Consider the following 55146-nt stretch of genomic DNA (forward strand, 5'->3'; position numbering starts at 1 on the left):
CTGCGTCAGGCCGCTTCCATTCCAGCGGTTCAGCGGTTGACCTGGTTCAACCATGGCTTCATGAAGGCGCAAGTGCGCGACGGGCAACTGGTGCTGAGCGACCTGCGGATGGGTGCAGAGCCTGATTACACCTTCAACTTCGCGGTGGCCGAACCCGACGGCAACGGCTGGCGCGCGATCCCGCCGCAACAACTGCGCTGGCCGTGGCAGGCACGCCGGCGCCTCGGCGAGATGTGGACGCGGATCTGGAACATGCCCGCTCCGGATCGGCCCTCGACTCAGGCGGCGGCGAGTTCCGGCGACACACCGGCGACCAGCGCGTCGAAATAATCGCGGGTCAGCCGCAACTGTTCGTCGGCGGTCTGCGCGCGGTTGACCACCGCACGGAACGCGGTGTTTTCCGGGCGATCCTTCGCATACCAGCCCAGGTGCTTGCGGGCGATGCGCACGCCCGACACCTCGCCATAGAACGCATGCAGGTGCTCGAGATGGCCGAGCAGGACGTCGCGTATCTCCTGCAACGACGGTTCCGGCAACGACTCGCCGGTGGTCAGGTAATGCGCGATGCGGCCGAGGATCCACGGCCGCCCCTGCGCCGCGCGTCCGATCATCACCGCATCGCAGCCGGTCGCATCCAGCACGAAGCGCGCCTTCTCCGGCGAATCGATGTCGCCGTTGGCGACCACCGGGATCCGCAGCATCGCCTTGATCGCGGCGATGGTGTCGTACTCGGTGGTGCCGGTGTATTGCTGGTCGCGGGTGCGGCCGTGCACGGCGAGCGCCTGGATCCCGGCATCCTCGGCGATGCGTGCGATCTCCGGCGCGTTGCGGTGGTCGGCATCCCAGCCGGTGCGGATCTTCAGCGTCACCGGCACGTCGACGGCGTTGACCACGGCCGCGACGATGCGCGCGACCAGGTCCGGTTCGCGCATCAACGCGCTGCCGGCCCAGGCGTTGCAGACTTTCTTGGCCGGGCAGCCCATGTTGATGTCGATCAGCTGCGCGCCGTGGTCCACGTTGAAGCGCGCGGCATCGGCCATGATCGCGGGCACGGTGCCGGCGATCTGCACGCTGACCGGATCCGGTTCGCCGACATGATCCATCCGGTGCAGCGATTTCGCGGTGGTCCAGAAGCGCGGATCGCTGGTGGTCATCTCCGAAACGGCGAGTCCTGCGCCCAGCCGCTTGCACAGCAGGCGGAACGGCTTGTCGGTCACGCCCGCCATGGGCGCGAGGATCACCTTCGGTTCGATGCGGTGCGGGCCGATCTGCATGCGCGCATTGTAGGGCGCGCCTTGGCCCGTCCCTGTCGTCGGGTTACTCGACCGGCATCCGCGGCATCGCCAGCGCGGCACCGTACAACTCGGTGGAGCGCGAGGCATAGCGTCCGGCGAAGCGCACGTGGTCGGCGAAGGCGCGCGCCGGCTTCAAGGCCAGCGACGCGGCCAATGCGCCGTTGAAGGCGTCGCCGGCGCCGGTGGTATCGACCACGCGCGCGGCTTCCGCGGGAACGCGGTAGCAGGCGCTCGCATCGCCGCGCAGCTGCTCGTCGGCATGCGAGACGAAGCAGCCGCTCGCGCCCAGGGTCACCACCACGGTGCCGCGGGTGAGGTCGCGGCACAGCGCGTGCAGGCGCTGCTGGTCGATGCCGGAGACCGCATCGGCCTCGATCCGGGCGCCGACGTGGCGGCCGAGCATCGCCGCGAATTCGGTTTCGTTCGGGGTCAGGATGTCCGCGCGCTCGAGCATCGCGTGGTCGATCGCCACGTTCGCCGGCGCCGGGTTGAGCAACGTGGTTGCGCCAGCGGCACGGCCTGCATCGAGTGCCTTCGCGACCGCATCGAGCGGCGATTCCAGCTGCGCCACCAAGATGTCGCCCGCCTGCAGGCCGGCCAGCGCCTCGGCGAGGAATGCCGGCTGCAGCGCCGCGTTCGCGCCGGCCCCGATGACGATGCTGTTGCGGCCCTGCGCATCCACGTAGATGCCGGCGGTGCCGGTCGGTGCCTGCACCACCGCGTCGCGCAGGTCGATGCCGTCCGCCGTGCACAGCGCTCGCGCCAGCTGCGCGCCGAGGTCGTCGCCGAGCGCGCAGACATAGCAGGTGCCGGCACCCGCGCGGCGCGCGGCCATCGCCTGGTTGAAGCCCTTGCCGCCCGGGCCGGTGGCGTACTCGCCGCTGAGGGTGGCACCGGCCTGCGGCAGCGCCGGCACCCGCCAGACGTGGTCGACATTGAAGGAACCGACGACGACGACGCGGCTCATGGCATCACCCGAAATAGCTCAGCACGCCGGCGATGGTCGCGGTCATGAAGGTGGCGATGGAGCCGCCCAGCACCGCGCGCAGGCCGAAGCGGGCCAGGTCGCTGCGACGTTCCGGGGCCAGCCCGCCGATGCCGCCGATCTGGATCGCGATCGAGCTGAAGTTGGCGAAGCCGCACAGCGCGTAGGTGGCGATCAGCTTGCCCTGGTCGGTGAGGGCGACGCCGGCGACCTTGCCGTTGACGATGTCGGCCAGCTGCAGGTAGGCCACGAATTCGTTGATCACCACCTTCTGGCCGATCAGCGAGCCCACCGTGTTCGCGTCCTGCCAGGGCACGCCGATCACCCAGGCCAGCGGCGCCAGCACCCAGCCGAAGATCGCGGCCAGGTCGGTCGGCTTGCCGAGCATCGCCTGCAGGCCGGTGACTTCGCCGATCCAGGTGAGCGGCGCGTTGATCATCGCGATCAGGGCGATGAAGGCGAGCAGCATCGCGCCGATGTTCAGCGCCAGCTTGAGGCCGTCGGCGGCACCGCCCGCGGCGGCATCGATGATGTTGCTGGCGGTCTTCTCGACTTCCATCTTGACCGTGCCGCGGGTCAGCGGTTCGCCGGTTTCCGGGATCAGCAGCTTCGCCACCACCAGCGTTGCCGGCGCGGCCATGATGCTGGCCGCCAGCAGGTGCTTGGCGTAGTACGCCTGCTGCTCCGGATCGCCGCCGCCGAGCATGCCCACGTAGGCCGCCAGCACGCCGCCGGCGATATGGGCCATGCCGCCGATCATCATCGTGATCAGCTCGGACTCGGTCATCCGCGGGATGTACGGGCGCACGGTCAGTGGCGCCTCGGTCTGGCCGATGAACACGCTGGCGCAGACGCTGGTGGTCTCGGCGCCGGACACGCGCATCACCTTCGTGATCGCCAGCGCCATGATCCGGACGATGAACTGCATCACCCCGAGGTGGTACAGCACGCCCATCAATGCGGCGAAGAAGATGATGGTCGGCAGCACCTGGAAGGCGAAGATGAAGCCGTAGGTCTCCACGTTCATCAGGTTGCCGAAGATGAAGGTGGAGCCCGCGGTCACGAAGCTGAGGATGCGCACGAAGCCGTGGCCGAGCGCGTCGAATACCTCGCGCCCACCCGGCACCAGCAGCACCAGCGCGGCGAAGGCGATCTGCAGGCTCAGGCCGGTCAGCACCAGCCGCCAGTCCACCGCCCGCCGGTTGTTGGAGAACAGCCAGGCAATCCCGATCAGCACCGCCAGTCCGAACAGGCCGAAGCCGATCCTTGCCAAACCTTCCATATGATCCTTCCCCGTCCGTGCGGACCCGCACGCGATGCCGCAGGGTAGTCATGCCCGCCAGTGCCGGCAAGCGGGACGCTCAGGTGTCGCGGGCGAGCACGCGGTTGCGGCCTTCCAACTTGGCCTGGCGCAGGCGCACGTCGGCGCGGCGCAGCAATTGCGCGAGGTCGGTGCCGTCCTGCGGCCAGACCGCGATGCCGGCGCTGAAGGTCACCCGCAGCGGATCGGCGCCGGGATCGGCCAGGAATGGCTGCGACGTCGCGGTCCGGCGCATGCTGTCCAGGCGCTCCCAGGCGCGGCCGATCGGCAGCGGCATCAGCAGGGCGAATTCCTCGCCGCCCAGGCGCGCCAGGAAGTCGCCTTCCTCCAGTTGCGTTTGCAGCACGTCGACCGCGTGGCGCAATGCGCGGTCGCCGGCCTGGTGGCCGATCTCGTCGTTGATGCGCTTGAAATGGTCCAGGTTGAGCAGGCAGATCGACAGCGAGCCGCCCTGGCCGCGGGTGGCATCCAGCATGCTGGGGAAGCGGTGCGCCAGCCACGTGCGGTTGGGCAGGCCGGTCAGGCCATCCGTGCCCGACAGGTCGACCAGTCGCTGCATGCGATAGACGACGGTGCCGGTGATCGTGGTCATCATCGCGATCAGCACCAGGCGCTGGACGACGTTGGCCACCGTCGCGGTGCCATAGTCCAGCGACATCAGTTGTTCCGGTGCTTCTGCCAGCGTGAACACCACGACCGCCAGGCCGCCGTATTGCAGCATCGCCAGCACGCCGATGGCGACGGTCAGCCGGCCATCGTTGCGCAGCGCGGTCATGCAGATGGCCACCAGGTAGAACACCCAGATCACCATGCTGTTGAGGCCGGTGGCGGGCGATCCCACCGCGAGCAGCGCGAGCACCAGGGTGGTCAGGGTCACGTCGTAGCTGGAGGTGGCCCAGGGCAGCCAGCGATACAGGCCGCGATGCCGCGCCAGGGCCAGCCAGACCTGCGACATCACCACCGCAAGCACGGCCCCCAGCATGCCGATCGTCGCTTCCCACGGGGTGTATTCGCCGGTCGCCACGTTGACCAGCGGCAACAGCAACAGGACCAGCGACAAGGCCGCGCGCAGCTGCGCGACCAGCAGTTCGCCGCCGGCACCGAGCTCCAGCATGAGCGCGTCGGGGCGTTCGAACAGTCGTGGCCAGATGTCGCGCCAACCGGAATTCGCGATCAACGGTGGGACCTCCCTCGGGCCCCGCAGCATAGGGTGCGCCCGGCATGCCCTCAAATCCGGCGCGTCCATCGCGCGATCCCCACGCCTAAATGCCGTAGGGCAGCTTGACTCGTTAATGAGAATCATTATCATCAAATCCGACCACCACCGGAGCGCCGCCGATGTCCGCGATCCTCGAGCCACGTCCCCGCCTGACCCGCCACCTTGTCCTCAACACCGTGTCATCGCATGGCGTGACGCCTGCCGTGACGCCCTCGGTGGAAAGCCGCAGCCTGCTGAAGGGGAGCAATGAAGTGCTGATCCACCACGGCAACGAGGTCTACCGGCTGCGCCACACCCGCAACGACAAGCTGATCCTCACCAAGTGATGCATGGGTAGGTCCATGCCATTGCCGCATCCGCACGAACTCGCCGCGCTGGGCGCGGTGTTCTGCCTGTATCGCGTGCATGCCGGCAGCGAACTGGACGGTTGGTCGCAGGCGGTACGGGTCAACAGCGACAGCGCGCTGGACAGCGATGGCCTGTGCGAAAGCCTGCAGTTCTTCGATCGCGATGACCAGTGCTGCTGGCGCCTGTACCTGCTTCCGGATACCGATTTCCTGGCGTGGGAACGCTTGCTTGCGGGATTGCCCGCGCAGCGTAGGCCGGAGGCGGGGCTCGGCATCCGCGAGCGCTTGTGGCGACGCGTCGCGCGGCACCTGGGCGGCCCGGTGTGGCGGGCCAACGTGTTGCGCTTCCACGCGCCGCCGGCGGGACCCGGGTTTGCCGGACAATCGCTGCTGGCGGCCAGCCTCCCTCGACTGTCGACCTGCGGTGCGGACGTCGGTCGGCGGATCGTGCGCCGCGAAGGCATCGACGATGCCGGCCTGATCGACGACTGCTGCTGCCGGCAGGCGGCGAACCGCGCGATGCTGGCTCAAGGACAAGACGATGCCGCGCAAGCGGTCGGTTTCAACACGAGGCATTGGGCATGAAGGCACCGATTGTTTCGCGCGCCGCGCGCTTGGCGAACGCGTTCCTGCTGTGCGCCACCGGTGCGAACGCGAACGCGCAAACTTCGTCGCCTGTCGATGCCGATCGCAAGGCGATCCTGGCGATGCAGGGCGAGTACACGGTCGACTTCGCCTTCGACGAAATCGTGCTGATCAAACCCGGCTGCGAGCGTGCATCCGCGCAGCGTACCTGGCGTCCGCTGCCGCGACGCGAGTACACCCGCCGCAGCGACTACAACGCGCTGGACGTGGTGAACCGCCACACCATCGTGCCCGGTGGCTGGACCCACGAACAGTTCAACACCAAGGTGCTGCGCGGCGCGGATGGCAGCCGCAGCGAGATCGCCCGCGAGTTCGGCTTCAACGACTATCGCAAGGCCGAGGGCATCGACTTCAAGCCGGCATACGACTACTGGAGCGCGACGAAGGACTACTGGATGAAAGTTCGCGTGCGCTGGACGCAGCGATTGGCGCAGGCGCCAGGTGTGCGCCTCAACACCAAGATCGACGGCATGGGCATGATCATGCCGCTGTTCACGCAGGCCGACGAGGTGCAATCCGGCAAGCCGGTCGCCGATGCCGACATCGACAAGGTGTTCGCCGAGTGGGTGGAAGCCGCGCCGCGCTGAGCCATTCGTCCGCCTGCCGCATCGACAAGAAGCCCCGCATTGCGGGGCTTCCTGGTTTGCGGATCAGCGACCGCCGGGCGGCGGCGGTGGAACCGGCGGGGCAGGCGACGCGGGTGGTGGCGGTGGCGGGAGGTCATCGGTTTCGATTTCGGTGGTCTTGCCGTCTGCGTCGACCATCACGATCTTGCGCACCTGCCGCTGCGATGCATCCTTCGGCAAGGCCTGCACCCACGCCGGCGGGGTGTCCCGGGCGTCGCCTTCCCATTCCATCCGCTTGCCGTCCTTGTCGACCATCACGTAGCGGCGCTTCTCGACCCGTGTGCCGTCCTTGGGCAGTGCGCGCGCTGCCAGGCCATCGCCATCCTCGAAGGCCTGCACCTTGCCGTCGGTGCCGACGAAGACCATCTTGCGATGCTCGATCACACCGGGTTCGCCGGGTTCGCCGGGTACGCGCGGCGCGGCCGCAACACGCGGCAACGCGAAGGTCATCGCCTTCGGCACGTTGACCTGCGTGGTCGCGGCATTGCGGTCGCGCAGGTAGGCGATGGCGACCTTGCCGCCGGCAGGTTGTGCGCGCAGCGCATCCATTGCCTCGCGCGGGCTGCCGACGTCCTTGCCGCCGATGCTGCGGATCACGTCGCCGGCCTGCAGGCCCTCCAGTTCCTTGCCCGTGCTGAGCACCAGCACGCCGTTGCTGGCGCCGAAGTAGCGGCCCAGCCCGGCATCGACCGAGGCCAGGTTCAGGCCATTCCAGCGGAATGCCTCGGCCAGCACCGGCAGCTTGCAGTCGTCGCCCTTGCAGTCGCTGCCCAGGCGGATCACCTCGGTGCGCACGTCGGGCGCGACCATCACCCATTCCGCACGTTCGCGTGCACCTTCCGCGCGCGCGCGCGCCTCGACCGCATGCGCGCGGGCCGCGCCAGCCTCCACGCGGATGCGATCCGCGTCGATCCTGCGGACACCGCCCTGATCGCCGACGAACACCTTCACGTCGCCATCGAAGGCGGTATCGCCAAGGCCCTGCATGACCATCAACCGGTCATCGACCTTCGGGGTCAGCGAGAGCGTGGCCGGCTTGCCGTCGCGCTCGTAGCCCAGCCTCACCGGTGTCTTCGGGTCGAGCGCGGCCAGCAGCTCGCGCGCCTGCGCCACGCGGGCCTCGCCGGCGCCGGCATCGACGCGCTTGCCATCCACGCTGGTGATGCGGTCGCCGCTCTTCAGGCCGGCATCGGCGGCGGCGCTGCCCGGGGTGACCGCGGCGATGCGCACGCCGGATCGGTCGTCCGCGGCCAGCACCACCCCGATCACCGGCTTGCGCAACACGCGCTTCTCGATGCGGATCGGCGTGTCGGCACCGCCGTACTTGCGGGTGAGTTCGGCGTAGCGCTGCGCGGCCTGGTCGAGCTGCGCGCGCGCGGCGTCGAGTTCCTGCTGTTGTGCGGCGGTGGGTTTGGACTGGGCGATGGCCAGTCCGGCCATGGCCAGGCCGATCGCGAGCGCCAGGGTTTTGGTTGCGGGTGTCATGCGGACCTCGTGGATGGAGCGGGTGGAAGACGCGGTCAGTCGATGCTGACCAGGGAGGCGTTGAAGCGTTCGCCGCGCGCGGACAGCAGGCGGTTGGTGGTTTCGATGCCGACCAGTTGCCGCAGCGCGTCGACCCGCTGCTGCCAGAGGCGGTCGCGATCGACGGCGTCCAGGCCAGGCTGGGCGAGCGCGCTGTCGATGCCGGCGATGTGGTCGTCCAGGTCGCTGCTCAGCGCCACGCTGGTGGCGCTGGCCACACGGTCGTCGCGCACCATCGCCAGCAACTGTTCGAGTTGCGCGGATTCGGCGTGCAGCGCTTCGATGGGCTGCCCGATCGCGTCTTCGGCTGCGAGGCGTGTCGTTCCGGCGGGTTCCGCCGCGGTGCGCACCGGGCGCTGCGCGGGCGCGACGCGGGTAGCACGATGCGGCTTGCCGTGCCTGGCGGCAATCGGCATTTGCTCGTCATTCCCGCGAAGGCGGGAATCCAGTGCCTTCCGCTCCGAAGCCATGCCAGCCTGCGAGGCGTTCGCATGGTCAGAACCGGAACTTGAAAGCGCACTGCGTGCAGGCGAGAGGTTGGAATGCGCCAAAGGCACTGGATTCCCGCCTTCGCGGGAATGACGATCCGGGGCCGGCGGCAGCATCCGCAACGGAACCGCTGCCACGAGCGCCAATGCAGCGGCGGTTGCCACCCACAGCGGCCAGCGCCTGCGCACGCGCGGCATCGTGGCCGCAGGGAGGCGGGCCTGCACGCGCTCCCAGCCAGCCGCCGTCGGCGTTTCAACGGGCAGTGCCGCGAACGCATCGCCCCAGCCCGGGGGCGATGCCGGTGCGTTGCGCGTTTCGAAATCGCCGGCATCAGGCATGCGCCTGCTCCTTCTCATATGTCGGGACATCACCTGCGGGCTCGGAGACCTGCAGCAGGCTGCGCAAGCGGCGGGTGCCGCGCGCGAGTTGCGATTTGGAGAAGCTGGCGCTGCGTTGCATGGCAGCGGCGATCTCCTCGTGGGTATAGCCTTCGGCGTGGTACAGCCAGAGCACGCTGCGGGTCGCGTGCGGCAACTGCTCCAGCGCGCGTTGCAGCAGCGCGGCATCCGCCGCGGCGGGTGGTGGCGGGCCGTTGTCTTCGGCGAACGCATCGGCGTCCACGCCGTCCAGCTCCGCCGACAGCCGACGCCCGCGACGCAGCCGCATCAGCGCCTCGTTGACCGCGACCTGCCGCAACCAACCCCAGAACGGCGTGCCGCCATCGCCACGGAAGCCGTTGATGGAGGACCACACTTTCAGCATCGTCTCCTGCAACACGTCGTCGGCCTCGCTGCGGTCGCCGCAGAGGCGCAGCGCCAGGGTGAACACCGGCCGTTCGAACCAGCGGTACACCTGCTCGAACGCGTCGCGCTCGCCCCGTCGCATGCGTGCGAGCAGGGCGGCGGGGACGTCGATCGCGAAGCTGGAGTGTCCGGCCATTCCCTGATCTGGATGCGCGTGGGCGGAAAAGGGTCGCAGCGGCGGTGCAATATCGTCCGCCACGGGCCGGCCTATACTCCGACCCACTTCCGGGGAGGAAATTCCATGGGCACGATTCTCGCGCTGATCCTGCTGTTCGCCGGCGTCATCATCCTGTTCAAGACCGTGCGGATGGTGCCGCAGGGCTACGAATGGACGGTGGAGCGCTTCGGCAAGTACACCCACACCATGACCCCCGGCCTGCATTTCCTGGTGCCGGTCGTGTACGGCGTGGGCCGCAAGATCAACATGATGGAACAGGTGATGGACGTGCCCAGCCAGGACGTGATCACCAAGGACAACGCCGTGGTCAAGGTCGACGGCGTGGTCTATTTCCAGGTGCTGGATGCCGCCAAGGCCGCGTACGAAGTCGCCACGCTGGAGATCGCCATCCTCAACCTGGTGATGACCAACATCCGCACCGCGATCGGCTCGATGGACCTGGACGAGTCGCTGTCCAAGCGCGACGAGATCAATACCAAGGTGCTGGTGGCGGTCGACCAGGCCACCCATCCATGGGGCATCAAGGTCAACCGCATCGAGCTGAAGGACATCCAGCCCCCGCGCGACCTGGTGGAATCGATGGCGCGGCAGATGAAAGCCGAGCGCGAGAAGCGCGCCAACATCCTGGAGGCCGAGGGTTTCCGCCAGGCCGCGATCCTCAAGGCCGAGGGCGAGAAGCAATCGGTGATCCTGGAAGCCGAAGGTGGCCGCGAGGCCGCGTTCCGCGAGGCCGAGGCGCGCGAGCGCTTGGCCGAGGCCGAGGCCAAGGCGACGCAGATGGTCTCGGACGCGATCGCCTCCGGCAACGTGCAGGCGATCAATTACTTCGTCGCGCAGAAATACATTGAGGCGTTCAAGGCGCTTGCCGAGGCGCCCAACCAGAAGTTCGTGATGATGCCGATGGAATCGGCGGGCGTGATCGGTTCCCTCGGCGGCATCGCCGAGCTGGCGAAGGAAGCGATGGAACGCCAGCCGAGCGGCAAGGTCATCGCCAGCAGCAGCGTCGGGAGCTGACCATGCGTTGGGACGTGTTCGCGTGGGCGGCCTTCGCGCTGGTCCTGTTCGCCGCCGAGGCGGTGTTGCCCGGTGCCTTCATGCTCTGGCTCGGCTTCGCGGCGGCGGCGGTGTTCGTCGCGGTGTGGCTGCTGCCGGTCGAGGTGCCGCTGCTCGCCCAGGTCGCGGCCTTCGTGGTGCTCAGCTTCGTGTCGATCCGCGTCTACCAGCGCTGGTTCCGCGGCCGCGAGCGCGACAGCGACCAACCTGCGCTCAACCGCCGCACCGCGGCGCTGGTCGGGCGGGTGGTGCCGCTGGAGCGGGCGATCGTCGATGGGCGCGGCCGCGTGCAGATCGCCGATGCGTACTGGGAGGTCACCGGTCCGGATCTTCCGGAGGGAACCCGCGTGCGGATCGTCGGTGGCGATGCGATGACCCTGCAGGTCGAAGCGGGATGAGCCGTCTTCGCGCACGATGGTTCGTGTTGGCGGTGGGGCTTGCCTTCGCCGGCCTGGCGCAGGCCGGCGACCAGCGCATCGATGGCTGGGTCGGCAAGGTCATGCCGCCCACGCCGTCCGGGCATCGCGAGATCTCGGGCAATTGCATCGCGGCCGCGGACAATCCCTGCGCCGCCTCGGTGGTGGTGCTGCGCGACGAACAGAGCAAGCTGCGCTTCGTGCTGGCCCTGCGCGAACTGCGCGGCATGGACGGCAAGCCGCTGGGCGGCGAGCGCCCGCTGTCGCTGGTGACCGATGCGCTCGAGGTCGCGGCGCTGGACGATCCCGACGCCGAGGTGTCGGTCGGACTCTGCCAGCAGGGTGGCAAGGCGGATGGCCGGATCGTCGCGGTGTTGCGACCGGATGCCAAGGTCGAGTGGGCCACGCGCTTCAAGGCACTCTGGCGGCTGGACGCGCAAGGTCGCCTGCAATCGCTTCCGCCCGCCGGGGTACGCTGCCTCAACGAAGGGTTCGGTTACGACGGCTGACCGGCCGGATCGTCACCGCATCGCACTGCATACCGGCGCGTAGGGCGCGCCGGCTCTGGGATAATCGCGGGCTCACCTCCAGCCGGGCCGCGCGCATGACCAACAAGACCGTCCTCAACGACACCCATCGCGCGCTGGGCGCGAAGATGGTCGACTTCGGCGGCTGGGACATGCCGATCCACTATGGCTCGCAGCTCGACGAACACCACCTGGTGCGGCGCGACGCGGGCATGTTCGACGTCTCGCACATGACCGTGGTCGACCTCACCGGCGCGCGCGTGCGCGAGTTCCTCCGCCACCTCGTCGCCAACTCGGTCGACAAGCTGCAGAAGCCGGGCAAGGCGCTGTACACGGCGATGCTCAACCCGCAGGGCGGGGTGATCGACGACCTGATCGTCTACTTCATGTCCGAAGACTGGTTCCGGCTGGTGGTCAACGCCGCCACCCGCGAAAAGGATGTCGCCTGGATCACCACGCAAGCCACTGCCTTCGATGTCGTCGTGCGCGAGCGCCCGGAGTTCGGCATGGTCGCGGTGCAGGGGCCGACCGCGCGCGAACGCGTGATCGGCCTGCTGCGCGAGGAAGACCGCGCGCCGGTGTCGAAGCTGCTGCGCTTCTCCGCGCGCGAGGCGAAGACCGTGGGCGGCGTCGAGGTGTTCGTGGCACGCACCGGTTACACCGGTGAGGACGGCTTCGAGGTGATCGTGCCGGAGGCGCAGACCGTCGCGTTCTGGAATGCGCTGCTGGACGCCGGCGTGAAGCCGGCCGGCTTGGGGGCGCGCGACACCCTGCGCCTGGAAGCGGGCATGAACCTCTACGGCCAGGACATGGACGACACGGTGTCGCCGTTCGAGGCGGCGCTGGCCTGGACCGTCGTGCTCGACGGAAATTCCGATGGAGAGCCGCGCGACTTCATCGGTCGCGCCGCACTGGAAGCGCAGCAGTCGACCGGCGCGGCGCGGCAGATGATCGGCCTGGTCATGGACGAGAAGGGCGTGCTGCGGCATGGCCAGAAAGTGCTGACCGCGAACGGCGACGGCGAGATCCTGTCCGGCACGTTCTCGCCGAGCATCGGCAAGGCGATCGCCTTCGCCCGCGTGCCGGCCGGCGATCCGGGCGACGTGCGCGTCGACATCCGCGGCAAGGAGATCCCGGTGCGCGTGGTCAAGTTCCCGTTCGTCCGCGAGGGCAAGGTCCAGGACGGCATCTGACCGGCAAGGTGAATTTTCACGCCTGCCTTCGCTAGACTTTCCCCATCCGATTCCCCACGCATGCACCACTGGAGCCAGCAATGAGCGAGATCCCCGGCGACCTCAAGTTCCTCAAGTCCCACGAGTGGGCCCGCGTCGAAGGCGACGGCAAGGTCACCATCGGCATCTCCGACCACGCGCAGGGCCTGCTCGGCGACCTCGTCTACGTGGAACTGCCGAACGTCGGCGACCAGGTCGAGGCCGGCACCGCCTGCGCGGTGGTGGAATCGGTGAAGGCGGCGTCGGACGTGTACGCGCCGGTCAGCGGCAAGGTCGTCGACGTCAACGCGGCGCTGGCCGACAAGCCGGAGACGATCAACGAGGATGCCTACGGCGACGGCTGGTTGTTCGTGCTCGAGATCGACGATGCCGAGCAGCTCAACGAACTGATCGGTCCGGACGACTACGCAGAGTTGCTGGAAGACGAAGACCACTGATCCGCGCCGCCATCCGGCGACCACGAACCCGCGACGGCGACGTCGCGGGTTCTTCGTTTCCGGCATCCGCGAAGCGCGCGCAAGCTGCATCGCCGGGCGCGTGGCGCGGAAAAATCCTGCGCAGTTTTCGCGCAAACGGACTTGTGCGGCGCGAAATCGCGGCAGGCCGCTCGTCGCTCCGCGCGCGCGCTGCGTCGTTCGCAAGCGCGCATGCGGATGCGTTGCGTGCATGCGCGCATGCATGCGGCGATGCCGTTCTTGTTGCGACCACATGCGCTGCAAGCCGCGCCATTGCTTGCATGCAGCGCATCGATGCATCGTCGTTGCGGTTGCAACCGATGCGTCGATGCAGCGCATCCGACGCGCATCGATGCATGTCGACGGGAACACCGCGCCGGCACGCGCGAAAAAAGATTGCGACAGGTTGTTGACAGTGGAAAAAACCGTGATTAGGTTTCGCCCAGCAGACGTTCCCTGCGGAAGCGAGTGAGCAAGCACAACGCGAAAGCCTTCAGCACGACACGCGACTCCGCCAGCAACAGCAAACGGTGGGCGCAGCCGGACTGTCCTTCGCGGAAATGCGCATCGCCGAATCCCGGATTCGTGTCCATGATCGAAACCTGCAGCGTCCATCGCCGCGGGTTTTTTAATGGGCGGGGAACGTCCAGCGCCGGCAGCGCGCATCGCGCACGCCGGCACGGCATCCGTTCCAGTGCGCCTGGCGCGCCGGCGGTCGATCGCGGGTCCGATACCCGTGGTGTTCATGCAACTGGGCTTTACCGATCTACCCATTGACGAGGAGCCAACCCATGGCCGTTAAGAAAGCTGCAAAGAAGGCTGCGAAGAAGCCGGCCGCCAAGAAGGCGGCGAAGAAAGTCGCCAAGAAGCCGGCGGCGAAGAAGGTTGCAAAGAAGGCTGCCAAGAAGCCGGCCGCCAAGAAGGCCGTGAAGAAGGTCGCGAAGAAGCCCGCCGCCAAGAAGGCTGCGAAGAAGGTCGCGAAGAAGCCCGCCGCCAAGAAGGCTGCGAAGAAGGTCGCGAAGAAGCCCGCCGCCAAGAAGGCTGCGAAGAAGGTCGCGAAGAAGGTCGCGAAGAAGCCCGCCGCCAAGAAGGCTGTGAAGAAGCCGGCTGCCAAGAAGCCTGCTGCCAAGAAGGCTGCCAAGAAGCCCGCGAAGAAGGCCAAGCCGGCCGTCGTCCCGGCAATCCCGGCTCCGATGATCTGAAGCCAAGCGACCTGCCCGGGCATGCCCGGGTCGGCGCCCGCAATACCCTGAAGGCCCTTCCCGTTGCCCAGGCGGGAGGGGTTTCTTTTTGTCCGGTGCTGGCTGTCGCGCGCGTCGCCCTTGGGCAATGGCGAATCAGAACGGTGAGGCGGTCGCCGCGGACGAGTCCACGCCGGCCGGGGTCTTCGCCGGCTCGGTGGCGTACAGGGTTTCGGAAGGCGCGGCGATGTCGATGTCGTCGTCCAGCCATGTGCCATCGGTGAGGCCGAGCGCGCTGTCCAGGATCGTCGGCAGCAATCCGCTGGGCAAGGCGCTCTCGCTGTTCCACAGCAACACCACGCCCAGGTCCTTGCCCGGCAGCAGTGCCATCGCCCCACGATAGCCCTGCACCGCGCCACCGTGGAAAACGACTTGGTGCCCCGAATAGGTGTACGAGCGCCAGCCCAGTGCATAGCCTGCGGCGCTCAGCCGCGTGCGTCGCCAGGCGGCGCCGCGGATCTCGCTGGGCGTATCGACCAGTGGCGAATGCAGGGTGGCCAGCAACGGCGCGGGCAGCACGTCGGGACGATGGCCGGTCTGCGCGAGCAGCCACTGCGCCATGTCGCTGATGCTGGCGTTGACGCCCGCCGCGGGAGCAACCCGGTAATAGGTGGGCTTCGGTGTCAACGGCACCCAGCCGCCGCCGCCGCGCACATGCGGGCGGGCCCAGCGTGCACTGGCCTGGATGCCTTCCAGGCCATAGCTCGCATCGTGCATGCCGAGCGGCTTGAAGATGCGGCGTGCGACCGTTTCGCCGAAGAACTGGCCGGTGGTGGCGAAGACCACGTCGCCGATGAGGCTGAAGGCGACGTTCTGGTAGGCATAGCAGTCGCCCGGCGCGCATTTCATCGGCGCGCTGGCCAGCTTCATGGTCAGGCTGTGGTAGTCGGCATTGGCCTCGATGTCGCGATCGAAGGCATTGTGGGTGAGGCCCACGCGATGGCTGAGCACGTCGGCCACGGTGACCTGCTGCGCGGCGTTCGGCGCGGACAACCGGAATGCAGGCACGTAGTCGGTGAGGTGGCTGTCCCAGCGCAATACGCCGTCGTTGACCAGCATGCCGGTGACGGTACCGGCGAACGACTTGGACAGCGAGGCGAGGCGGAACACCGTGTGCGCATCGACCGGTTGCGGATTGCGCGCATCGGTGACGCCGTAGCCGCGTGCACTGAGGATCCGGCCATCCTTGACGATCGCCATCGCCAGGCCGGGGATGCGGCCATTGGCGACCAGTTGGTTGGCGACGGCTTCGAAACGCTGCACGTCGAAACCGTCGGCGAGCCGGGTGTCGGCATCGAGCGGGTTCGGCAAGCCGCTGGTGGTTGCATGGGTCGGCTGCGCCGCGCGGCTGACCGTGCCTTTCCAGTGCATCGCGCTCTGTGCGGAGGTGCCCACTGCGAAGGGCAACAAGGCGGTGGCCAGTGCGAGTCGACACGCGTGCCGGATGCGGTGTTCTTTCATCGGCCATGCCCCCTGCGTATGCTGCAACGACCGGCCGATTCTAGCGCCTGTTTCCGCGATTGCATGAACAAGGGGAACTTCGATGCTTGGCGTGTTGATTTTCATCGCAATTCTCGTGGCCGTCGCGTTCTGGGGCGTGGGCATCTACAACGGCCTGGTGCGGGCCCGCAACGCATTCAGGAATGCATTCGCGCAGATCGACGTGCAGTTGCAACGCCGCTTCGACCTGATCCCGAACCTGGTCGAGGTCGCCAAGACCTACATGAGCCACGAGCGCGAAACGCTGGAAGCGGTGATCGCCGCGCGTTCCGCCGCGCAGTCGGGATTGGCTGCGGCCAAGGCGAACCCGGGCGATGCCGAGGCGATGGCCCAGCTTGCCGCCGCGCAGGGACAACTCAACGCCGGCCTCGGCCGCTTGATGATGGTCGCCGAGGCCTATCCGGACCTGAAGGCCAACCAGACCATGATGCAGCTCACCGAGGAGCTGACCAGCACCGAGAACAAGGTCGCGTTCGCACGGCAGGCATTCAACGATTCGGTGATGGCCTACAACAACAAGCGCGAGGTGTTCCCGTCGAGCATCTTCGCCGGCATGTTCAATTTCGCCGCGGCGAACCTGCTGGCGATTCCTGCGGACAAGCTGGCGGAAACCCGCGCTGCGCCGAAGGTGTCCTTCTGACCCGCGCGGCATGATGTGAGCCGAGTGTTCGCGGCCCGCGTGAACTCGCAGTCCCCGCCATGAATTTCTTCGAACAGCAGGCCGCAGCGCGGCGGACGTCGACGCGGTTGGTACTCCTGATGGCGTTGGCGATCGCCGGCATCGTGCTGGCGGTCGATGGCGTGGTCTGGGTCGCCACGCAGTCGCCGAAGCTGGTGCTGTTCGCCACCTTGTCGTCGGTCGCGGTGATCGCGATCGGCTCGCTCTACCGCATCGCCAGCCTGGGCGGTGGCGGTGAACCGGTGGCGCAGCAACTGGGCGGCGCCCTGGTCCCGGAGAACACCACCGAGCCGGGATTGCGTCGCCTGCGCAACGTGGTCGAGGAAATCGCGATCGCCTCCGGCGTGCCGGTGCCCAAGCTCTACGTGCTGGAACACGAAGCCGGCATCAATGCCTTCGCCGCCGGCTACTCGACCTCCGACGCCGTGGTCGCGGTGACCCGCGGCGCGCTGGACCGGCTCAATCGCGACGAGCTGCAGGGCGTCATCGCCCACGAGTTCAGCCACATCCTCAACGGCGACATGCGGTTGAACATCCGCCTGGTCGGCGTGCTGTTCGGCATCCTGATGATCGGCCTGATCGGCCGCAAGATCCTGGAGCACGGGCGATTCGGCGGGCGCGGCAAGGGCATCGGCGCGATCCTGGTGGCCGCGCTGGTGGCGATGCTCATCGGCTACATCGGCCTGTTCTTCGGGCGGATGATCAAGGCCGGGGTGAGCCGGACGCGCGAGAAACTGGCCGATGCCAGCGCAGTGCAGTTCACCCGGCAGACGCAGGGATTGTCCGGCGCGCTGAAGAAGATCGGTGGCCTGCACGACGGCTCGCGCCTCAACCAGCGCAGCGATGCCGAGGAAGTCAGCCACATGCTGTTCGGCGATGGCGTGGGCTTCGACCAGCTCTTCGCAGGCAAGTTGTTCGCCACCCATCCGCCGCTGCTGGAGCGGATCCGCGCGCTGGAACCGGGCTTCAACGATGAAGCGCTGGCACGCCTGCAGGCGCAATGGATCGCGTCGCCGCCGGACGGCATGCAGGAAGACGTGGCGCTTGGCCTGTCCGGTGGCAGCGGTTCGCGATTGCCTGGCGCGACACAGGAACTGAGCGTGACGCCACCGATGGTGGCCGCGCAGGTGGCCGCGCCCGCGGCGGATGATTACCGCCGCGCCGACAGCATCGTCATCGCGATTCCCGAGGCCCTGTACGACCTTGCCCGCCAGCGCGAAGCGGTGATGCCGTTGCTGCTTGGCCTGCTCCTGGGCGAAGACGAAGCGCTTGCCGAACGCCAGCATGCGGACATTGCCGCGCGCCTGGGTGGCGACATCGCCGATCACGCCGTGCGCATCCACCAGCAACTCACCGCCGACCTGCATCCGATGCTGCGCCTGCCGTTGGCGGCGCTCGCGTTCCCGGTGCTGCGCCTGCGTCCGCGTCCGCAGCTCGACGCCTTCATGGATACCGTGCACGCGGTGGTCCATGCCGATGGCCAGGTGTCGCTGTTCGAATACTGCCTGGGGCGCTTGCTGACCGTGCAGGTCCGCGAGTCGCTGGATCCGTCCCGCTATGCGCGTTTCGGGCGACGCAAGCCCGGCAATGTGCGCAACGAATTCGCCACCCTGCTCGCGGTGGTCGCGCAGGCCGGGCACGAGGATCGCGCCTCCGCGCAGCACGCCTACCTGGCCGGCTTGCAGCGAGTGCTGCCGCGCGACCACTTGCCGTATGCGCCACCGCGCAATGGCGTGCTGGCGCTGGATGCGGTGTGGGAACCGCTGGATGCGCTCGACCCGCTGGCCAAACAGGCGATGGTCGAAGCGGTGACCGCCGCGGTCAGTCACGACGGACGTGTCAGCGTGGCCGAGGCCGAACTGCTGCGCACGATCTGCGGCGCGCTGCACTGTCCGCTGCCGCCGATGCTGGAACGGGGCTGAGATTGTGCTCGTGGTACCAGTCCCGGAGTCCGGGTAAGCGCAGCGCAGCCGGTACGTCGTTCGAACTCAACCTGCCTTGATCAGATCCGCCGCGCGCTCCGCGATCATGATCGTCGGCGCGTTGGTGTTGCCGCTCGGCAGTGCCGGCATCACCGAGGCATCCACCACGCGCAGGCCCTCGACGCCGCGGACCTTCAACGACGCATCGACCACCGACGCCTCGTCGTCGCCCATCCGGCAGGTGCCGACCGGGTGGTAGACGGACTCCGCCTTGGCACGGATGAAGGCGATCCATTCGGCATCCGACAGTTCGGTGCGTTTCGGGTGGATCGGCGCGCCGCGATAGGGATCGAAGGCGGGCTGGGCGAAGATCTCGCGGCTGACCTTGGCGCATTCCAGCATCACCTTCAGGTCGAAGCCCTCGGCATCGCCCAGGTAGTTGGCGTGGATACGCGGCTTGTCGCTGGCGCGGTTGCTCACCAGCGAGAGGCGACCGCGGCTGCGCGGACGCAGGAAGCAGGCGTGCAGGGTGTAGCCGTCGCCCGGCAGGCGTTTGCGGCCGTGGTCGTCGAGCATCGCCGGGACGAAGTGGAACTGCACGTCGCAGCGCTCGTCGGTGGCCATGGGCGAACGCCAGAACCCACCGGCCTCGGCGAGATTGCTGCTGCCGGCGCCGCGGTGGCCGCGCAGGAAATAGTCGAACGCCATCTTCGGTTCGTTGATGCGGTCGTAGGTGATCTTCTGCGTGGAATGCTGCAGCGTGCAGATATCGAGGTGATCCTGCAGGTTGCCGCCGACGCCGGTGGCATCGTGGACGACGTCGATGCCGAAGCGGCGCAGTTCATCGGCCGGCCCGATGCCGGACAGCATCAGCGTCTGCGGCGAATTGATCGCGCCGCCACACAGCAGCACTTCGCGCGCCACCGGTTGGTGGAAGGCCTTGCCGCCCATCGCGTAGGTCACGCCGTTGGCGCGGCGGCCGTCGAAGGTGATGCGGCTGACCAGTGCGCCGGTGTGCACGGTCAGGTTGGGGCGTGAGCGAATCGGCGCCAGGTACGCCGCTGCGCTCGAACAACGCGCACCATCGCGCTGGGTGACCTGGTACAGGCCGACGCCGGCCTGGGCCGGGCCGTTGAAGTCGTTGTTGCGGGTCATGCCGGCCTGGGTGGCGGCTTCGATGAAGACGTCCGACAACGGGTTGTGGTGGCGCAGGTCGGAGACTGCCAGCGGGCCATCACCGCCGTGCAGCGCGTCGCCGCCGCGGGTGTTGCCTTCGGCTCGCTTGAAGTAGGGGAGCACCGATTGCCAGTCCCATCCGGCGGCGGCCTTGCCCCAGTCGTCGTAGTCGCCGGCCACGCCGCGGATGTAGCACATCGCGTTGATCGAACTGGAGCCGCCCAGCACCTTGCCGCGCGGCCACCACAGCACCCGGTTGTCGAGGTGCGGTTCCGGCGCGGTGTCGTAGTCCCAGTTCACGCCCTTGCGATTGACCAGCTTGGCCAGCCCGGCGGGCATGTGGATGAAGGGATGCCAGTCGCGCGGGCCGGCTTCGATCAGCAACACCGTGGTATTCGGGTCTTCGGACAGGCGGTTGGCGAGCACGCAGCCGGCCGAGCCGGCGCCGATGATGATGTAGTCGAACAACGTACCGCCCCGCATCGAAGACCCGGGCGACGCTATGCCCCCGGCCTAGAGCAAATGCTCCATGCGGTGGCGGCGAAAACCGGCTTCGGCTAACGTGCCCCGGACGGGGCAGGGATGACGGGCGATGACGGATGCAGGGACCAGCACGGGCGCACTGCCCTGGCCGCGCCGTTTCCTCGCCGCGCTGGTGGAAATCCTGACCCTGCCGTCGCTGCGCTGGTCGTTCCTGTTCTTCTTCTGCCTGTTGGCCGGCTATTACGTGCTGCGCCCGGTGCGCGACGCGATGGGCGCGTCTTCCGAAGTCGAGGCGGTGTTCCCGCCGGCGATGATCGCCTTCTTCGCCGCGCACGGCATCCCGTTGAAGGACCTGATCCTGCAGGTGCTCGCCACCTGCACGTTCATCCTCATCCTGATCGCGCAGCCGCTCTACGGCGCATTGGTGTCGAAGTTCCCGCGCCGGGTGTTCCTGCCGGTGCTGTTCGGCTTTTTCATTGCCTGCCTGCTCGTGTTCTATGGCCTGTTCCACAGCAACGTCAGCGGACGCGGCATGGCGTTCTTCCTGTGGGTGACGGTGTTCAACGTGTTCTCCGTCTCGGTGTTCTGGTCGTTCATGGCCGATGTGTTCGCCACGGAAGAAGCCCGCAAGTACTACGGATACATCGGCGCGGCGGGCACGGTGGGTGCGTTCACTGGCCCGATCCTCACCCGCGTGCTGGCCGAAAAGGTGGGCCTCGCCAACCTGATGCTGGTGTCCGGTGCGTTCCTGTCGGTGTGCGTGCTGTGCATCTGGCGGCTGCGCCAGTGGGCGGTGCAGCGCGAACGCAGGATCGGGCGCGACAACGAGAGCGCTATGGGCGGCGACATCCTGGCTGGCCTGAAGCTGATCGCGAAGGAGCCGCTGCTGCGATGGCTTGCAGCGATGGTGTTCCTGGGCGTGGGCGTGGGCGCCCTGCTTTACAACCAGCAGGCGGAGATCGCGCGTGCGGGCTTCGCCACGGCCGAAGCACGCGCCGCCTACTACGCCGGTATCGACATCGCAGTGAACGTCCTCACCCTGGTCGTGCAGTTGTTCGCCACCCGCTGGCTGATGTCGCGCTGGGGGCTTGCTCCGGTGATCCTGATCCCGATGGCTGCACTGCTCGTCGGATTCGCGATCCTGGCGGCCGCGCCGCTGCCGATGGTGGTGGCGACGGTCCTGGTCGTCACCCGGTCCAACGAATTCTCGCTGATGAAACCCGGCCGCGAAACCATCTACACGCGGGTGGATCGGCAGTGGCGCTACAAGGCCGGTGCCGCCATCGACACCGCCTTCCACCGCGGCGGCGAGATCAGTTTCGCGTGGATGTACAAGGCGCTGTCGGTGTTCGGATCGCAAGTGGTGTTCGGCGTGGGCCTGGCCGTGGCCGGGGTGATGACCGTCAGTGCATGGAGGCTGCTGCGCGAAGAGCGCAAACTGCCGCCAGAACGCACGCACGTGGAGACACCCTGATGTCGTTGTTGGCGAACGTGTTGATTGGCTTGGTAGCGTTGCTGCACGTGTACTTCCTCGTGCTGGAAATGTTCCTGTGGACCAGGCCACTTGGCCTGAAGACCTTCCGCAACACCCCGGAGAAGGCCGAAATCACCCGCGTGCTGGCGGCCAACCAAGGTCTCTACAACGGCTTCCTTGCGGCAGGCCTGTTCTACGCGATCGCCACCGGCTCGCGCGAGTTCGCGCTGTTCTTCCTGGTCTGCGTGATCGCCGCCGCGCTGTATGGCGCATACAGCGTCAACAAGCGGATCTTCGTCGTGCAGGGCGTGCCGGCGCTTGCCGCGCTTGCCGCCGTCCTGCTGTAGGACGCATCGGCGACGAAGGAAGGCGAGCGTGCAGTGTTTTCGCGCAGCGGCATGTCGAGCCGCGAAGCGAATGCGCGGCGCGTTCGCCTTCCGACCACGAAAGTGAATTTCAGCGCGCGCCTTTCGGCGACACCCACATCGCGATGGTCGCCTTGAACACGGCTTCGCCTTGCGGGTTCTCGACGATGACCTCGAACGGCAAGTCGTAGCCTTCGCTTGCCTCGCGCGGCGCGAACGCCGGCGTGGCGGTGGCGCGCATCGTGCCGACCGCCTTCTTCAGGTAGGCCACGGTCATCCCCTTCGGGATCCAGCGCATCGACGCCGGGATGCTGACGTCGCAGGCGAGGCCGCCGACGAATTCCGCGAGGTTGCACAGCGCGATCGCGTGCACCGTGCCGATGTGGTTGGTGACCGCACGCCGATGGCGCAGGGTGGCCACGCCGCGGCCGGGCTCCAGCACGTCGATGCGCGGCGCGATGCTGGCGAAGTACGGCGCCTTCCAGCACACCAGTCGCGAGAACAGCCAGCGACCTGCCGGCCACTGGCTGATGCGTCGGTAGGACGCGAGGACGTTCACGCCGCCGCGCGGGCGGCGATGCGGCCGTGCAGCGATGCATACCCGGCCGAACGCAATTCTTCCGGATCGAAGTCGTCGACCATGATCGCGTCCAGAGTGATCGCGCGCAGTTCTTCCAGCTGCTTGCGCTCGTCCGCGGTGATCCAGCCTTCGCGCACGCCCTCATCGAGTTGCGCATCGAACTCCAGCGCCTCGATGTCGCTGTTCTTCAGCGCCTTGAGGAACTTGCGCTCGACCGGCTCCGCCATCACCACCTTCGGCAGGTAGCTGACGATGCGGCCGCCCGGGTTGTTCGCGCACGGGGTGGTGAACACGCCTTCGGCCAGGCGTTCGCGCGCATCGCACGGGGTCATCAGCAGGCTCGCGACCTTGTGGCCCAGGCGATCGCTCGGCGCCTGCGCACGGCGGCCCCACGGGAAGATCACCAGCCACAGCAGCCAGCCCACCGGACGGATCGGGAAGTTGCGCAGCGCGCCGGACAGCGCGGTCTCGATCTTGTTGACCGCATCGTGGATGGCATAGGCCAGCAAGGGCTGGTCGCCGACCGGGTTGCCGGCATCCTGGTGGCGCTTGAGCATCGAGCTGGCGATGTACAACTGGCTGAGCACGTCGCCCAGGCGTCCCGACAGCGATTCCTTGAACTTCAGCTTGCCGCCGAGCAGCAGCATCGAGGTATCGGCCATCACCGCGAGCGCGGCGGAATAACGGTTGAGCTTGCGGAAGTAGCGGCGGGTGTCGTCGTCGCCCGGCGCGCGGCCGACCTTGGTGCCGGTCAGCCCGTACCACCAGCTGCGCACCGCGTTGCTGATCGCGAAGCCGATGTGGCCGAACAGCGCGGCGTCGAACTGGTCGATGCGCTGCTTCGGGTCGGCCAGTTGCGCCGACTTCATTTCCTTCATCACCCACGGATGGCAGAGGATCGCGCCCTGGCCGAAGATCATCAGGCTGCGGGTCATGATGTTGGCGCCCTCGACCGTGATCGCGATCGGCGCGGCCTGCCAGGAACGACCGGCGAAATTGCGCGGGCCCAGGATGATGCCCTTGCCGCCGAGGATGTCCATGCTGTCCATCGCCGCCTTGCGGCCCATCTCGGTGCAGTGGTACTTGGCGATGGTGGACGGCACCGCGGGATTCTCGCCGCGCGCGACCGCGGCTGCGGTCGCTTCGCTCAATGCACTGGTGGCGTAGGCGTTGCCGGCGATGCGGGCGAGCGCTTCTTCCACGCCTTCGAAGCGACCGACCGACAGGCCGAACTGCTTGCGGATGCGCGCGTAGCTGCCCACGGTGACCGCGCCCATCTTCGAACCACCACTCGCGGTGGAGGGCAGGGTGATCGAACGCCCGATCGACAGGCATTCCATCAGCATCCGCCAGCCCTGGCCGGCATAGTCCTCGCCACCGATCAGCTGCGACAGCGGCACGAACACGTCCTTGCCGGTGATCGGGCCGTTCTGGAACGGCGAGTTGAGCGGGAAGTGGCGGCGGCCGATGTCCAGGCCCGCCGTGTCGTGCGGCACCAGCGCCAGCGAGATGCCGATGTCCTTCTTGTCGCCGAGCAGGCCATCCGGGTCGTACATGCGGAAGGCCACGCCGATCAGCGTCGCCACCGGCGCCAGGGTGATGTAACGCTTGTTGAGCGTGAGCCGGATGCCGAGGACCTTGATGCCGTTCCACTCGCCCATGCAGACGATGCCGTAGTCCGGGATCGAGGTGGCATCGGAGCCGGCGAACGGACCGGTCAGCGCGAAGCACGGGACCTCGCGGCCATCGGCCAGGCGCGGCAGGTACTGCTGCTTCTGTTCCTCGGTGCCGTAGTGCATGAGGAGTTCGGCCGGGCCCAGCGAGTTCGGCACGCCGACGGTGGAGCTCACCACGCTGCTGATCGAGGCCAGCTTCTGGATCACCTTGTGGTTCATCAGCGCCGAAAAGCCCAGGCCGCCGTATTCCTTCGGGATGTTCAGGCCGAAGAACTTGTTGCGCTTGATGTACTCCCACAGCTCCGGGGAGAGATCGGCGCGGACGTGGGTGATGTCCCAGTCGTCGGTCATCCGGCACAGCTCCTCGCACGGGCCATCGAGGAAGGCTTGTTCCTCCGCGGTGAGTCGAGGCTTCGGCAGGTTCAGCAACTGCTCCCAATCGGGCTTGCCGGAGAACAGCTGGCCCTCGAAACCGACCGTGCCGGATTCCAGCGCGGTGCGTTCGGTATCGGACAGCGGCGGCAACAGCTTTGTGTAGAAGCCGAGCAGCGGCGTGGTGATCAGCGGCTTGCGCAGTTGCGGGACCAGCAACGGCAGCGCAATCAATGCCACGAGGACGCCGGCGATGATCGTCGCCATGGGGTGGGCGCCCAGCAGCCAGCACGCGACCAGCAGGGTCGCGCTGATCGCGGCCCAGACGGCCAGGCGCAGGCGGTGGTAGGCGGCGAACATGCCGGCGATGAGGACGGCGAGGAAGGGCAGGGCGATGCTCATGTGGGGCTCCGGGTACCGCAGGTGATCCGGGCGCGGCGGCATTGCAATGGGGATGCGGCCTCGCCTACCATACGGCAAAGTATGGGAATCTCGGCAGGGCTGTCAATTGCGGGATAAGAGCAAATGCTCCACATACTCCCGCATCCGCAAGCGTACGGATAGAATGCCGCGATGACCGAAGCTGCATCACGCAATGGGCGCCTGAGCGCCGACGACTGGGCACGCGAGGCGCTCGACCAGATCGCCGAGCAGGGCGTGGCGTCGGTGGCGGTGGAACCGCTGGCGCGTCGGTTGGGCGTGACCAAGGGCAGCTTCTACTGGCATTTCCCCTCGCGTGATGCATTGCTGCAAGCCGCGCTGGAACGCTGGGAAACGGCCGAGCAGGAAATCGTGTTCGGTTCGGTGGAAAACGTGTCCGATCCGCGCGAGCGCCTGCGCTCGCTGTTCCAGCTGGTCGCGCACGAGGTCAAGTCACACATTATCTATAGCGAGCTGCTGAAGGCCCTCGACCACCCCACGGTCAGCCCGGTGATCGGCCGCGTCTCCCAGCGGCGGCTGGATTACCTCACCGCGAGCTTCCGCCAGGCCGGGCTCGGACGCACCGCGGCCCAGCATCGCGCCCGCCTGGCCTACGCGGCCTACGTCGGTTTCCTGCAGCTCAGCCTGCAGTTGCAGCAGCCCCGGCTGCACCACGACGAGTTCGAGGCTTACGTCGAACACGTCATGGACACCCTGATCCCGCAAACCTGATTTCCGCGCATCGCGCGGCAGCGGTTTCCGGCCCGCGATTGCAATCGATTTCACTCTGAACAGTTTCACGAGGAACCCTCGATGAGCAGCAGGCTCGATGCTTTGAACCAATGGGTGCTGGATGTTGCAAGGCTGACCCGGCCCGACGCGATCCAGTGGTGCGACGGCAGCGACAGCGAGCACGACGCGCTGGTCGCGAAGATGCAGGCCGACGGCACCCTGATGGCGCTCAATCCCGACACCCATCCGAACAGCTGGTTGCATCGCTCCGACCCGGACGACGTGGCGCGCGTCGAGCACCTGACCTTCGTGTGCACGCGGGAGCAGGACGATGCCGGCCCGAACAACCACTGGATGTCACCTGCCGATGGCCATGCGCGGATGGATGCGCTGTTCGAGGGCTGCATGCAGGGCCGCACGATGTACGTGATCCCGTACTGCATGGGCCCGATCGATTCGCCGCTGTCGCGCTGCGGCGTGGAGATCACCGACAGCCCGTACGTGGTCGCCAACATGCGGATCATGACCCGCATGGGCGCCGCCGCACTCGCGCGCATCGAGCGCGAAGGGTCGTTCGTGAAGGGCCTGCACTCGACCGGCGAGCTCGATCCGGAGCGTCGCTTCATCATGCATTTCCCGGAGGAGCTGACGATCAAGTCCTACGGCTCGGGCTATGGCGGCAATGCGCTGCTCGGCAAGAAGTGCCACGCGCTGCGCATCGCCTCGCACCAGGCGCGCAAGGAAGGCTGGCTGGCCGAACACATGCTCATCCTGGGCCTGGAAAACCCGCGGGGCGAAACGCACTACATCGCCGCTGCGTTCCCGAGCGCCTGCGGCAAGACCAACCTGGCGATGCTGATCCCGCCCGAGGGCTATCGCGAAGCCGGCTGGAAGGTATGGACGATCGGCGACGACATCTGCTGGATGCGCCCGGGCGCCGATGGCCGCTTGTACGCCATCAATCCGGAAGCAGGTTTCTTCGGCGTGGCACCGGGCACGTCGGAGAAATCCAACCCGAACGCGCTGGCCTCGATCCAGTCCCACACCATCTTCACCAATGTCGGCACCACCGCCGACAACCAGCCGTGGTGGGAAGGCATCGACAACGGCCAGCAACCTGCGACCGACTGGCGTGGCGAACCATACGATCCTGCGAAGCGACCGGCCGCGCATCCGAATGCGCGTTTCACCGTCAGCGCGAAGCAATGCCCCAGCTATTCGCCAATGGCCGAAGACCCGCAGGGCGTGCCGATCAGCGCCATCGTCTTCGGTGGTCGCCGCGCATCACTGGTGCCGCTGGTGTTCGAGGCGCGCGACTGGACGCATGGCGTGCTGGTCGGCGCGTCGATGGGATCGGAAACCACTGCCGCCGCGACCGGCCAGGTGGGCGTGATGCGCCGCGACCCGATGGCGATGAAGCCGTTCTGCGGCTACAACTTCGCCGACTACTTCGCCCACTGGCTGTCGTTCGACACCGAAGGCGCAAAGCTGCCGAAGGTCTTCCACGTCAACTGGTTCCGCAAGGGCGCGGGCGGCAGGTTCCTGTGGCCTGGCTTCGGCGACAACCTGCGCGTGCTGGAGTGGATCGTCGGTCGCGTCGAGGGCGCGGCCAGCGCAATCGAAACGCCAGTCGGACTGCAACCCGCGGAAGGCAGCATCAATCTGGACGGCCTGGATCTTGGCGAGGAAGCGCGCGCTCTGCTGTTCGGTTTCGACCGCGCGGGTTGGCAGGCCGAGTTCGAGGGCATCGCCGGCTATCTCGCGGATTACGGCATCCGGATGCCAACGGCCCTCATGCAGGAGCAGGCACGAATCGCCAAGGCGCTGATCGACGACACCCCATGACACGCCAGTGTTGCTGCAATGCGACATGTTTTCTTTCGAAACTGAATACGCAGAAAGGAACATGAATTGCAGATGAGGGGCTTGTTAAGGATTTGTTCGCTGGTCTATAGTTGGGGAGTCAGGCCCTCTTCAGGCCAGACTCACTTGTACATCTTTGGTCACTACTGTCCCAATGGGGGTTACAACAAATGGCTTCTAATTATTTTGCCAAAGGCCTGAAGCGGAGCGCACTCACGCTTGCACTCAGCATGTGTTTCGCGACCGCGGCCTTCGCGGCTGACGGTGGCCTGCGCATCAACATCAAGAGTGCGGGTGGCCAGCCGGTTGCCGGCGCGACCGTCAAGCTGACTTCCCCGGCCAGCCTGTCCTCCAAGAGCGGAGTGACGGATGCCAATGGCAACGTCAACATTGTTGGGCTCGATCCCGCGACGAATTACACCGTTGAAGTGGTTGCCTCCGGCTACAGCCCGTTCACTGCGAGTAATGTGGCGGTCGTCAGCGACCAGAACCTGAGCGTGGGGTATGTCCTGGGCAGCGGTGCGGCGGACGCGACGACGCTGGATTCCGTAGTGGTGACCGGCACGTCACTTGCAGCAGTCGATACCACGTCGGCAACAGTCAGCACCGTGCTCACGCTCGATCTGGTGGAGTCGCTGCCTACTGGCCGCAACTACCAGAGCTATCTGCAGCTGGTGCCCGGCGTCAAGCCCAGCGCCGGTGGCAATCCGTCTTCCAAGTCCGGCGTGAACTACTCCGATATCGGCGGCGCTACCGGCACCTCGTCTGACAACGTGTATTACCTCGATGGCGTGGATGTGACCGACCACCAGACCGGCACGTTCGGTGCGAACTTCAACTCCGAAATCATCCAGGAGCAGCAGGTCTTGACAGGTGGCGTGCCTGCGGAGTTTGCGGGCGGCTCCGGCCTGATCTCCAAGGTGGTCTCCAAGTCGGGCGGCGACGAGTTCCACGGCTCGATCAACTACTACCTGCAGAACGACAACCTGGTGGCCAAGGACAAGCACAACACGTCTGGCGGCTTCTCGACCTACGACGCGGCCGTGACCCTCGGCGGTCCGCTGATCAAGGAGCGCCTGTGGTTCTTTGGCTCCTACCAGAAGAAGTACCGCGAAGATGACGTCCTGGATGCCGCTACCGGCAATTTGATCCGTTCGGTCAACAACGACGCGAAGTACGCGTTCTTCAAGACCACTTGGCAGATCACCGATGACGACCGGCTGACCGCGACATTCTTCAACGACCCCACCGAGATCAGTGGTTCGCGTTCCTCGACGGTCCTTAACAATCGCGATTCCAAACAGGTCCAGGGTGGTGACAACTACAAGTTGGAATACTCCCATGATTGGGAAAACCTGACCTTGGACGCATATGGCTTCCGCCATGAAGGCGAGGTCTCGCAACTTTCGGCTGTCACCGACGTCGCGTTCAACAACGTTGCGTTCAAGGGCCTGCCCAGCACGCTGGCAACCCGTAGCCAAGGCGGCGGTGGCGTCGGCCTGATCACCGAGCGCAACCGCGACGAATTCGGGCTGAGCCTGTCCTACTGGCTGGATACTGCCTTCGGCAGCCACAGCTTCAAGGCTGGTTTCACCACCTCGGAAAATCTTTACTACGAGGATTCGCGTGTTCTCGGTCCCGACAACGCGCGGTACACCTCCATCGCGGCGGGCAACGCCGGGGTGAGCTTCGCCGAATTCGTGGGGACGGGCTGGTCGGGCTCCAGGGCGATCGTGGCCGCGGATATCCCGCGCATCATCGGTACCACCGGCGGCTTCGGCATTGCAAACGCCAGTGCGGCAGACAAGGCCTATTTCATCAGCGTGCTGGACACCAATCTTGACGGTGTTGTGTCCGCTGCGGAAATCAACGCGTATCAGTTCACCAGCACGGCGGGCAACCCGACCGGGCAAGTGAACAACTACCGCATCAAGGAAGTGAGCGCTGCGCCTTACACGGTCGAGAGCAAGGGCAAGACGTTCTTCCTGCAGGACACCTGGACGCTCAACCAGTGGACCGTCAACGCCGGCGTGCGCGCAGAGGAGTGGAAGCACTACGACTCCAAGGGCGACCAGTCCGCGAAGTTCGATTGGGAATTCGCCCCGCGACTGTCGGTGGTATATGACCTGGCCGGCGACGGCCGCAGCAAGATTTGGGGCTTCTACGGCCGCTACTACGATCCGATCCGCACCAACATGTCGGACTTCGCTGGCAACCTGACTGGCCCGGAATTGGCCGAGCAGATCTTCATTGGCGACCGCTGGCTGACCTTCCGCAGCCGCGGCGGTCCGAAGACCCCGGACGCCCTGTTTGCGCCGAGCACGAAGACACCGTACACGGATGAATTCCTGCTCGGCTTCTCCAATACGTTCCGTGACGATATCAGCCTGTCGGTAGTCCTGACGCACCGCAAGACCCGCGACATCCTGGAAGACTACGACCTCGGCCTATACTCCGATCCCACGCTAACCCTTGCGACCGCGCCTCACGGCTACGCCGCGCCGGGCTCGGCGTACTACCTGCCGTATTCCTACTTCGGTTACGACGCTGCACCGAACTCGAACTACGTGATTGGCACCTTGGCTGGCGGCAAGCGTGACTACAACGGCCTGGAAATCACCCTGCAGAAGTTCAAGACCGATAGCTGGCAGGGCATGGTGTCGTACACTTTCAATGGGGCCAAGGGCAATACCAACTCGGACTCGAACGCGGATTTCCAGGGTGACTGGCTCGCACTGGACCCACGCGCCCCGAACATCTATGGCCCGCAGTCCGGCAACATCAAGCACCAATTCAAGGCATTCGGCTCCTATGAGTTCGACTTCGGCCTGACGCTGTCGAGCATCTTCAACTGGAACAGTGGCGCGCTTTACACCACCTCTCAGCTGATCTCGGGACGTTGGTTGCCGATCATGGATCCCACGGGTTACATCGATGGTGGCGTGGACGATACGTGGGCACTGCCGGGTGTCGTTGGCGGTAACAAGGGTCCGGCGTACTACACCCTTGACATGCGCGCCTCGTACGACTGGAAACTGCCGTTCGGCAAGCTGGAAATGTTCCTCGACGTCTTCAACATTCTCGACAAGCAGAGCCCGACCAGCGAAATGGGTCTGTTGGCCGGCAATGGTACATACGCCTTCGGTGAAGCCAATGCCTGGGTTGCGCCGCGTCGGGCCTATTTGGGCGTGCGTTATTCGTTCTGATTCGTAGTCAACCGCAAAAGCGACACCCTCCAGGCCGGCGCGCGAGCGCCGGCCTGTTTCTTTGTTCGTCCATTGGTATGGGCGAGGACGAGACGGCTCTCACCATGGCATCGAAACGGGTGTATATGTAATCGAATGATCGACCATCAGAGACATGGGAAATGCTGACCACGTTCATGGCGACGCTACTCGCGCTGCAACTCGGCCCCGCTGCGCATGTGTCCGGGCCTGTCGAATTGCCTCCCCCCCCCGAACAGGTGCTGGCTGTTCCAGAAGAACTCCGCGCGGCCTTCAGGGAAAGGGTCGTGGACGTCAGGCGTTCTCCCGAGCAGCGACTGGCCCGGCTGGTCGAATTCGTGTTCGATGAGAACGGGTTGGGCGTGGAATATCAACCGGACGCATCGCTCACAGTCAGCGAGGTGTATCAGGCGCGCAAGGCCAACTGCCTGTCGTCCACCTTCCTGATCGTGGCGCTGGCGCGCGAAGCAGGCTTGGATGCCTATGGGCAACAGATCGACCGCGTGTTGTCCTGGGGATCGACAGGCGAGATCGTGATGCAGAGCATGCATGCGAACGCGATTATCGAAGTGGAAAGGCGGCGTTTCGTAGTGGACGTGAATGCCAGCGATGCGACCGCGGCGAGCGATGCGTTGCAACCGGTGAGTGATCAGAAGCTGCTCGCGCTGTACTACGGCAACAGAGCCATGGAATTGATGGTGGCTGGACGCCAATCCGAAGCCAAGCCATGGCTCGATGAGGCCCTGCGGCATGCACCGCTCGATCCGACGCTGTTGAACAACGCGGGCGTCTTGAGCTTGCGTACAGGCGATTCGGTTGCCGCAGAGAAATACTTCCTGAGTGCGATCGAGCAGTCACGAGAGCTGATGAGTGGTCTGTCTAACCTGGTCGCTTTCTACAAGAACAGGGGTGACGATTCCCGTGTTGCCATGTGGGAGTCACGCGCCGACAGCGTGTTGCGCAAGGATCCCTATTACCAGTACACGCTGGGGCGGCAGTTGGAACTGGCCGGAAACTATGTGGAGGCGGCCAAGCAATATCGGCGTGCTATCGCCTTGAATCGCAAGGAACACCAATTCCACTTCGGATTGGCTCGCGTGTATTTCTCCATGGGCGATTCCCGCGCAGCGGATCGCGAGCTCTCGGCCGCGTACAAGCTGAGCCTGGGGAATGCACGCGACAGGTACGGTGACAAGCTCGCAGCCCTGCGCAAGCGGAATCTCTGATTCAACTGGATTCGCCGATCCGGCGAGCGCTTAAACCCTGAGCCACTGCGATGCATCGGACTGGGTATGCTCATGCAGCCCATGCCGATGCCACCTACTGCCGATAGCGACCATGCGCTGTTCGATGCTGGCGAAGACGCAATCCTGGTGCGCCGTGCCGCCGGTGCGGACGTGGCGGCCTTCGAGCAGTTGTACCGTCGCCATCACCGCCGCATCCATGGGGTGATCGCGCGCCTGGTCGGCCATGCCGGCGAGCGTGCGGAGGATCTCACCCAGGAAGCCTTCGTGCGGGCCTGGCAGGCATTGCCGGCATTCCGCTTCGAGAGCGCGGTGTCGACCTGGCTGCACCGGCTGGCGGTGAACACCGCGCTGATGGAATTGCGCGCGCGCCGCAGCCGACCCTGGCCGGAGGACGATGACGAGGCGCTGGCATCGGTGCCCATGCCGGATACGGCCGGGCAGGCCATGCTCGGCCGCGACCTGGAGCGGGCCGTTGCCACGTTGCCGCCGCGTGCGCGTGCCGTGCTGGTCCTGCACGACGTGGAAGGCTGGAAGCACGAGGAAATCGCGACGGAGCTCGGCATGGCGGTCGGCAGTTCCAAGGCGCAGTTGCATCGCGCACGCGGATTGCTGCGCACGCGGATCGGAGTGATGGCATGAACGAACGAACCCACAACCCGGGGCATGACAGCGGCGATGCCGCACTGCGCCTGGCCCTGCGCGGACTGCGCCAGGATCGCGATCCCGGATCCGACCTGTGGCCCGGCATCGAGGCGCGCATCCGTGCGTTGCCGCAGTCGTCCACGCCCGTCGCGGCACGCAGGCGCTGGCCGTGGCCCGTCGCGATGGCGGCGTCGATGCTGTTGTCGGCCGGCTTGGCCTGGCAGATGCGTCCCGTCGATGTGCCGGTGGCTGTTGTACCCGCCGCCGAGGCGCGCGTCGCGACCACCCTGGTCCAGCGCGAGGCGAGCACGCTCACCGTGCAATACCAGGCGGCATTGCGCGAGCTGGATGTCCAGCCGACACCCGCCAACTGGCAGCCCGGGCTGGAGGCGCTCGATCGCAGCGCGGCCGAGATCCGCAGCGCCCTGCAACAGAACCCCGATTCGCGCCTGCTGCTGGAGCGGCTGCGCGAGACCTATACCCGCCGGCTCGCCCTGTCGCGCCGCGCGCTCTACGCTTGAGGAGTCGACCATGCGCACTGTGATGATCCGTTCCACCCTGGCGCTGGCCTGCCTGGCTGCGCTGCCGGCGCTGGCTGGCACGCCGATCGACCAGGCCCGGCCGCTGGATCCGCGTGGGCGGATCGAGATCGAGAACCTCAAGGGCCGCGTCGAAGTGCGGGCCTGGGACCGGCAGGAAGTGAAAGTGACCGGCACCCTTGGCGATGGCGTCGAGAAGTTCTCGATGGACGGCGACCGCAGCAACCTGCGCATCGAGGTGAAATATCCCTCGCGTTCCGGCAGGACCGAACCGACGATGCTGGTCGTGCAGGTGCCGACCCTGGCCGACCTGGAAGTCGAAACCGTCTCCGCCGACATCGACGTGCACGGGATCGCATCGCGCGAACTGTCGCTGGAGTCGGTGAGCGGCGACATCACCGCCAACGGGGCGCCGCGCGAGGCGCGGATCGAGTCGGTGAGCGGCGACGTCCGGCTTACCCTCAACAGCCACGATGTGTCGGTCGACACGGTGAGCGGCGAGCTCGTCCTGCAAGGCCGGCTCAACGGCGAGGTGTCGCTGGAGACCGTCTCCGGCAACGTCCGCCTGGACAATCTGGGCGAGCGCCTGCGCAGCCTGTCGGCGGGCACCGTGTCCGGCGACATGGATATCAAGGCCGCACTGGCCGATGGCGGCGAGTGCCGCATGGAAAGCGTGAGTGGTGATTTGCTGCTGCGGCTGCCGCGGGACCTCTCGGCCGAGGTCAGCGGGGAAAGCTTCAGTGGCGACCTGAGCGCACCGGGCGCGAGGATCCAGCGCGAGGAATACGGTCCGGGTTCGAGCTTCCAGACCCGTTACGGTGCCGGCAAGGGCGACGTGCGGCTGGAGACGTTCTCCGGTGATGCAACCCTGCGCCTGCTTTGATCGAGCCTGCAAAAGACGAAGGCCGCATCCTGCGATGCGGCCTTTCGTTTGTCCGGGAAATGCCCAGGTCGTGCGCGCTCAGAGATCCTGCTGGTAGCGCACATAGGGCACGGTGCCCTCGTCGTCCTTCTGGCCGTTCACCGAGAACGGATTCTTGCCGCGGGTGACCACATTGTCCGCACCCACGCTGAGCTGCCCGCTCCACGGCGTACGCCAGGTCAGGCCCAGGCCCAGGCCCTTCCAGACGTTGCTTTCGCCGGGCACGTTGACCACCCGGCCGACCACGTTGGCGCCGAAGGAACCGAACCCGCCGCCGATGCTGAGGCTGCGGGTGTTCCACTGGTCGGCCAGTTGCGGGACGTCGGCGGCAGGCACCAGGCGCGCGCGGGCGACGGTACCACCCACGCTGACGAAGCCCTCGCGGCTGATCGCCTTTTCGGCGAACAGCGAGAAATCGTTCTGCTCGTAGCGGGCACCACCCGACTGGTTCGGCGCCAGCCAGACCGGCAGGGTGTCGCGACCGCTGCCCACCGAGACGCCGACCTTGTTGCCGTTGCGGCTCAGGCTTGCGCCGGTGGTGGCGTGGCGGCTGCCCGTGCCCGGCCCGTCGCCCTTGAGCGAGGTCAGCACGCAATTGCTGGCGAGTTGCCCGATCGCGGAGGACAAGCCGCCGGTCTGGCGGTCGCACAGCAGTGCCAGCGAGCTGCCGGTTTCGAGCCCGTAGGTGGCTTCCAGCGTGGTGCTGCCAAAACGCCAGCGGGCCCCTGCACCGGCCCCTGTAGTCGCGGGTTCCAGCAGCAGGATGGCTTCCAGCTTGCCGTCCTTGTTCAGGACGGGCAATGAGACCCGCGCGTCGTTGCGTTTGGCTGCCTTGGATTGCGCCTGTGCGGCACCGCTGGCACAGGCCAGGGCGAGCAGGGCAACCGCGATGGAAGTCAGGCGCATGCGCATGGTGTGTGATGGACAGGCCGTGGCCGGCAAAGTTCCCCTCCCAAGGACGGACGATGCTAGCGGATTTATGATTCCTTAACAATGCCCCGGCAGGTCGTAAAGTGCCGTGCCCTGCGTGGTTGCAGGTTACTGGATCCCGGGCGCCGCCGGGAGCTCCGCCGCGGCGTCGCGGAACATGACGCCAACCGCCTCTCCGTTGAACCGGTATTCGCGGCCGCAGAACTCGCAATGGATCGAGGCCTCGCCGTGACCGGCCTCGACCGCGGCCCGCGCTTCCGGTTCGCCCAGCGAGACCAGCATGGCCTCGACCCGTCCGCGCGAGCACGAACAGGCGAAGTGCAGGGGTTTCTCGCCCAGCAGCTGCGGGTGCTCCTCGTGGAACAGGCGGTGCACGATGTCGGCCGGGGCGAGCGCCAGCAGTTCCTCGCCGCCGAGGGTGTCGAACAGCGCACCGATCCGGTGGAAGCCGTCGGCGTCGCCCTCGTCGCCGGGGAGCTTCTGCAGCATCAGGCCTGCAGCGCGGTGGCCGTCGCAGGCCAGCAGCAGCCGCGTGGGCAACTGCTCGGACTGGCGGAAATAGGCTTCGAAGGCCTCGTCCAGGCGGTCGGCGTCCAATGCGACCAGGCCCTGGTAGCGCATCGGCTCGCGGCTGCCCAGCGCCGGGTTTTCGATGGTGATCGCCAATACGGCGTCCTCGCCGAGCGCGCGCAGGTCGCGCGACGGCGGCGCAGCGCGGCCGTCGGCCACGGCCTCGTCGAGCCGGACGATGCCGCGCAGGGTGCCGGCGGCCGTGCATTCGGCGAACAGGGTACGGATGGCGCCGTCTGCGCGCAGTTGTACCGACAGGCGCCCATCGACCTTGGCGTGGCCGGTGAACAACGCGGCCGCAGCCGCGGCTTCACCGAGCAGTTCGGCCGCTGCCGGCGGGTAAGTCGCATGCGCCACCATGTTTGCCCAGGTCTCGTCCAGGTGCACGGCCACGCCGCGCACGCCGGCATCCGGGAGAAGGAAGCGGAGCTGGAGATCCTGCGATGGCGTGCCGGGGGTCTTTGTCATGTGGGTATCGTGTGGCCACGTCCTGCGGATAATGCGCGGGCAACGGGGCATTCAGGTGATGGCCGATGGAAATGGGGCGCGTGCGCGTGGATCGCAAGGTGGCTGCGAATGGGTGCTGACGCCGGGACGCAGCCGCGCCGTCGTCGCTGGCGTGGCTGGTGGTGGAAGCTGCCACTGTGGTGCGTGGTGTTCAGTGTGGTGCAAGTGCTGGCATTGCGCTTCGTCGATCCGCCGTTTTCGGCATTCATGGTCGCGCGCCAACTGGACGCATTGGTGGCGGGCGAGATCGACTTCCGCATCGCCCACGACTGGCGCGATTTCGAGCGGATGTCGCCGCACCTGCCGCTGGCGCTGGTGGCGTCGGAAGACCAGAACTTCGCCAACCACCACGGTTTCGACTTCGCCGCGATCGAGAAGGCGCAGGCGCACAACGAGAAGATGGTCGAGCGTGCGGAAAAGCGCGGTAAGCCGGTGCGACGCCTGCGCGGGGCCAGCACGATCAGCCAGCAGACCGCGAAGAACCTGTTCCTGTGGCAGGGCAGCGGCCCGACCCGCTGGCTGCGCAAGGGACTGGAGGTCTGGTACACCGCGTTGATCGAGGCGCTGTGGCCGAAGCAGCGGATCCTGGAGGTCTACGCGAACATCGCGGAATTCGGCGATGGCGTGTACGGCGGGCAGGCGGCGGCGCGCAGCTTCTTCCGCAAGGATGCCGCGACGTTGTCTGCCACCGAGGCCGCGCGCTTGGCCGCGGTGCTGCCCAGCCCGAAGCGCTACAGCGCGACCCGGCCCGGTCCCTATGTGCAGCGGCGCACCCGTGCCATCGAGCGGCAGATGCGCGCGATAGGCGGTCCCGCCTCCCTGCGCACGCTGGACTGAGCAGCTGCGGCATCGCTGGCATACCATCGGCCCATGCATCGCATCGCGCCCGACGACCGCTGCCTGACCATCGTGATCGCCGCCTTCAACGAGGCGGAGGCGTTGCCCGTGTTGCAGCCGCGGATCGCGACGGCACTCGCGCTGGCTGAAGCTGAAGGCTTGGAGGCGCGCGTGCTGTACATCGACGACGGCAGTCGCGATGGCACGTGGGACGTGCTGCGCGGGTTCGCCGCCGCCGATCCGCGGGTGGCATTGCTGCGCCTGTCGCGCAATTTCGGCAAGGAAGCGGCGCTGACCGCCGGCCTGGACCGGGTCGAGCGCGGTGCGGCCTTCATCCTCGACGCCGACGGCCAGGATCCGCCGGAATTGCTGCCGCGCTTCGTGGCGCAATGGCGCGAAGGCTTCGACGACGTGCATGGCACCCGGGTCGAGCGCGAAGGCGAAGGCTGGTTGAAGCGCGCCACCGCGCACGGCTTCTATCGGCTGATCGGATCGCTGTCGAAGACCCCGGTGCCGCGTGACACCGGCGACTTCCGCCTGCTCTCGCCGCGCGCGCTGGCCGCGTTGCGCCAGTTGCGCGAACGCCATCGCTTCATGAAGGGACTGTTCGGCTGGGTCGGCTTCAACCAGGTGGCGATCCCGTACCAGCGCGAGGCGCGCGTCGCCGGGCGCAGCAAGTTCAATTTCTGGGCGCTGTGGAACTTCGCGCTGGAAGGCATCACCAGCTTCAGCACCGCGCCGCTACGGATGGCCACGTATGTCGGCATCGCCACCGCGCTGGTCGCGTTCGGTTACGGCAGCTGGATCATCGTCAAGGCGCTGATGTGGGGCGACCGCGTGGCCGGCTGGCCAAGCATGATGGCGGTGATCCTGTTCCTGGGCGGCGTGCAACTGGTGGCGCTCGGGCTCATCGGCGAATACCTCGGGCGCCTGTACGAGGAGTCCAAGCAGCGGCCGCTGTACCTGGTCGACAGCTGGAGGCCGGCGAGCGGAGTATCCTCGTCGCAGGTTCCCGAGTTGCGAGGAGCGAGCGATGCGCACGGTACGGCAGTTACTGGAATCGAAACCGGTTGAGATCCACGCGGTCCCGCCGGATGCGCCGGTGATCGAGGCGATCCGGTCGATGGCCGAGCACCACGTCGGTGCCCTGCTGGTGATGGAGGGAGCGCGGCTGGCCGGCATCCTCTCCGAACGCGATTATGCGCGGAAGGTGGTGCTGCAGGGGCGCTCGTCGAAGGACACGCCGGTGCGCGACATCATGACCGCCCATGTCATCACCGTGAGCCCGGGCGACAGCGCCGAACACTGCATGCAGGTGGTGACCGACCATCGCATCCGCCACCTGCCCGTGCTCGATGGCGATGCCGTGCTCGGCGTGGTCTCGATCGGCGACCTGGTGCGCGCGGTGATCGAGGAGCAGCGACTGGAGCTCGACCACCTGCAACGTTACATCGCGAGCTGATCGTCACTTCGCGGCTTCATTGCCGCAGTACGTGGCGTCCTTGCCCTGGCCCAGGTCGGCGGTGGCCACGAGTGCCGCCGGCGCGGCAGCACCGCCGAGGACGGCCGCGGCCGCCGCGCGCAAACCGATCCGCGTGTAATCCGGTCGCAGGTCCGGCTTCTTGAAGCTGCCTTCGATGTACAGCGGCGAGCGCAGCGACAGCGGACTGAACTTCTTGGTCTTGGGCCTGATGGTCAGGTCGAGCCGTTCGTTGCGCAGGTCGATGCGGCCGCTGCCGTTGAGCCGGGTCTCGCTGGTGTCGAACACCAGTGCGCGCGGCGTCATCACCCCATCCTCCACCGCGAAGTCGCCGTAGGCGCAGCGGATCGGGATCTGCTCGTCCCTGGTGAGCTTGATCTTGAGGATGCCGGCCAGGTCCAGTCCAGCGAATTCCATCAGCAGCTTGCTGATCTTGCCCGCGCCCATGCCCGCTTCGGCATCGCCATCCGCATTCGCCGCGAGTTGCGCGATCGAGTTGCCCTGGCTGGTGAAGACCACGCGGCCGCCGACCTTGCCCACTGCGGTTTGCCCGAGCTTCACCGAGTCCGGCATCAATTTGGACAGGACCAGTCCGGTCGCGCGGATGTCTGCATTGCTGCGGATCGCGCGCTCACGCGCGTCCATGCGGATGGTCGAGCGGATGGTGCCGTCGGCCACGCCGAAGTCGAGCGGCTTGAGCACCAGGACGCCATCCTTGAGCGCCAGCGTGGCGTCCATGTCGTCCACCGGCAGAGCGCGGGTGTCGATGCGCTTCGCGCGCAGGCGGACATCGGCATCCATCGCCCGCAGCTTCGCCAGGTTCCAGGGGTCGTCGGGCAGCAGCTTGTCGCCTGCCTGTTGTTGCGCGGCCTGCGCCGCCAGTTCGGCATTGGTGGTTTCGCCAGCCCCGGCCTTTGGTGCAAGCCCGATGAAGCCTCCCAGGTCGTCGAGGTCCATCCGCGCCGAGCGCAGGTCGGCCTTGAGGTAGGGCTTGGCCTTGCCGCCCGCGCTGACATGCGCGCTTCCGGAGAGGTCGCTGTCGCCGACCTTGCCGGTGAACCCGTCGTACTTCCAGGTGCTGCGCGTGGGCGAGTCGATGCTGCGGGTGAATCGGCCATCCAGCGCGTACGGCGGTGTAGGTGGCAATGCCACGCCTAGCAGCGGGAACAGGTCGTCGAGGTTTTGCCCCGCAAGGGCGAGCTTCAGGTCGAAGTCGCGCAGGCTCAGGGGATCGAGCAACGTGCCGCGGGCATGTGCCCGGGTGGGGCCGGCGGCGGCGCGCAGGTCGATCCGGTAGGGACGTTCGCTCTCGCGCAATTCCAGTGGCGATTCGGCGGTTCCCGCAAGCGTGAAAGGATTGCCGTTCCACTTGCCACCGCCTTTCACGACGATCGAAGGTTCGGCAGCGTTCGCTTGCGGTCGGCCGCTGTCCACCGACACCTTGATGTCGGTTTTCTCCGTGGGCTCGAAGTATGTCAGCGTGCCGTTTTCGATGTGTACGTTGCGGAATTTGGGCAGTTCGCCGCCGCCTTCCTTGGCAAAGATCCAGTTGCCCAACAGCTTGTCGTTGCGTTGCAGGTGGAGCACCGGGACATCGAGCACGATCCGCGGGATCTTCACGTCGCCACGCAGCAGCGGCCAGGCGCGCAGGTCGAACTCGAGGCGGCGCGCGGATGCCATTTCGGGTTCGCGTGCCCATGGCGCGTTGGCGAAGCGCAGGCCATCGGCACGGATCGTCAGCGTACGACCCAGGTCGACATCCAGGTTGCCATCGATGTGGAAGCTGCGCCCCGTCTGCGCGGTCACTCGCCGTTCGATCGGGCGCTTGAACCAGTTCCAGTCCCACAGCAGGAGCAGCACGACCAAGCCTGACAACAGCAAAAAGGCTGCGAGCCACCATGGGTGGCGTTGCGGAAAGGAACGGATGTTCTGGCGGGTCGTCTGCTGCATCCCGGCCGACTGTCCCGTGCAGGTGGTCAAGCCACGGTGAACACCCAGCGCCGGCGTTCAGCGTGCAGGCACGACCTGCGCCATCACCGCGATGTAGTGGCAGGTGCTGCCGCCGAGCACGAACAGATGCCAGATCGCATGCGAGTAGCGGATCGACTCGCGGTGGTAGAAGAAGGTGCCGAGCGTGTAGGACAGGCCGCCGGCCAGCAGCCAGCCCAGTGTCCATGTGTCCAGTGCGGCCAGCATCGGCTTGGCGGCGACCATGATCATCCAGCCCATCGCGATGTAGATGAGCGTGGAGAGCCGCTTGAATCGCCCGGTGTAGAACAGCTTGAAGATCACGCCGGCCAGTGCCAGCGTCCAGATCGCGCCGAACATCCACCAGCCGACCGGGCCGCGCAGGCCGATCAGGGTGAAAGGCGTGTAGGTGCCGGCGATCAGCACGTAGATCGCGCAATGGTCGAAGACCTTCAGCCGCCCCTTCGCCACCGGGTGCTGGATCGCGTGGTAGAGCGTCGAGGCCACGTACAGCGCCAGCAGGGCGATGCCGAACACGATCGCCGCACCCAACTGCCAGCGATCGCCGTGCAGCGCGGCAAGGGTGATCAGGATCGCGCCACCGGCCAACGCCGCGGTTGCGCCAAGGCCATGGGTCAGCGCGCTGGCCAGTTCTTCCCGGGGATCGACGTGCTTGATTGGATTGGCCATGCCTGCAGCGTCAGTGGTGGGGATAGAGCAAATGTTCGCTCACCCGACCGCCACCGCCTGCGCATGCTCACGGGTGGCCAGGAATTCCACCGAGGGCGCGCGTTCCTGCGCCAGTTGCAGGTTGACCCGGGTCGGCGCCAGGTAGACCAGGTGGCCGGCGGCGTCGAGGGCGAGGTTCATCGCGTTCTTCTCGCGGAACTCTTCCAGCTTCTTCGCGTCGTTGCAGCGGATCCAGCGTGCGGTGGTGACCGCGACCTGCTCGAAGCTGGCTTCCACGCCGTACTCGTCCTTGAGGCGATACGCCACCACTTCGAACTGCAGCACGCCGACCGCGCCCAGGATCAGGTCGTTGCTCATCAGCGGGCGGAAGAACTGGGTCGCGCCTTCCTCGCTCAACTGTGCCAGGCCCTTCTGCAGTTGCTTGAGCTTGAGCGGATCGCGCAGGCGCGCACGACGGAACAATTCCGGCGCGAAGTTGGGGATGCCGGTGAACGCGATCTTTTCGCCCTCGGTGAAGGTGTCGCCGATCGAGATCGTGCCGTGGTTGTGGATGCCGATCACGTCGCCGGGGAAGGCGGACTCGGCGATCTCGCGGTCGCTGGCCATGAAGGTCAGCGCGTTGGCGAGCTTGATCTCCTTGCCGGTGCGCGGCTGGAAGGCCTTCATGCCGGCCTCGAACTTGCCCGAGCACACCCGCATGAAGGCGACGCGGTCGCGGTGCATCGGGTCCATGTTGGCCTGGATCTTGAACACGAAGCCGGTCAGCCTGGGCTCGGCGGCTTCGACCAGGCGCGTGGTGGTCGCGCGGCCCTGCGGCGACGGTGCGTGCTCGACGAAGAAATCCAGCAGCGGTTGCACGCCGAAGTTGTTGACGCCGGAGCCGAAGAACACCGGCGACTGCATGCCCTCGAGGTAGGCCTCGCGATTGAACGGATGCGAAGCGCCCTGCACCAGCTCCAACTGCTCGCGCAATTCGGCCAGCATGTCCGCGCCGATGCGCTCCTCGACGCCCGGGGAATCCAGCGACGGGAAGATGGTCGAATCCTGGCGGGTGAAGTTGCGGCCGGGCTCGTACAGATGCACTTCGCCGGTCACGAGATGAACGACGCCCTTCAGGCGCTGGCCCATGCCGATCGGCCAGGTGACCGGTGCGCACTGGATGCCGAGCACCGATTCGATCTCGTCGAGCAGCTCGATCGGATCCTTGCCCTCGCGGTCGAGCTTGTTGACGAAGGTCATGATCGGGGTGTCGCGCAGGCGGCACACCTCCATCAGCTTGATCGTGCGCTCCTCGACGCCTTTGGCGACGTCGATCACCATCAGCGCGCTGTCCACCGCGGTGAGCACGCGATAGGTGTCCTCGCCGAAGTCGGCGTGGCCGGGGGTGTCCAGCAGGTTGACGATGCGGCCCTCGTACGGGAACTGCATCACCGAACTGGTGACGGAGATCCCGCGTTCCTTTTCCAGCGCCATCCAGTCTGAGGTCGCGTGGCGGGCGGCCTTGCGGCCCTTGACCGAACCGGCCATCTGGATCGCGCCGCCGAACAGCAGCAGCTTCTCGGTCAGCGTGGTCTTGCCGGCGTCGGGGTGGGAAATGATGGCGAAGGTGCGACGGCGCGCAGCTTCCAGGAAGACTTCTGACATTGCGGAATTATACCGGCGCGGGCAGCATGGCCGCAGCCACGAGACGCCGCCGGGGGGGCACCGCGCCAATCATGGAAGACGACGTTACCCACGCCCTGGACGAGCAGGTGCAAATCGATGCCGGGCTGCCCGATGCGATCGGGCCGTACCGGATCCTTGGCCTGCTGGGCGAGGGCGGGATGGGCCGGGTCTACCTGGCCCGCGAGTCGCATCCGCCGCGCGATGTCGCCCTGAAGGTCGTGCGCGGCCTCTCAGGCGGCGCGCTGGAGCGCTTCCGCCGTGAGGTCTCGATTCTCGGCCAACTCGAACATCCGGGCATCGTCCGCCTGTACGCCGCGGGCGAGGACAGCATCGGCGGCATTCCGACCCCGTGGTTCGCGCTGGAAGTCGTGCGCGGGCCCGATCTGCGCGACTACCTGCAGCGCGAGAAGCCCGACCTGCGCGCGCGCATCGGCCTGCTGGCGAAGCTGGCGCATGCGGTGCACTTCGCCCACCAGCGCGGCATCGTCCATCGCGACCTGAAGCCCTCCAACGTGCTGGTGGACGAACACGGGCAGCCGAAGATCCTGGACTTCGGCATCGCCCGCCTGCACGGGGAAATCGGCGGCGAGATGACCCAGGTCGGGCAGGTGATGGGCACCTTGCCGTACATGAGCCCCGAGCAACTCGAGGGCAATGCGCGCGACGCCGATGCGCGCAGCGACGTGTATGCGCTTGGCGCGATCGGCTACGAACTGCTGTCCGGCCGCCTGCCGCATCCGCGGCTCTCATCGTCCAGCCTGTTCGAGGCGCTGGACATCGTCCGGCGCGAGGATCCGGAACCGCTGGAGCGCTTGAACCGCGATGCCCGCGGCGATCTCAGCCTGGTGGTGATGAAGGCGTTGGCGTCTGAGCCGGGCCGTCGCTATGCCACCGCCGCAGAGTTCGCCGAGGACCTGGAGGCGGTGCTGGCCTCCCTCCCGGTGAGTGCGCGCGCGCCAACCCGCGCATATCGCGCCGCGCGTTTCGTGCGCCGGCATCGTGCGTTGAGCATCGCCGCGAGCCTCGTGTTCGCCTCGTTGCTGGCCGCGACCATCGTCAGCACGCTGGCGGCCCAGCGCGCCCGCGCGGCGTTGGCGGAAGCGGAAGCGCGCGCGCAGGAACTGGCGGCGGTGAACGCCTTCGTCGAAAGCATGCTGACCGAGGCCGATCCCGAGCATTCGCAGGGGCGCGACCTGCGCGTCCGCGACATCCTGGATGTCGCCGCGGCCGAGCTGGAATCGTCCTCGTTGTCGCCGGGTGCGATCGCCAGCCTGCACCAGGTGCTGGGTACCACCTGGCTGGGGTTGGGCGATGGTGCGCGTTCGCGCGCCGCCTTCGATGCCGCGTTGGCACAGAAGGCACTGCCGGCAGCGCTGCGCGACGAACTGCTGCTGGGACGTGCGCGGGGCGCCATCTTCGCCGGCGACTACGACACCGGCGAAGCCGGCCTGGCCGAGCTGCGCGCTCGGCGTAGCGCATTGCCGCCGGCGTTGCGCATCGCGCTGGACGAATCCGGTGCGGAGTTGTTGCGTGAGCGCGGCAAGCAGAAGGAGGCCGTGGCGGCGCTGCGCGAGCTGCTGCCGCAAGCGCGCAAGGCGCTGGGCGAGGACGCGCAACGTACGCTCGGGCTGCAATTGCAGCTGGCGTCCGCGTTGCAACTGGACGGCGACTATCCCGCCGCGCTCGAGGTCGCCCGCGATGCAACGGAACGACATGTGCGCACCTTCGGGCCGCGCCATCCTCAGACCCTGTATGCGTGGAACCAGCTCGGCGTGGTGGAGAACAAGCTGGGCCATACCGATGAAGCGGAAGCCGCGTTCCGACGTTCCGCCACGGGCCGGGTGGCCGTGCTGGGGGAAAACCATCCTGCGACGGTGATGAGCCAGCTGAACCTGGGTTCATTGCTCATCGAGCGCGGGAATGCCGCCGAGGGCGTGCCGCTGGTGCGCAGCGCCAGTGCCTGGCTGGATGCCAATCGTCCCGAGGGCGACGACAAGGCGCTGGTGGCGCGCAGCGTGCTGGCCTACGGGCTGGAAGACCAGGGCGACCTGGACGGTGCCGAGGCGCTGTTGCGCAGCCTGCTGGCCGCGCAGGAGTCGCGTGGCGGCCCCGGTGCCCCGGATACATTCGCGCCGCGCAACAACCTGGCCATGCTGCTGATGAAGCGTGGCCGGCTCGCCGATGCCTTGGCGCAATTCGACACGCTGTCGACGCAAGTACGCGCGCGGCTGGGAGCGGACCATCCCTTCGCCGCCATCTTCGACAGCAATCGCGGCGAGTGCCTGGCGCAGTTGGGGCATTTCGACGACGCCAGGCGCGTGCTCGAAGACAGTCATGCCCGCCTGCAGGCGCGCTTCGGTGCCGGGCACGAACGCACGCGCACCGCGGCCGAGCGTCTCGCCGGCGTCTACCAACGCCTCGGCAAGCAGGAGAAGGCCAGCGCCATGCGCGCCGGGGCCGTGGCCAAGTCCTGAGGATCGATCCGTGCAGACCATCGTGATCCGCGGATAGGAACAAACCCGATCCGCAGCGTCGCAGGGGTCAGCGTGCCGGTGCCACGCCGCGCATCCGGAACGGGATCGACACCAACTGCATCCCGCGGTTCACCTGCACCGCGAAGTGCAGGTGCGGGCCGGTGCTGAAGCCGGTATTGCCGGACAGACCGATGCGCTGGCCGGCGGTGACGTCCTGGCCGACCCGGACCAGCACGCCGTCCACGGCGAGGTGCGCGTACAGGGCCATGCTGCCGTCGTCGTGGAGGATGCGGATGAAGTTCGCCCGCCCGCGGTTGTCGCGGGATGCAATGCCACTGGCGCGGAAGCCGGCCTCGACCTGCATCACCCTGCCGGCGCGCGCAGCGAAGACCGGCGTGCCGATGTCGGCGGCAAAGTCCAGCGCGTGGCGGTTCTGCACGTCGTCGTGGCTGAAGCTGCCGCCGAAGCCCTGGTCGATCCGCGCCGGCCCCCGCAACGGCGGCAGGTAGTCGACATCGCGCGGGCGCGCATTGGAACTGCCGGGCACGCCTTCCATGCGCAATTGCAGGTTGCCGCTTCGGCCACTGGGGGGCCGCAGCCGCGCCACCAACGTGCTGCCGCCGGCGGGGACGCTGGCCCGCGCGGGCAGGAGTGGGTCGCTGGGCACGTCGCCGCCCGCGCCCGCGCGCAGGATCACTTCGATCGGGCCGGCCAGGCGGTTGTCGGCCCAGGCCAGGTATTCGCCGTCGGCGGGTTCGATGCGCAGGGTGGCGATGGGTGCCGGGCCGTCGCTTCGCCCCTCTGCGCCGCCGACCGTCGACGGCAGGCCGGCAAGCAGGAGAACCGCGGCAAGGGAGAGGAAGGTCCGGGTCGTCATTGCTTCGCTGTCGTTTCCAGGAGAAATGTCACGGCCGGGATCATCGCAGGGGCTCGGGGTCATTCCTGTCCGCGATGCGACCTGCATGCCTGTGGCCAGTATTCCCGATGACGCCGGGTCATGACGATTGGTTATTTACATCGCTTCATCCGGATAAAGCGATTGACATGTCCGGAGCGGGTGGCCAGACTGGTCGCATCCATCGAGACCGGCTGAGGGACAGGCCCGAAGAAGCCGGGGCAACCTGATGGACCGACCGCATTGCGGCCGGTTCCTCGCGGTGCCAAATCCTGCGGGGACCTGCGTGTCCACCGGAAGATGGTTGCGAGCTGCCCCGTGCGGTTCGCGACGCCGACACCGTCGGTCCTTCTTCCCGGTACTCCCCGCAACGCTCCGATGGGCCCTGCCTTTGCAGAAATGTCCATCGGAGTGTCGCCGTGAGCCTTGCCGAACGTAGCGTCATCGCCAGCCCCTCCCTCCCCCCGGGTGGCGATGGCCTGCGTGCGTCGCCCGGGGCGGTGCCCGGCGTGCCCGATGCGCGCCGCGGCGGCATCGACGCGGTGCTCGCCACCCGCCACGCCGGCACCCGCAAGCTGCGCATCGCCTACGAACTGGCCGGTCCGGCCGGTGCGCCGGTGGTGTTCGTGGCCGGCGGCATTTCCGCGCATCGGCACGTGGCCGCGAACGCGCTGGATCGCGATGCCGGCTGGGCCGAAGGCCTGCTCGATGCCGGCCGCGCGCTGGATCCGGCGAACCTGCGGATCCTCGCGTTCGACTACGTCGGCGCCGATGGCAGCATCGATGCGCCGATCGACACCGCCGACCAGGCCGACGCGCTTGCGCTGTTGCTGGACGCGCTTGGCATCGACGTGCTGGAAGCCTTCGTCGGCTATTCGTACGGCGCGCTGGTCGGCCTGCAACTGGCGGCGCGGCATCCGCAACACCTGCGCAAGCTGGTCGCGGTCAGCGGTGCGCATCGCGCGCATCCGTATGCGGCGGCATGGCGCGCGCTGCAGCGCAAGGCGGTCGCGCTGGGTCAGTTGCAGTGCGCGGATGAGCAGGGCCTGTCGCTGGCCCGCCAGTTCGCGATGTTGAGTTACCGCACGCCGGAGGAATTCGGCGAGCGCTTCGATGCGCCGCCACAGGTCTGCAATGGCCATGTGCGCGTGGCCGCCGAGGATTACCTGGATGCGGCTGGCGCGAAGTTCGTCGCCCGCGTCTCCGCAACCGCATGGCTGCGGCTGTCGGAGTCGATCGACCTGCACCGCGTCGATCCCGTGCGCATCGTGGTTCCGACCACGGTCGTCGCCGTCGAAGGCGACCGCCTGGTTCCGATGTCGGATGCGGTCAGCCTGGTCGAGGGACTTGGCTTGAATGGCCGCCTGCGCGTGCTGCGTTCCCAGTACGGCCACGACGCCTTCCTCAAGGAAACCGACCGCATCGACGCGCTGCTCGCCGGCGAACTGCAGGCCGGCAAGCAACGCCTCACCCCCGTCCACGACGTCAACGATCCGATTGGAGTATCCGTATGAGCCAGGCCCCGACTGCCATCGATGCGCGCCGCGCGACCCGCGCCGTGCGCGCCGGCATCGACCGCGACCCCGCCTACGGTGCGGTCACCCCGCCGCTGGTGCTGTCGTCGAATTTCAGCTTCGCCGGCTTCGGCGAGAAGCGCCAGTACGACTACACCCGCAGCGGCAACCCGACCCGCGACCTGCTGGGCGAGGCGCTGGCCGAACTGGAAGGCGGCGCCGGCGGCGTGGTCACCGCGACCGGCATGGGCGCGATCACCCTCGCACTGAATGCCTTGCTGCAGCCGGGCGACCGGCTGGTGGTGCCGCACGACTGTTACGGCGGCAGCTGGCGGCTGTTCAACGCGCTGGCGAAGAAGGGTGCGTTCGAACTGATCACCTGCGACCTGACCGATCCGCGCGCGCTGGCCGAGGCGTTGCAGGAGTCGCCGGCACTGGTCTGGATCGAGACGCCGTCGAACCCGCTGCTGCGGATCACCGACCTGCGTTTCGTGATCGATGCCGCGCACAAGGCCGGCGCGCTGGCACTGGTCGACAACACCTTCCTGTCGCCGGCGCTGCAGCGCCCGATCGAGGATTTCGACGCCGACTTCGTCCTGCATTCGACCACCAAGTACATCAATGGTCATAGTGATGTGGTCGGTGGTGCGGTGGTCTCGAAGGATCGCGCGCAGCACGAACAGCTCACCTGGTGGGCGAACTGCCTGGGCCTGACCGGCTCGCCGTTCGACAGCTTTCTGACGTTGCGCGGCCTGCGCACGCTGGATGCGCGCCTGCGCGTGCATCAGGAAAACACCGAGGCGCTGGTTGGCCTGCTCGATGGCCATCCGGCGGTCGGGGCGCTGTATTACCCGGGCCTGGCCTCGCATCCGGGGCACGCGCTGGCCGCGCGCCAGCAGCATGGTTTCGGCGCGATGTTGAGCCTGGAACTTGCCGGTGGCGAGGCCGCCGTGCGCGCCTTCGTCGATAGCCTGCAGTACTTCACCCTGGCCGAATCGCTTGGCGGCGTGGAAAGCCTGGTCGCGCATCCGGCCACCATGACCCATGCGGCGATGTCGCCGGAAGCGCGCGCCGTCGCCGGCATCTCCGATGGCCTGCTGCGGTTGTCGGTGGGCATCGAACACGCCGACGACCTGCTGGCCGACATCGGTGCGGCGCTGGACCGCGCGCTGACCTGCGAGGACAAACGCAAGGCCGTCGCACCGTGAGTGCAAGGATCGCGCCGCTGCGCGGTTCCGGCACGAGGCAGGCCCGCGTGGCCCTGCTCGGGACCGGGGTCGTCGGCAGCGCGGTCTGGGCCCGCCTGGCCAGTTGGTCGGGTACGCCGCTGGGCGAGCGGTTGTCGCTGGTGCATGCGGCGAATTCGCGCTTCGCGATCAGCAACCGCGATGGCATCCCGGCCGACACCCGTGAGGTGTTGATGCGCAACCCGCCGCATGCCAGTTCGCTGGATGCGGTGGAAGGCGTGCTCGGTGGCCGTGGCGCGCGCATCGTCATCGATGCCACCGCGTCCGAGGCGGTCGCCGAGCGCCACGCGCACTGGCTGGCCAAGGGCATCCACGTGGTCACTGCCTGCAAGCTGGGGCAAGGCACCACCCTTGCGCGTTGGCATGCGATCCAGGCGGCACGGATCGCCGGTGGCACCGAGTATGGCGACAGCGCCACTGTCGGCGCGGGCCTGCCGTTGCTGCGCAGCCTGCGCGCGCTGCAGGCCGGTGGCGACCGCATCCATGCGATCGCCGGCGTGCTGTCGGGGTCGATGGCCTGGCTGTTCAACCAGTACGACGGACTGCGGTCGTTTTCCGGGTTTGTCCGCCAGGCCTGCGAGGCCGGCTACACCGAGCCCGATCCGCGCGACGACCTGTCCGGTGAGGACGTCCGCCGCAAGCTCCTGATCCTTGCCCGGGCCAGCGGTTATCCGCTCGAAACCGATGCGGTGCAGGTGGAATCGCTGGTGCCGCCGGAATTGGCTGCGTTATCGCCAGCGGCACTCGATGACGGCCTGACGCAACTCGACGGACCATTGCGCGAGCGTTACGCGGCGGCCTATCGGAATGGCGAGAAGCTGCGCTTCGTCGCCCGCCTGCAGGCCGGTGGCCTGGCGACGGTGGGGCTGGAATCGTTGCCCGCCGATCATCCGCTGGTCGGTGGTGCCGGCACCGACAACCGCGTGGCGATCTGGTCGGATCGTTATCGCGACCGTCCGCTGGTGATCCAGGGGCCGGGGGCTGGTGCGGATGTGACGGCCGCCGGCTTGCTCGATGACGCGCTGGCGATCCAGTCCGCGGATGCCGCCTGGACTCAGTCGGCTGCCACCAGGCCGAAGAACGCGTCGATCGGCTGAGGCCGCTGGAACACGTAGCCCTGCGCGTAGTCCACGCCCAGGGCGCGCAAATGCTGCAGCTGCAGTTCGGTCGCGGCCTGTTCGCCGACTGCGCGCTTGCCAAGCAGGTGGGCGATCTCGGTGATCGAGCGCACCACCGCTTCGGACAGCCCGGAATGATCGAGGTCGCGGACGAAGCTGCCGTCGATCTTGAGGTAGTCGACATCGAGGTCGCGCAGGTAGCCGAACGAGCAGAAGCCGGTGCCGAAGTCGTCCAGCGCGAAGCGGCAGCCCAGGTCGCGCATCCGGCCGATGAAGCGACGGGTGCGGGTCATGTCGCGGACCACGCTGGTTTCGGTGATCTCCAGGCAGAACTGCTCCGGATGCAGCGGGCTACGCCGCAACCGGTTGGCGAAGTAGTCGCTGAAATCCTCGTCGGTCAGTGTCGCCGCACCCAGGTTGATGCTGCATTGCTCCACCTTCGACGCCACCTCCGGATGCGCTTCCAGCCAGGCCAGCACCTCGCCGCAGACATAGCGGTCCAGGCGGGGGCCCATGCGGTAGCGCTCGGCGGCGGCGATGAGTTCGCCCGGCGGACGAAGGTTGCCCTCGGCGTCGCGCCAGCGCATGAGGACCTCGAAATGCGCCTGCTCCGGGCCCGGGCTGCGCAGGTCGACGATCGGCTGGCACCACAACTCGACCCGGCGCTGGTCCAGCGCTTCGCGCGCCGCCATCGCGCTGTGCATCAGGCGCGTGCGCACACCAATCCCTTCCGCGTTCTGTTCGGTCGCGAACAGCCGGTTGCCGCCGAGTTCCTTGGCCTCGAAACAGGCGGCATCGGTCTTCGACAGCAGTTCGTCGAAGACCATGTGCGGCGGCTGGCTGGTGGTGAGCCCGATGCTGGCGGTGGTGCCCAGGTTCTGGCCCTGCCAGGCCACGCGCATCGCCTCGATCGCGGACAGCAGCCGGCGGCCACGGGTGGTCGCGCCGGCCGCATCCAGCCGTGCCAGCACCGCGAATTCGTCGCCGCCGGTACGTGCGATCAGCGCGGTGTCGCCGAACTCGGACCTGACCAGCGCCGCCACGTTGCGGATCATTTCATCGCCGGCCACGTGGCTGGCGGAATCGTTGACCAGCTTGAAATGGTCGAGGTCGGCGTACAGCAGGGTGAGTGTGTCGTGGCCGTCGGTGAGCGCGGCGCGCGCCTGCTCCTCGAACGCATCGCGGTTGAGCAGGCCGGTGAGCGGGTCGCGCGTCGCACGATGGTGCAGGGCGGCCATCGCATTGAAGCGTTCCTGGTAGGAGGCCACCAGCAGCATCGGGATCACCGAGTGCACCACCAGCGCACCCATCATCAGTGCCGTGTCCTGCAGGGTTTCCGGGCGCTGGAACCCGCCCGCGCCGAGCCCCAGCATCAGCGCCAGGAAGATGGTCACGCCCATCGTGGCGCAGGCGGTGAACATCGGCGGATAGCGCGCCGCCGACCACAGCAGCAAGGCCAGCGGCAGGCTGGCAAGCGCGAGCGGATACATGCTGCCTTCGCGGCCGATGTAGAACGCCGCCAGCATCGCCAGCAGCATCAGCAGCGCCCACATCACCCGCTCGCGGCGGCCGCCTTCGGTCGGCATCGCGTGGGCCGCGTTGCGGCGATTGATGTTGAACAGGAACAGCAGGCTGGGCGTCACCGCGGTGATACCCAGCAGGTCGCCGAGCAGCCATTGCGTATAGACGCGCATCAGGTCGTCCGGTGGCACCATCCCGGCCTGCAGCATGCCGACCGTGCCGATCGCGGCACTGATCAGGCCCAGCAGGATGCCGCCCCGAAGCAACAGCAAGCCGTCGTTCATGCGGAATTGCAGTTTCGTGCGGCGGTGCTGCACATAGGCGCAGACGATGACGGTCGCGACCGAATTGCTGGCCACCGAATACAGCAGGAAGGTGCTGGGCACCGGCACCACGAACAGGTGCAGCAGCAGTTGGGCGATGGCGATCGTCGGTGCCTGCTTCAGGCCGTAGCGCAGGACCGCGGCATAGCCGATGCCCGCAGCAGGCCAGAACAGGGTGACGTCGGCCGGGGTGCGCAGGTAAAGCACGGCGATCACCGCCCCGGCGAAATACAGCCCGGTCAGCAGTGCCCCCCGCAACACGCTCGCCAACAAGGCTTGCATGCATTCAGTCTAGACCGGTAATGCCCCGCGTTGTCACCACTCTCGCGTGGCAGCTTGTGATCTCAGCACTCGATCACGTTGACCGCCAGGCCGCCGCGGCTGGTTTCCTTGTACTTGTCCTGCATGTCGCGGCCGGTGTCGCGCATGGTCTTGATCACCTTGTCCAGGCTGACCTTGTGCTTGCCGTCGCCACGCAGGGCCATGCGACTGGCATTGATCGCCTTGACCGCGCCCATCGCGTTGCGCTCGATGCAGGGGATCTGCACCAGCCCGCCGATCGGGTCGCAGGTCAGCCCCAGGTTGTGCTCCATGCCGATCTCCGCGGCGTTCTCGACCTGCCCGGGGGTGCCGCCGAGCGCGGCGGTCAGGCCGGCCGCGGCCATCGAGCAGGCCACGCCAACCTCGCCCTGGCAGCCGACCTCGGCGCCGCTGATGCTGGCGTTTTCCTTGTAGAGGATGCCGACCGCCGCCGCGGTGAGCAGGAAATCGAACACGCCCTTTTCGTTGGCGCCGGCGCAGAAGCGGTCGTAGTAATGCAGCACCGCCGGGATGATCCCGGCCGCACCATTGGTGGGGGCGGTGACCACGCGGCCGCCTGCGGCGTTCTCTTCGTTCACCGCCAGCGCGTAGAGGTTGACCCAGTCGAGTACCGTCAGTGGGTCGCGCATCGCCGCCTCCGGCTTGGCCGACAGTTCGGCGTGCAGCGATGGTGCGCGCCGCGAGACGTGCAGGCCGCCGGGCAGGGTGCCGGTCTCGCGGATGCCGCGCGCCACGCAGTCCTGCATCGCCTGCCAGAGTTCGCGCAGGCCGGCGATGACCTCGTCGTCGCTGCGCCAGGCGCGTTCGTTCTCCAGCATCAGCTGCGCGATCGACAGCCCCGACTCGGCGCAGCGCGCCAGCAATTCATCGCCGCTTGAGAACGGGTGCGCGACCGGCGTGGTGTCGGCGACGATGCGGTCTTCCGCGGCCTCGTCCTGGTTGACCACGAAGCCGCCACCGACCGAGTAGTAATCGCGGCTGGCGATCTCGGCGCCGTTGGCGTCGTAGGCGATGAAGCGCATGCCGTTGGTGTGGAACGGCAGCTTCTGCCGCTTGTTCATCACCAGGTCGGATTTTTCGTTGAAGGCGATTTCGCGCCCGCCGTGCAAACGGATCAGCTTGCTCCCGCGGATGCGTTCCAGCGCGGCGGGGATGAGGTCGGGATCGATCCTGTTCGGCCAATGGCCTTCCAGTCCCATCAGCACCGCCTTGTCGGTGCCGTGGCCGCGGCCGGTCAGGGCCAGCGAACCGAACACCTCGGCGCGCACCCTGGCGACATCGCCGAGGCGGCCGGCTTCGGCCAGGTGGTGCTCGACGAACCGCGCCGCCGCGCGCATCGGCCCGACCGTGTGCGAGGAGCTCGGACCGATGCCGATCTTGTAGAGGTCGAAGGTGGAAACGGCCATGGCTGCGCGCTGCGTGGCGGGAACGGGCCGCTATTCTAGGCCGCCGGCCGCGATGGCCACCGACGCGGGCGTATGGAACTCACCCTCTACCAGCGCGACACCTGTCATCTGTGCGATCTCGCGCTCGAGATCCTGGCCGATGCGCGCGTGCCGGATTTCGAGAGCGTCTTCATCGACGGCGACGATGCGCTGGAGGCGCGTTATGGCCTGCGCGTCCCGGTACTGCGCGACGAAGTGCGCGGGATCGAACTGGACTGGCCGTTCGATGCAGAGGCCGTACGCGGGATGATGCAGGACTCGCGCTAGCTAGGTCGCGGTGTCGTTGGGCCAGACCGCACCCGGTAGCGTTTCGCATGCATGCCCGCGCTCGCCGAGCACCACACGCAGGGCGCGACCGCTGGCATCGGTGAAACCACCCCCGGGACGCAGGCAGACCACGCGCCTGCCAGCTTCGACATGCCGCGACAACACGTCGGCCAGCTCGTCGGCGGGCGGTAGCGGCTGCATCGCGGCATCGCGGCGGGCCATGTCGACGATCGCCTGCGCCACACCATCGCCGACGAGCACTAGGTCCGCCTGGTTGAGCAGGCGCAATGCGCGCAACGCGAGCAGCCCCGGATCGCCATCGCCGCAGCCGACCAGCGCGACGGAGCCGGCCTTGCGAGGCGTGCCACCCTCGGCCAACGCGGCCTCGAATGCATGCTCTGCCGCGTCCATGTTGCCGGCGCGCAGGAACGCCGGAATGTTGCCGGTCAGGATCGCCTCGAACCAGTCGCGGCGTTCGCGCATCACCGGCAGTCGCTCGCGGATACGGCCGCGATGTCGCGCGAACATGCCGGCCAGTGCGCCGATGCTGGGATCGAGCTCGGCCTCGAGCCGTTCGCGCAAATGGCGTGCCAGCATCGGCGCGGCGCCTGCCGAGGAAATCGCGATGGTGATCGGATCCCGGTCGACCACCGCCGGTACCTGGTAGCTCGACAGCTCGGCATCGTCGACCACGTTGATCCAGCGCTTCGCCGCTGCGGCCATGCCGGCCAGGTCGCGGTTGAGCGCGGGGTCGTCGGTCGCCGCCACCACCAGCCACGCACGTTCGATCCATCGCGGGTCGACGGCATCGCCATGCAGGCGTTGCAGGCGTCCCGCCGCCGCCAAGGTCTGCAATCCCGGCGCCAGTTCACGGGCATGCACCAGCACCTGCGCACCCGCCCGCAGCAGTGCCTGGATCTTGCGCGTGGCGACTTCGCCGCCGCCCACCACCAGTACCTCGCGGCCGTGCAGATCGGCGAACAGGGGAAACAGCGGCATCGGGGCTCCACGGGGCGTTTTCACGGTTATGCTGCAGGGCAACATCGCACGGCACAAGCCCAATCTGCACCCGCCAATGCGTGTCCTCCTGGTCAACGATACCCCCAAGCCCATCGCCGAACTGGCGCAGGTGCTTCGCGGTGTCGGTTACGAGGTGCTGACCCATGCGGACTGCGCCGCGGGGCTGCTCAAGGCGGTGCAGG

Annotated in this window: 51 protein-coding genes and 1 riboswitch (2 of these 52 cut by a window edge); of the genes, 30 read left to right on the forward strand and 21 right to left on the reverse strand. The window is 67.2% G+C overall.

All coding sequences use genetic code 11. The features are described from left to right. On the forward strand, positions 1–330 hold the 3' portion of the coding sequence (locus tag ACE3T8_RS03720) for a metal-dependent hydrolase (RefSeq protein ID WP_374606911.1). The gene continues 747 nt to the left of window position 1, outside the view; the window shows 330 of its 1077 coding nt (coding positions 748–1077); its start codon lies beyond the left edge, outside the window; it ends in the stop codon at positions 328–330. On the opposite strand, the gene dusB is transcribed toward ACE3T8_RS03720, so the two are convergent. From dusB to ACE3T8_RS03740, 4 genes are all read right to left on the reverse strand, one after another. Beyond that, positions 279–1274, reverse strand: a complete 996-nt coding sequence (gene dusB / locus ACE3T8_RS03725; RefSeq protein WP_374606912.1) for a tRNA dihydrouridine synthase DusB — start codon at positions 1272–1274, stop codon at positions 279–281. The genes ACE3T8_RS03720 and dusB overlap by 52 nt on opposite strands. A gap of 43 nt (positions 1275–1317) precedes the next feature. Continuing rightward, positions 1318–2262, reverse strand: coding sequence for a ribokinase (locus ACE3T8_RS03730; RefSeq protein WP_374606913.1), 945 nt, complete (start codon positions 2260–2262; stop codon positions 1318–1320). Positions 2263–2266: 4 nt separating this feature from the next. Then, a complete protein-coding gene (locus ACE3T8_RS03735; protein WP_374606914.1) occupies positions 2267–3562 on the reverse strand; it encodes a NupC/NupG family nucleoside CNT transporter in 1296 nt (431 codons plus the stop codon). A gap of 79 nt (positions 3563–3641) precedes the next feature. Further along, on the reverse strand, positions 3642–4778 hold the full coding sequence (locus tag ACE3T8_RS03740; protein WP_374606916.1) for a GGDEF domain-containing protein: 1137 nt from the start codon (positions 4776–4778) through the stop codon (positions 3642–3644). Positions 4779–4939: 161 nt separating this feature from the next. Here ACE3T8_RS03740 and hemP point away from each other — a divergent pair, with 161 nt between their 5' ends. Genes hemP through ACE3T8_RS03755 form a run of 3 tightly spaced genes read left to right on the forward strand, consistent with a single transcriptional unit; the run spans position 4940 to position 6399 of the window. Continuing rightward, complete coding sequence (gene hemP / locus ACE3T8_RS03745) at positions 4940–5146, forward strand: hemin uptake protein HemP (protein WP_374606917.1); 207 nt, start codon at positions 4940–4942, stop codon at positions 5144–5146. 15 nt (positions 5147–5161) lie between these two features. Then, positions 5162–5752 carry a Hemin transport protein gene (locus ACE3T8_RS03750; protein ID WP_374606918.1) on the forward strand — a complete coding sequence of 197 codons (591 nt, stop codon included), beginning with the start codon at positions 5162–5164 and terminating at the stop codon, positions 5750–5752. Beyond that, the gene (locus ACE3T8_RS03755) at positions 5749–6399 is read left to right on the forward strand and encodes a DUF6607 family protein (RefSeq protein WP_374606919.1); all 651 of its coding nucleotides are present in this window, start codon (positions 5749–5751) and stop codon (positions 6397–6399) included. The genes ACE3T8_RS03750 and ACE3T8_RS03755 overlap by 4 nt, the downstream gene beginning before the upstream one ends. 63 nt (positions 6400–6462) lie before the next feature. Here ACE3T8_RS03755 and ACE3T8_RS03760 read toward each other — a convergent pair whose 3' ends face one another. The 3 genes from ACE3T8_RS03760 to ACE3T8_RS03770 form a co-directional block, all read right to left on the reverse strand. Continuing rightward, positions 6463–7923, reverse strand: coding sequence for a PDZ domain-containing protein (locus ACE3T8_RS03760; protein ID WP_374606920.1), 1461 nt, complete (start codon positions 7921–7923; stop codon positions 6463–6465). A 35-nt stretch (positions 7924–7958) separates the two neighbouring features. After that, on the reverse strand, positions 7959–8378 hold the full coding sequence (locus ACE3T8_RS03765; RefSeq protein ID WP_374606922.1) for a hypothetical protein: 420 nt from the start codon (positions 8376–8378) through the stop codon (positions 7959–7961). 403 nt (positions 8379–8781) lie between these two features. Further along, complete coding sequence (locus ACE3T8_RS03770) at positions 8782–9390, reverse strand: RNA polymerase sigma factor (protein WP_374606923.1); 609 nt, start codon at positions 9388–9390, stop codon at positions 8782–8784. Positions 9391–9495: 105 nt separating this feature from the next. Here ACE3T8_RS03770 and ACE3T8_RS03775 point away from each other — a divergent pair, with 105 nt between their 5' ends. The 5 genes from ACE3T8_RS03775 (at position 9496) to gcvH (ending at position 13097) form a co-directional block, all read left to right on the forward strand. Continuing rightward, positions 9496–10446 carry an SPFH domain-containing protein gene (locus ACE3T8_RS03775; protein ID WP_374606925.1) on the forward strand — a complete coding sequence of 317 codons (951 nt, stop codon included), beginning with the start codon at positions 9496–9498 and terminating at the stop codon, positions 10444–10446. 2 nt (positions 10447–10448) lie between these two features. Next, positions 10449–10883: an NfeD family protein gene (locus ACE3T8_RS03780; protein ID WP_374606927.1), complete on the forward strand. Its 435-nt coding sequence runs from the start codon at positions 10449–10451 to the stop codon at positions 10881–10883. Next, a complete protein-coding gene (locus ACE3T8_RS03785) occupies positions 10880–11410 on the forward strand; it encodes a hypothetical protein (RefSeq protein ID WP_374606929.1) in 531 nt (176 codons plus the stop codon). Before ACE3T8_RS03780 ends, ACE3T8_RS03785 begins: the two co-directional genes overlap by 4 nt. A gap of 95 nt (positions 11411–11505) precedes the next feature. Continuing rightward, positions 11506–12621 (forward strand): glycine cleavage system aminomethyltransferase GcvT, encoded by a 1116-nt coding sequence (gene gcvT, locus ACE3T8_RS03790; protein WP_374606931.1) that lies wholly within the window; start codon positions 11506–11508, stop codon positions 12619–12621. Between the two features lie 80 nt (positions 12622–12701). After that, on the forward strand, positions 12702–13097 hold the full coding sequence (gcvH, locus tag ACE3T8_RS03795) for a glycine cleavage system protein GcvH (protein ID WP_374606932.1): 396 nt from the start codon (positions 12702–12704) through the stop codon (positions 13095–13097). Positions 13098–13546: 449 nt separating this feature from the next. Here gcvH and ACE3T8_RS03800 read toward each other — a convergent pair whose 3' ends face one another. Further along, on the reverse strand, positions 13547–13708 hold the full coding sequence (locus ACE3T8_RS03800) for a hypothetical protein (protein ID WP_374606933.1): 162 nt from the start codon (positions 13706–13708) through the stop codon (positions 13547–13549). A 180-nt stretch (positions 13709–13888) separates the two neighbouring features. On the opposite strand from ACE3T8_RS03800, the gene ACE3T8_RS03805 reads away from it, so the two are divergent. Then, positions 13889–14317 carry a hypothetical protein gene (locus tag ACE3T8_RS03805; protein ID WP_374606934.1) on the forward strand — a complete coding sequence of 143 codons (429 nt, stop codon included), beginning with the start codon at positions 13889–13891 and terminating at the stop codon, positions 14315–14317. A gap of 135 nt (positions 14318–14452) precedes the next feature. Here the strand turns inward: ACE3T8_RS03805 and ACE3T8_RS03810 are convergent, their stop codons facing one another. Then, positions 14453–15817, reverse strand: a complete 1365-nt coding sequence (locus tag ACE3T8_RS03810) for a serine hydrolase domain-containing protein (RefSeq protein WP_374606936.1) — start codon at positions 15815–15817, stop codon at positions 14453–14455. An 82-nt stretch (positions 15818–15899) separates the two neighbouring features. Between ACE3T8_RS03810 and ACE3T8_RS03815 the strand changes: the two genes are divergently transcribed. Together ACE3T8_RS03815 and ACE3T8_RS03820 are read left to right on the forward strand one after the other, a co-directional pair. Continuing rightward, positions 15900–16496 carry a LemA family protein gene (locus ACE3T8_RS03815; protein ID WP_374606938.1) on the forward strand — a complete coding sequence of 199 codons (597 nt, stop codon included), beginning with the start codon at positions 15900–15902 and terminating at the stop codon, positions 16494–16496. Positions 16497–16555: 59 nt separating this feature from the next. Next, a complete protein-coding gene (locus ACE3T8_RS03820) occupies positions 16556–18457 on the forward strand; it encodes a M48 family metallopeptidase (RefSeq protein ID WP_374606940.1) in 1902 nt (633 codons plus the stop codon). Between the two features lie 66 nt (positions 18458–18523). Here the strand turns inward: ACE3T8_RS03820 and ACE3T8_RS03825 are convergent, their stop codons facing one another. After that, entirely contained in the window at positions 18524–20101 is a 1578-nt protein-coding gene (locus ACE3T8_RS03825; protein ID WP_374607058.1) for a GMC family oxidoreductase, read from the reverse strand. A gap of 124 nt (positions 20102–20225) precedes the next feature. Here ACE3T8_RS03825 and ACE3T8_RS03830 point away from each other — a divergent pair, with 124 nt between their 5' ends. Beyond that, positions 20226–21590, forward strand: a complete 1365-nt coding sequence (locus tag ACE3T8_RS03830; protein ID WP_374606942.1) for an NTP/NDP exchange transporter — start codon at positions 20226–20228, stop codon at positions 21588–21590. Further along, positions 21590–21937, forward strand: a complete 348-nt coding sequence (locus ACE3T8_RS03835) for a DUF1304 domain-containing protein (protein ID WP_374606943.1) — start codon at positions 21590–21592, stop codon at positions 21935–21937. Before ACE3T8_RS03830 ends, ACE3T8_RS03835 begins: the two co-directional genes overlap by 1 nt. A gap of 109 nt (positions 21938–22046) precedes the next feature. Here the strand turns inward: ACE3T8_RS03835 and ACE3T8_RS03840 are convergent, their stop codons facing one another. Both ACE3T8_RS03840 and ACE3T8_RS03845 read right to left on the reverse strand, forming a co-directional pair. Next, the gene (locus ACE3T8_RS03840; protein ID WP_374606945.1) at positions 22047–22514 is read right to left on the reverse strand and encodes a hotdog fold domain-containing protein; all 468 of its coding nucleotides are present in this window, start codon (positions 22512–22514) and stop codon (positions 22047–22049) included. Further along, a complete protein-coding gene (locus ACE3T8_RS03845) occupies positions 22511–24985 on the reverse strand; it encodes an acyl-CoA dehydrogenase (RefSeq protein ID WP_374606946.1) in 2475 nt (824 codons plus the stop codon). The genes ACE3T8_RS03840 and ACE3T8_RS03845 overlap by 4 nt, the downstream gene beginning before the upstream one ends. Before the next feature lie 171 nt (positions 24986–25156). On the opposite strand from ACE3T8_RS03845, the gene ACE3T8_RS03850 reads away from it, so the two are divergent. From ACE3T8_RS03850 to ACE3T8_RS03880, 7 genes are all read left to right on the forward strand, one after another. Further along, a complete protein-coding gene (locus tag ACE3T8_RS03850; RefSeq protein ID WP_187552912.1) occupies positions 25157–25735 on the forward strand; it encodes a TetR/AcrR family transcriptional regulator in 579 nt (192 codons plus the stop codon). 81 nt (positions 25736–25816) lie between these two features. After that, positions 25817–27580 (forward strand): phosphoenolpyruvate carboxykinase (GTP), encoded by a 1764-nt coding sequence (locus ACE3T8_RS03855; protein WP_374606948.1) that lies wholly within the window; start codon positions 25817–25819, stop codon positions 27578–27580. A 248-nt stretch (positions 27581–27828) separates the two neighbouring features. Further along, a complete protein-coding gene (locus tag ACE3T8_RS03860) occupies positions 27829–30804 on the forward strand; it encodes a carboxypeptidase regulatory-like domain-containing protein (RefSeq protein WP_374606949.1) in 2976 nt (991 codons plus the stop codon). 161 nt (positions 30805–30965) lie between these two features. Beyond that, positions 30966–32048: a tetratricopeptide repeat protein gene (locus ACE3T8_RS03865; protein ID WP_374606951.1), complete on the forward strand. Its 1083-nt coding sequence runs from the start codon at positions 30966–30968 to the stop codon at positions 32046–32048. A gap of 66 nt (positions 32049–32114) precedes the next feature. Further along, complete coding sequence (locus tag ACE3T8_RS03870; RefSeq protein ID WP_374606953.1) at positions 32115–32708, forward strand: RNA polymerase sigma factor; 594 nt, start codon at positions 32115–32117, stop codon at positions 32706–32708. Beyond that, positions 32705–33232, forward strand: coding sequence for a hypothetical protein (locus tag ACE3T8_RS03875; protein ID WP_374606954.1), 528 nt, complete (start codon positions 32705–32707; stop codon positions 33230–33232). The genes ACE3T8_RS03870 and ACE3T8_RS03875 overlap by 4 nt, the downstream gene beginning before the upstream one ends. 22 nt (positions 33233–33254) lie before the next feature. Continuing rightward, a complete protein-coding gene (locus ACE3T8_RS03880) occupies positions 33255–34133 on the forward strand; it encodes a DUF4097 domain-containing protein (RefSeq protein WP_374606956.1) in 879 nt (292 codons plus the stop codon). A 78-nt stretch (positions 34134–34211) separates the two neighbouring features. Here the strand turns inward: ACE3T8_RS03880 and ACE3T8_RS03885 are convergent, their stop codons facing one another. Continuing rightward, positions 34212–35084 (reverse strand): hypothetical protein, encoded by an 873-nt coding sequence (locus tag ACE3T8_RS03885; RefSeq protein WP_374606957.1) that lies wholly within the window; start codon positions 35082–35084, stop codon positions 34212–34214. Positions 35085–35210: 126 nt separating this feature from the next. Next, positions 35211–36140: an Hsp33 family molecular chaperone HslO gene (locus tag ACE3T8_RS03890; protein ID WP_374606960.1), complete on the reverse strand. Its 930-nt coding sequence runs from the start codon at positions 36138–36140 to the stop codon at positions 35211–35213. Positions 36141–36248: 108 nt separating this feature from the next. Between ACE3T8_RS03890 and mtgA the strand changes: the two genes are divergently transcribed. From mtgA to ACE3T8_RS03905, 3 genes are read left to right on the forward strand one after another with little or no spacing between them, the layout of a single operon-like run. After that, on the forward strand, positions 36249–37016 hold the full coding sequence (mtgA, locus tag ACE3T8_RS03895) for a monofunctional biosynthetic peptidoglycan transglycosylase (RefSeq protein WP_374606962.1): 768 nt from the start codon (positions 36249–36251) through the stop codon (positions 37014–37016). Positions 37017–37049: 33 nt separating this feature from the next. After that, the gene (locus tag ACE3T8_RS03900; protein ID WP_374606963.1) at positions 37050–38090 is read left to right on the forward strand and encodes a glycosyltransferase family 2 protein; all 1041 of its coding nucleotides are present in this window, start codon (positions 37050–37052) and stop codon (positions 38088–38090) included. Continuing rightward, a complete protein-coding gene (locus ACE3T8_RS03905; protein WP_374606964.1) occupies positions 38050–38478 on the forward strand; it encodes a CBS domain-containing protein in 429 nt (142 codons plus the stop codon). Before ACE3T8_RS03900 ends, ACE3T8_RS03905 begins: the two co-directional genes overlap by 41 nt. A 3-nt stretch (positions 38479–38481) precedes the next feature. On the opposite strand, the gene ACE3T8_RS03910 is transcribed toward ACE3T8_RS03905, so the two are convergent. The 3 genes from ACE3T8_RS03910 to ACE3T8_RS03920 are packed head-to-tail and all read right to left on the reverse strand — an operon-like array spanning position 38482 to position 42798. Continuing rightward, entirely contained in the window at positions 38482–40446 is a 1965-nt protein-coding gene (locus ACE3T8_RS03910) for an AsmA family protein (RefSeq protein WP_374606966.1), read from the reverse strand. A 57-nt stretch (positions 40447–40503) separates the two neighbouring features. Next, a complete protein-coding gene (locus ACE3T8_RS03915) occupies positions 40504–41154 on the reverse strand; it encodes a hemolysin III family protein (RefSeq protein ID WP_374606968.1) in 651 nt (216 codons plus the stop codon). Positions 41155–41193: 39 nt separating this feature from the next. Further along, positions 41194–42798, reverse strand: coding sequence for a peptide chain release factor 3 (locus tag ACE3T8_RS03920; RefSeq protein ID WP_374606970.1), 1605 nt, complete (start codon positions 42796–42798; stop codon positions 41194–41196). A 71-nt stretch (positions 42799–42869) separates the two neighbouring features. Between ACE3T8_RS03920 and ACE3T8_RS03925 the strand changes: the two genes are divergently transcribed. Continuing rightward, positions 42870–45293: a tetratricopeptide repeat protein gene (locus tag ACE3T8_RS03925; RefSeq protein WP_374606971.1), complete on the forward strand. Its 2424-nt coding sequence runs from the start codon at positions 42870–42872 to the stop codon at positions 45291–45293. Positions 45294–45360: 67 nt separating this feature from the next. On the opposite strand, the gene ACE3T8_RS03930 is transcribed toward ACE3T8_RS03925, so the two are convergent. Beyond that, entirely contained in the window at positions 45361–46170 is an 810-nt protein-coding gene (locus ACE3T8_RS03930) for a M23 family metallopeptidase (RefSeq protein ID WP_374606973.1), read from the reverse strand. 196 nt (positions 46171–46366) lie between these two features. Continuing rightward, positions 46367–46495: riboswitch (SAM riboswitch) on the forward strand. 193 nt (positions 46496–46688) lie between these two features. Here ACE3T8_RS03930 and ACE3T8_RS03935 point away from each other — a divergent pair. The 3 genes from ACE3T8_RS03935 to ACE3T8_RS03945 are packed head-to-tail and all read left to right on the forward strand — an operon-like array spanning position 46689 to position 50046. Beyond that, positions 46689–47702 carry a homoserine O-succinyltransferase gene (locus ACE3T8_RS03935; RefSeq protein ID WP_374607060.1) on the forward strand — a complete coding sequence of 338 codons (1014 nt, stop codon included), beginning with the start codon at positions 46689–46691 and terminating at the stop codon, positions 47700–47702. Continuing rightward, positions 47699–48910: an O-succinylhomoserine (thiol)-lyase gene (locus ACE3T8_RS03940; RefSeq protein ID WP_374606974.1), complete on the forward strand. Its 1212-nt coding sequence runs from the start codon at positions 47699–47701 to the stop codon at positions 48908–48910. Before ACE3T8_RS03935 ends, ACE3T8_RS03940 begins: the two co-directional genes overlap by 4 nt. Further along, entirely contained in the window at positions 48907–50046 is a 1140-nt protein-coding gene (locus ACE3T8_RS03945; RefSeq protein WP_374606975.1) for a homoserine dehydrogenase, read from the forward strand. The genes ACE3T8_RS03940 and ACE3T8_RS03945 overlap by 4 nt, the downstream gene beginning before the upstream one ends. Here ACE3T8_RS03945 and ACE3T8_RS03950 read toward each other — a convergent pair. Next, the gene (locus ACE3T8_RS03950; RefSeq protein ID WP_374606977.1) at positions 50004–52193 is read right to left on the reverse strand and encodes a putative bifunctional diguanylate cyclase/phosphodiesterase; all 2190 of its coding nucleotides are present in this window, start codon (positions 52191–52193) and stop codon (positions 50004–50006) included. The genes ACE3T8_RS03945 and ACE3T8_RS03950 overlap by 43 nt on opposite strands. A gap of 62 nt (positions 52194–52255) precedes the next feature. Continuing rightward, entirely contained in the window at positions 52256–53638 is a 1383-nt protein-coding gene (locus tag ACE3T8_RS03955) for an L-serine ammonia-lyase (protein WP_374606979.1), read from the reverse strand. Positions 53639–53710: 72 nt separating this feature from the next. On the opposite strand from ACE3T8_RS03955, the gene ACE3T8_RS03960 reads away from it, so the two are divergent. Next, complete coding sequence (locus ACE3T8_RS03960) at positions 53711–53944, forward strand: glutaredoxin family protein (RefSeq protein WP_374606981.1); 234 nt, start codon at positions 53711–53713, stop codon at positions 53942–53944. Here ACE3T8_RS03960 and ACE3T8_RS03965 read toward each other — a convergent pair whose 3' ends face one another. Next, positions 53945–54943 carry a siroheme synthase gene (locus ACE3T8_RS03965; protein ID WP_374606982.1) on the reverse strand — a complete coding sequence of 333 codons (999 nt, stop codon included), beginning with the start codon at positions 54941–54943 and terminating at the stop codon, positions 53945–53947. It lies immediately after the preceding gene. Between the two features lie 76 nt (positions 54944–55019). Between ACE3T8_RS03965 and ACE3T8_RS03970 the strand changes: the two genes are divergently transcribed. Continuing rightward, positions 55020–55146 carry the 5' end (the start) of an ANTAR domain-containing response regulator gene (locus ACE3T8_RS03970; RefSeq protein ID WP_374606983.1) on the forward strand. It continues 446 nt past the right edge of the window, so the window shows 127 of its 573 coding nt (coding positions 1–127); the start codon lies at positions 55020–55022; its stop codon lies off the right edge, out of view.

It is taken from the genome of Thermomonas sp. (assembly GCF_041919455.1).
Classification (GTDB): domain Bacteria; phylum Pseudomonadota; class Gammaproteobacteria; order Xanthomonadales; family Xanthomonadaceae; genus Thermomonas.

What these genes read in the sequence shown, in the direction of transcription:
- ACE3T8_RS03785 (WP_374606929.1), top strand. Translation starts at nt 10,880, where the DNA reads ATGAGCCGTCTTCGCGCACGATGGTTCGTGTTGGCGGTGGGGCTTGCC.
- ACE3T8_RS03835 (WP_374606943.1), top strand. Translation starts at nt 21,590, where the DNA reads ATGTCGTTGTTGGCGAACGTGTTGATTGGCTTGGTAGCGTTGCTGCAC.
- ACE3T8_RS03760 (WP_374606920.1), bottom strand. Translation starts at nt 7,923, where the DNA reads ATGACACCCGCAACCAAAACCCTGGCGCTCGCGATCGGCCTGGCCATG.
- ACE3T8_RS03965 (WP_374606982.1), bottom strand. Translation starts at nt 54,943, where the DNA reads ATGCCGCTGTTTCCCCTGTTCGCCGATCTGCACGGCCGCGAGGTACTG.
- ACE3T8_RS03765 (WP_374606922.1), bottom strand. Translation starts at nt 8,378, where the DNA reads ATGCCGATTGCCGCCAGGCACGGCAAGCCGCATCGTGCTACCCGCGTC.
- ACE3T8_RS03920 (WP_374606970.1), bottom strand. Translation starts at nt 42,798, where the DNA reads ATGTCAGAAGTCTTCCTGGAAGCTGCGCGCCGTCGCACCTTCGCCATC.
- ACE3T8_RS03885 (WP_374606957.1), bottom strand. Translation starts at nt 35,084, where the DNA reads ATGCGCATGCGCCTGACTTCCATCGCGGTTGCCCTGCTCGCCCTGGCC.
- ACE3T8_RS03950 (WP_374606977.1), bottom strand. Translation starts at nt 52,193, where the DNA reads ATGCAAGCCTTGTTGGCGAGCGTGTTGCGGGGGGCACTGCTGACCGGG.
- ACE3T8_RS03905 (WP_374606964.1), top strand. Translation starts at nt 38,050, where the DNA reads ATGCGCACGGTACGGCAGTTACTGGAATCGAAACCGGTTGAGATCCAC.
- hemP (WP_374606917.1), top strand. Translation starts at nt 4,940, where the DNA reads ATGTCCGCGATCCTCGAGCCACGTCCCCGCCTGACCCGCCACCTTGTC.
- ACE3T8_RS03890 (WP_374606960.1), bottom strand. Translation starts at nt 36,140, where the DNA reads ATGACAAAGACCCCCGGCACGCCATCGCAGGATCTCCAGCTCCGCTTC.
- gcvT (WP_374606931.1), top strand. Translation starts at nt 11,506, where the DNA reads ATGACCAACAAGACCGTCCTCAACGACACCCATCGCGCGCTGGGCGCG.
- ACE3T8_RS03960 (WP_374606981.1), top strand. Translation starts at nt 53,711, where the DNA reads ATGGAACTCACCCTCTACCAGCGCGACACCTGTCATCTGTGCGATCTC.
- ACE3T8_RS03880 (WP_374606956.1), top strand. Translation starts at nt 33,255, where the DNA reads ATGATCCGTTCCACCCTGGCGCTGGCCTGCCTGGCTGCGCTGCCGGCG.
- ACE3T8_RS03810 (WP_374606936.1), bottom strand. Translation starts at nt 15,817, where the DNA reads ATGAAAGAACACCGCATCCGGCACGCGTGTCGACTCGCACTGGCCACC.
- ACE3T8_RS03940 (WP_374606974.1), top strand. Translation starts at nt 47,699, where the DNA reads ATGAGCCAGGCCCCGACTGCCATCGATGCGCGCCGCGCGACCCGCGCC.
- ACE3T8_RS03750 (WP_374606918.1), top strand. Translation starts at nt 5,162, where the DNA reads ATGCCATTGCCGCATCCGCACGAACTCGCCGCGCTGGGCGCGGTGTTC.
- ACE3T8_RS03770 (WP_374606923.1), bottom strand. Translation starts at nt 9,390, where the DNA reads ATGGCCGGACACTCCAGCTTCGCGATCGACGTCCCCGCCGCCCTGCTC.
- ACE3T8_RS03755 (WP_374606919.1), top strand. Translation starts at nt 5,749, where the DNA reads ATGAAGGCACCGATTGTTTCGCGCGCCGCGCGCTTGGCGAACGCGTTC.
- ACE3T8_RS03735 (WP_374606914.1), bottom strand. Translation starts at nt 3,562, where the DNA reads ATGGAAGGTTTGGCAAGGATCGGCTTCGGCCTGTTCGGACTGGCGGTG.
- ACE3T8_RS03930 (WP_374606973.1), bottom strand. Translation starts at nt 46,170, where the DNA reads ATGACGACCCGGACCTTCCTCTCCCTTGCCGCGGTTCTCCTGCTTGCC.
- gcvH (WP_374606932.1), top strand. Translation starts at nt 12,702, where the DNA reads ATGAGCGAGATCCCCGGCGACCTCAAGTTCCTCAAGTCCCACGAGTGG.
- ACE3T8_RS03830 (WP_374606942.1), top strand. Translation starts at nt 20,226, where the DNA reads ATGACGGATGCAGGGACCAGCACGGGCGCACTGCCCTGGCCGCGCCGT.
- ACE3T8_RS03845 (WP_374606946.1), bottom strand. Translation starts at nt 24,985, where the DNA reads ATGAGCATCGCCCTGCCCTTCCTCGCCGTCCTCATCGCCGGCATGTTC.
- mtgA (WP_374606962.1), top strand. Translation starts at nt 36,249, where the DNA reads ATGGGTGCTGACGCCGGGACGCAGCCGCGCCGTCGTCGCTGGCGTGGC.
- ACE3T8_RS03855 (WP_374606948.1), top strand. Translation starts at nt 25,817, where the DNA reads ATGAGCAGCAGGCTCGATGCTTTGAACCAATGGGTGCTGGATGTTGCA.
- dusB (WP_374606912.1), bottom strand. Translation starts at nt 1,274, where the DNA reads ATGCAGATCGGCCCGCACCGCATCGAACCGAAGGTGATCCTCGCGCCC.
- ACE3T8_RS03730 (WP_374606913.1), bottom strand. Translation starts at nt 2,262, where the DNA reads ATGAGCCGCGTCGTCGTCGTCGGTTCCTTCAATGTCGACCACGTCTGG.
- ACE3T8_RS03915 (WP_374606968.1), bottom strand. Translation starts at nt 41,154, where the DNA reads ATGGCCAATCCAATCAAGCACGTCGATCCCCGGGAAGAACTGGCCAGC.
- ACE3T8_RS03775 (WP_374606925.1), top strand. Translation starts at nt 9,496, where the DNA reads ATGGGCACGATTCTCGCGCTGATCCTGCTGTTCGCCGGCGTCATCATC.
- ACE3T8_RS03875 (WP_374606954.1), top strand. Translation starts at nt 32,705, where the DNA reads ATGAACGAACGAACCCACAACCCGGGGCATGACAGCGGCGATGCCGCA.
- ACE3T8_RS03910 (WP_374606966.1), bottom strand. Translation starts at nt 40,446, where the DNA reads ATGCAGCAGACGACCCGCCAGAACATCCGTTCCTTTCCGCAACGCCAC.
- ACE3T8_RS03900 (WP_374606963.1), top strand. Translation starts at nt 37,050, where the DNA reads ATGCATCGCATCGCGCCCGACGACCGCTGCCTGACCATCGTGATCGCC.
- ACE3T8_RS03860 (WP_374606949.1), top strand. Translation starts at nt 27,829, where the DNA reads ATGTGTTTCGCGACCGCGGCCTTCGCGGCTGACGGTGGCCTGCGCATC.
- ACE3T8_RS03800 (WP_374606933.1), bottom strand. Translation starts at nt 13,708, where the DNA reads ATGGACACGAATCCGGGATTCGGCGATGCGCATTTCCGCGAAGGACAG.
- ACE3T8_RS03955 (WP_374606979.1), bottom strand. Translation starts at nt 53,638, where the DNA reads ATGGCCGTTTCCACCTTCGACCTCTACAAGATCGGCATCGGTCCGAGC.
- ACE3T8_RS03815 (WP_374606938.1), top strand. Translation starts at nt 15,900, where the DNA reads ATGCTTGGCGTGTTGATTTTCATCGCAATTCTCGTGGCCGTCGCGTTC.
- ACE3T8_RS03820 (WP_374606940.1), top strand. Translation starts at nt 16,556, where the DNA reads ATGAATTTCTTCGAACAGCAGGCCGCAGCGCGGCGGACGTCGACGCGG.
- ACE3T8_RS03780 (WP_374606927.1), top strand. Translation starts at nt 10,449, where the DNA reads ATGCGTTGGGACGTGTTCGCGTGGGCGGCCTTCGCGCTGGTCCTGTTC.
- ACE3T8_RS03865 (WP_374606951.1), top strand. Translation starts at nt 30,966, where the DNA reads ATGCTGACCACGTTCATGGCGACGCTACTCGCGCTGCAACTCGGCCCC.
- ACE3T8_RS03925 (WP_374606971.1), top strand. Translation starts at nt 42,870, where the DNA reads ATGGAAGACGACGTTACCCACGCCCTGGACGAGCAGGTGCAAATCGAT.
- ACE3T8_RS03850 (WP_187552912.1), top strand. Translation starts at nt 25,157, where the DNA reads ATGACCGAAGCTGCATCACGCAATGGGCGCCTGAGCGCCGACGACTGG.
- ACE3T8_RS03870 (WP_374606953.1), top strand. Translation starts at nt 32,115, where the DNA reads ATGCTCATGCAGCCCATGCCGATGCCACCTACTGCCGATAGCGACCAT.